42 protein-coding genes are annotated in these 57,671 nt (G+C 53.8%); 12 read left to right on the top strand and 30 right to left on the bottom strand.

What is annotated here, in order from left to right; translation table 11 throughout:
* The first annotated feature begins 64 nt into the window (after positions 1-64).
* From asnS to aspC, 3 genes are all read left to right on the top strand, one after another.
* Positions 65-1,465, top strand: a complete 1,401-nt coding sequence (asnS, locus tag LCD46_07290; GenBank protein ID UOY72112.1) for an asparagine--tRNA ligase — start codon at positions 65-67, stop codon at positions 1,463-1,465.
* 609 nt (positions 1,466-2,074) lie between these two features.
* Positions 2,075-3,232 carry a porin gene (locus LCD46_07285; protein UOY72907.1) on the top strand — a complete coding sequence of 386 codons (1,158 nt, stop codon included), beginning with the start codon at positions 2,075-2,077 and terminating at the stop codon, positions 3,230-3,232.
* Positions 3,233-3,416: 184 nt separating this feature from the next.
* Positions 3,417-4,607 carry an aspartate transaminase gene (gene aspC, locus LCD46_07280; GenBank protein UOY72111.1) on the top strand — a complete coding sequence of 397 codons (1,191 nt, stop codon included), beginning with the start codon at positions 3,417-3,419 and terminating at the stop codon, positions 4,605-4,607.
* A gap of 48 nt (positions 4,608-4,655) precedes the next feature.
* Here the strand turns inward: aspC and LCD46_07275 are convergent, their stop codons facing one another.
* The 7 genes from LCD46_07275 to cmoM all read right to left on the bottom strand — a co-directional run bounded on the left by LCD46_07275 (position 4,656) and on the right by cmoM (position 15,294).
* The gene (locus tag LCD46_07275; GenBank protein ID UOY72110.1) at positions 4,656-5,303 is read right to left on the bottom strand and encodes an MBL fold metallo-hydrolase; all 648 of its coding nucleotides are present in this window, start codon (positions 5,301-5,303) and stop codon (positions 4,656-4,658) included.
* A 20-nt stretch (positions 5,304-5,323) separates the two neighbouring features.
* Positions 5,324-5,875 (bottom strand): YcbK family protein, encoded by a 552-nt coding sequence (locus LCD46_07270; GenBank protein ID UOY72109.1) that lies wholly within the window; start codon positions 5,873-5,875, stop codon positions 5,324-5,326.
* Positions 5,876-6,050: 175 nt separating this feature from the next.
* Positions 6,051-7,874 (bottom strand): L,D-transpeptidase, encoded by a 1,824-nt coding sequence (ldtD, locus tag LCD46_07265; protein UOY72108.1) that lies wholly within the window; start codon positions 7,872-7,874, stop codon positions 6,051-6,053.
* Positions 7,875-8,052: 178 nt separating this feature from the next.
* Positions 8,053-12,504 carry a chromosome partition protein MukB gene (gene mukB / locus LCD46_07260; protein ID UOY72107.1) on the bottom strand — a complete coding sequence of 1,484 codons (4,452 nt, stop codon included), beginning with the start codon at positions 12,502-12,504 and terminating at the stop codon, positions 8,053-8,055.
* Positions 12,504-13,208 (bottom strand): chromosome partition protein MukE, encoded by a 705-nt coding sequence (gene mukE / locus LCD46_07255; GenBank protein ID UOY72106.1) that lies wholly within the window; start codon positions 13,206-13,208, stop codon positions 12,504-12,506. Before mukE ends, mukB begins: the two co-directional genes overlap by 1 nt.
* Positions 13,189-14,511, bottom strand: a complete 1,323-nt coding sequence (gene mukF / locus LCD46_07250) for a chromosome partition protein MukF (GenBank protein UOY72105.1) — start codon at positions 14,509-14,511, stop codon at positions 13,189-13,191. Before mukF ends, mukE begins: the two co-directional genes overlap by 20 nt.
* Positions 14,512-14,514: 3 nt before the next feature.
* Positions 14,515-15,294 (bottom strand): tRNA uridine 5-oxyacetic acid(34) methyltransferase CmoM, encoded by a 780-nt coding sequence (gene cmoM / locus LCD46_07245; GenBank protein UOY72104.1) that lies wholly within the window; start codon positions 15,292-15,294, stop codon positions 14,515-14,517.
* A 124-nt stretch (positions 15,295-15,418) separates the two neighbouring features.
* Between cmoM and elyC the strand changes: the two genes are divergently transcribed.
* On the top strand, positions 15,419-16,198 hold the full coding sequence (gene elyC / locus LCD46_07240; GenBank protein UOY72103.1) for an envelope biogenesis factor ElyC: 780 nt from the start codon (positions 15,419-15,421) through the stop codon (positions 16,196-16,198).
* Here elyC and LCD46_07235 read toward each other — a convergent pair.
* From LCD46_07235 to LCD46_07175, 13 genes are all read right to left on the bottom strand, one after another.
* Positions 16,175-17,068, bottom strand: coding sequence for a YcbJ family phosphotransferase (locus LCD46_07235; GenBank protein ID UOY72102.1), 894 nt, complete (start codon positions 17,066-17,068; stop codon positions 16,175-16,177). The genes elyC and LCD46_07235 overlap by 24 nt on opposite strands.
* A 143-nt stretch (positions 17,069-17,211) precedes the next feature.
* Complete coding sequence (kdsB, locus tag LCD46_07230; GenBank protein ID UOY72101.1) at positions 17,212-17,958, bottom strand: 3-deoxy-manno-octulosonate cytidylyltransferase; 747 nt, start codon at positions 17,956-17,958, stop codon at positions 17,212-17,214.
* Positions 17,955-18,137, bottom strand: a complete 183-nt coding sequence (gene ycaR / locus LCD46_07225; GenBank protein ID UOY72100.1) for a protein YcaR — start codon at positions 18,135-18,137, stop codon at positions 17,955-17,957. The genes kdsB and ycaR overlap by 4 nt, the downstream gene beginning before the upstream one ends.
* 45 nt (positions 18,138-18,182) lie before the next feature.
* On the bottom strand, positions 18,183-19,412 hold the full coding sequence (locus LCD46_07220; protein UOY72099.1) for a winged helix-turn-helix domain-containing protein: 1,230 nt from the start codon (positions 19,410-19,412) through the stop codon (positions 18,183-18,185).
* A 44-nt stretch (positions 19,413-19,456) separates the two neighbouring features.
* Complete coding sequence (gene lpxK, locus LCD46_07215) at positions 19,457-20,434, bottom strand: tetraacyldisaccharide 4'-kinase (GenBank protein UOY72098.1); 978 nt, start codon at positions 20,432-20,434, stop codon at positions 19,457-19,459.
* On the bottom strand, positions 20,431-22,179 hold the full coding sequence (msbA, locus tag LCD46_07210) for a lipid A ABC transporter ATP-binding protein/permease MsbA (GenBank protein UOY72097.1): 1,749 nt from the start codon (positions 22,177-22,179) through the stop codon (positions 20,431-20,433). The genes lpxK and msbA overlap by 4 nt, the downstream gene beginning before the upstream one ends.
* 36 nt (positions 22,180-22,215) lie before the next feature.
* Complete coding sequence (locus tag LCD46_07205; GenBank protein ID UOY72096.1) at positions 22,216-24,480, bottom strand: ComEC family protein; 2,265 nt, start codon at positions 24,478-24,480, stop codon at positions 22,216-22,218.
* 215 nt (positions 24,481-24,695) lie between these two features.
* Positions 24,696-24,983, bottom strand: a complete 288-nt coding sequence (gene ihfB, locus LCD46_07200) for an integration host factor subunit beta (GenBank protein UOY72095.1) — start codon at positions 24,981-24,983, stop codon at positions 24,696-24,698.
* A 170-nt stretch (positions 24,984-25,153) separates the two neighbouring features.
* A complete protein-coding gene (gene rpsA, locus LCD46_07195) occupies positions 25,154-26,827 on the bottom strand; it encodes a 30S ribosomal protein S1 (protein UOY72094.1) in 1,674 nt (557 codons plus the stop codon).
* Between the two features lie 111 nt (positions 26,828-26,938).
* On the bottom strand, positions 26,939-27,622 hold the full coding sequence (gene cmk, locus LCD46_07190) for a (d)CMP kinase (protein ID UOY72093.1): 684 nt from the start codon (positions 27,620-27,622) through the stop codon (positions 26,939-26,941).
* Positions 27,623-27,807: 185 nt separating this feature from the next.
* The gene (gene aroA / locus LCD46_07185) at positions 27,808-29,091 is read right to left on the bottom strand and encodes a 3-phosphoshikimate 1-carboxyvinyltransferase (protein ID UOY72092.1); all 1,284 of its coding nucleotides are present in this window, start codon (positions 29,089-29,091) and stop codon (positions 27,808-27,810) included.
* A 69-nt stretch (positions 29,092-29,160) separates the two neighbouring features.
* Positions 29,161-30,249, bottom strand: a complete 1,089-nt coding sequence (gene serC, locus LCD46_07180; GenBank protein UOY72091.1) for a 3-phosphoserine/phosphohydroxythreonine transaminase — start codon at positions 30,247-30,249, stop codon at positions 29,161-29,163.
* 162 nt (positions 30,250-30,411) lie between these two features.
* Entirely contained in the window at positions 30,412-31,104 is a 693-nt protein-coding gene (locus LCD46_07175) for a DUF421 domain-containing protein (GenBank protein UOY72090.1), read from the bottom strand.
* 126 nt (positions 31,105-31,230) lie between these two features.
* On the opposite strand from LCD46_07175, the gene LCD46_07170 reads away from it, so the two are divergent.
* From LCD46_07170 to pflA, 4 genes are all read left to right on the top strand, one after another.
* A complete protein-coding gene (locus LCD46_07170) occupies positions 31,231-32,991 on the top strand; it encodes a YcaO-like family protein (protein ID UOY72089.1) in 1,761 nt (586 codons plus the stop codon).
* Between the two features lie 406 nt (positions 32,992-33,397).
* Entirely contained in the window at positions 33,398-34,255 is an 858-nt protein-coding gene (gene focA / locus LCD46_07165; GenBank protein UOY72088.1) for a formate transporter FocA, read from the top strand.
* Positions 34,256-34,306: 51 nt separating this feature from the next.
* The gene (gene pflB / locus LCD46_07160) at positions 34,307-36,589 is read left to right on the top strand and encodes a formate C-acetyltransferase (protein ID UOY72087.1); all 2,283 of its coding nucleotides are present in this window, start codon (positions 34,307-34,309) and stop codon (positions 36,587-36,589) included.
* A gap of 203 nt (positions 36,590-36,792) precedes the next feature.
* Entirely contained in the window at positions 36,793-37,533 is a 741-nt protein-coding gene (pflA, locus tag LCD46_07155) for a pyruvate formate lyase 1-activating protein (protein UOY72086.1), read from the top strand.
* A 35-nt stretch (positions 37,534-37,568) separates the two neighbouring features.
* Here the strand turns inward: pflA and LCD46_07150 are convergent, their stop codons facing one another.
* The 10 genes from LCD46_07150 to lrp form a co-directional block, all read right to left on the bottom strand.
* On the bottom strand, positions 37,569-38,090 hold the full coding sequence (locus LCD46_07150) for an RcnB family protein (GenBank protein UOY72085.1): 522 nt from the start codon (positions 38,088-38,090) through the stop codon (positions 37,569-37,571).
* A gap of 123 nt (positions 38,091-38,213) precedes the next feature.
* Positions 38,214-39,362: an MFS transporter gene (locus LCD46_07145; GenBank protein ID UOY72084.1), complete on the bottom strand. Its 1,149-nt coding sequence runs from the start codon at positions 39,360-39,362 to the stop codon at positions 38,214-38,216.
* Between the two features lie 275 nt (positions 39,363-39,637).
* Entirely contained in the window at positions 39,638-40,501 is an 864-nt protein-coding gene (locus tag LCD46_07140) for a dimethyl sulfoxide reductase anchor subunit (protein UOY72083.1), read from the bottom strand.
* A gap of 1 nt (position 40,502) precedes the next feature.
* Positions 40,503-41,120: a dimethylsulfoxide reductase subunit B gene (gene dmsB / locus LCD46_07135; protein ID UOY72082.1), complete on the bottom strand. Its 618-nt coding sequence runs from the start codon at positions 41,118-41,120 to the stop codon at positions 40,503-40,505.
* 10 nt (positions 41,121-41,130) lie between these two features.
* Entirely contained in the window at positions 41,131-43,575 is a 2,445-nt protein-coding gene (dmsA, locus tag LCD46_07130) for a dimethylsulfoxide reductase subunit A (protein ID UOY72081.1), read from the bottom strand.
* Between the two features lie 210 nt (positions 43,576-43,785).
* A complete protein-coding gene (gene serS / locus LCD46_07125; protein UOY72080.1) occupies positions 43,786-45,078 on the bottom strand; it encodes a serine--tRNA ligase in 1,293 nt (430 codons plus the stop codon).
* Positions 45,079-45,170: 92 nt separating this feature from the next.
* A complete protein-coding gene (gene rarA / locus LCD46_07120) occupies positions 45,171-46,514 on the bottom strand; it encodes a replication-associated recombination protein RarA (GenBank protein ID UOY72079.1) in 1,344 nt (447 codons plus the stop codon).
* A gap of 9 nt (positions 46,515-46,523) precedes the next feature.
* The gene (gene lolA, locus LCD46_07115) at positions 46,524-47,138 is read right to left on the bottom strand and encodes an outer membrane lipoprotein chaperone LolA (GenBank protein UOY72078.1); all 615 of its coding nucleotides are present in this window, start codon (positions 47,136-47,138) and stop codon (positions 46,524-46,526) included.
* A gap of 129 nt (positions 47,139-47,267) precedes the next feature.
* Positions 47,268-50,930 carry a DNA translocase FtsK 4TM domain-containing protein gene (locus tag LCD46_07110; GenBank protein ID UOY72077.1) on the bottom strand — a complete coding sequence of 1,221 codons (3,663 nt, stop codon included), beginning with the start codon at positions 50,928-50,930 and terminating at the stop codon, positions 47,268-47,270.
* 135 nt (positions 50,931-51,065) lie between these two features.
* A complete protein-coding gene (lrp, locus tag LCD46_07105) occupies positions 51,066-51,560 on the bottom strand; it encodes a leucine-responsive transcriptional regulator Lrp (GenBank protein ID UOY72076.1) in 495 nt (164 codons plus the stop codon).
* 544 nt (positions 51,561-52,104) lie between these two features.
* Here lrp and trxB point away from each other — a divergent pair.
* The 4 genes from trxB to aat all read left to right on the top strand — a co-directional run bounded on the left by trxB (position 52,105) and on the right by aat (position 57,426).
* Positions 52,105-53,073 carry a thioredoxin-disulfide reductase gene (gene trxB, locus LCD46_07100; GenBank protein UOY72075.1) on the top strand — a complete coding sequence of 323 codons (969 nt, stop codon included), beginning with the start codon at positions 52,105-52,107 and terminating at the stop codon, positions 53,071-53,073.
* 114 nt (positions 53,074-53,187) lie between these two features.
* Positions 53,188-54,954, top strand: a complete 1,767-nt coding sequence (cydD, locus tag LCD46_07095) for a cysteine/glutathione ABC transporter permease/ATP-binding protein CydD (GenBank protein ID UOY72074.1) — start codon at positions 53,188-53,190, stop codon at positions 54,952-54,954.
* Entirely contained in the window at positions 54,954-56,675 is a 1,722-nt protein-coding gene (cydC, locus tag LCD46_07090; GenBank protein UOY72073.1) for a cysteine/glutathione ABC transporter ATP-binding protein/permease CydC, read from the top strand. Before cydD ends, cydC begins: the two co-directional genes overlap by 1 nt.
* Before the next feature lie 46 nt (positions 56,676-56,721).
* Positions 56,722-57,426 (top strand): leucyl/phenylalanyl-tRNA--protein transferase, encoded by a 705-nt coding sequence (aat, locus tag LCD46_07085; GenBank protein UOY72072.1) that lies wholly within the window; start codon positions 56,722-56,724, stop codon positions 57,424-57,426.
* Positions 57,427-57,671: the final 245 nt, after the last annotated feature.

Raw genomic sequence — 57,671 nt, 5'->3', positions numbered from 1 at the left:
TAGATATCCCCCCATAAGGGTGGACAAGTGTCTATTTTTTCCGACTATTAACAGAGAGAATATTATGAGCGTTGTGCCTGTAGCCGACGTACTCCAGGGCCGTGTCGCCGTTGACCAGGAAGTCACCGTGCGCGGATGGGTGCGTACCCGCCGAGATTCTAAAGCTGGCATCTCCTTCCTTGCCGTCTATGACGGTTCCTGCTTTGATCCTGTACAGGCCGTCATTAATAATTCTCTGCCCAATTACAATGATGACGTTCTGCATCTGACGACGGGTTGTTCCGTTATCGTTACCGGCGTGGTTGTGGCATCACCGGGCCAGGGCCAGAGTTTCGAAATTCAGGCTTCTGCCATTGAAGTCACCGGCTGGGTTGAAGATCCGGATACCTATCCGATGGCGGCTAAACGTCACAGCATTGAGTATCTGCGCGAAGTCGCTCACCTGCGCCCACGTACCAACCTGATTGGTGCAGTGGCGCGTGTGCGTCATACGCTGGCGCAGGCGCTGCATCGTTTCTTCGATGAGCAGGGTTATTTCTGGGTGTCTACCCCGCTGATTACTGCTTCTGACACAGAAGGTGCAGGTGAAATGTTCCGTGTTTCGACGCTGGACATGGAAAACCTGCCGCGTACGCCAGAAGGTAAAGTGGACTATGACAAAGACTTCTTCGGCAAAGAGGCTTTCCTGACCGTATCCGGTCAGCTCAACGGCGAAACCTACGCCTGCGCGCTGTCTAAAATCTACACCTTTGGCCCAACCTTCCGCGCCGAAAACTCCAACACCAGCCGTCACCTGGCAGAATTCTGGATGCTGGAGCCTGAAGTGGCGTTCGCCAACCTGGACGATGTTGCCGGCCTGGCGGAAGCGATGCTGAAGTATGTCTTCAAAGCGGTGCTGGAAGAGCGTCCTGACGACATGAAATTCTTCGCCGAGCGCGTAGACAGCGATGCTGTAGCGCGTCTGGAGCGTTTCGTTTCCGCTGACTTTGCACAGGTGGATTACACCGACGCGGTAGCAATCCTTGAGAAATGCGGCGAGAAGTTCGAGAACCCGGTTTACTGGGGCGTTGACCTGGCGTCTGAGCATGAACGCTATCTGGCCGAGAAACATTTCAAAGCACCGGTTGTCGTGAAAAACTACCCGAAAGACATTAAGGCCTTCTATATGCGCCTTAACGAAGACGGTAAAACCGTTGCAGCGATGGACGTACTGGCGCCGGGCATTGGTGAAATCATCGGCGGTTCTCAGCGTGAAGAGCGTCTCGACGTACTTGACGCACGCATGGAAGAGATGGGTCTCAATCCGGCTGACTACAGCTGGTACCGCGATCTGCGTCGTTACGGTACCGTACCGCACGCTGGTTTTGGTCTGGGCTTCGAGCGTCTGATTGCCTACGTGACCGGTGTTCAGAACGTACGTGACGTGATTCCTTTCCCACGTACTCCACGTAACGCCAGCTTCTAATCGATAAAAGACTAAAATGGCCAGCGAATGCTGGCCATTATTTTATTCTGCATTGTCAGTTTACGTCAGCGTAAAGTCAGCATTTTTAAACCATCACCCCGTCACAACCGCTACCTGTTACGTATTGTTTCCGTGAAATATCCAGCCACAAAAAACAAACTCCATTCTTATTGCGATTATTACATCCTCAAGCAATAGCACAAATTTCAACCATTTTTTTAGCCATCCGGATGTCTTTTTTGCATCATAAGAAAAAACAAGTCGTTTAGCCTCTGTTTATATGAATTGCCTTTATCCAAATTAATCATAAGGAATTCATATATATAGGATAAACACTGCCGCTTAATTCGCCAGGGAGTTCTGAAGTTTGAGATGGTTCACAAAGTTCCGAAAAATACATATTTAGTTACACATATTTTCTTTCGGTTACTTAATCTTGAGAATTGTAGCACTTTCAGGCTAGCGAAACGCTTCGGTGAATGGAAAGATGCCTGTCAGATACATAAAGACACCAAACTCTCATCAATAGTTCCGGAAATATTTATTGACAGAATTTATTGACGGCAGTGGCGAGTGTCATAAAAAAACCAATGAGGGTAATAAATAATGATGAAGCGCAATATTCTGGCAGTGGTTATCCCTGCTCTGCTGGTAGCTGGTGCAGCTAACGCTGCAGAAATCTACAACAAAAACGCTAACAAGCTGGACTTCTACGGTAAAGCTGTAGGTGAACACATCTGGACCACCAACGGTGACACCAGCAACGAAGATACCACCTACGCCCGTATCGGCTTCAAAGGTGAAACCCAGATCAACGATCAGATCACTGGTTACGGTCAGTGGGAATACAACATGGACGCGTCCAACGCAGAAGGTTCTCAGGGTACTAAAACCCGTCTGGCATTTGCTGGTCTGAACTTCGGTGACGCGGGCTCTCTGGACTACGGCCGTAACTATGGCGCTATCTATGACGCGGCAGCATATACCGATATGCTGGTTGAATGGGGTGGCGACTCTTGGGTTGCGACTGATAACTTCATGAACGGTCGTGCTTCTGGCCTGCTGACCTACCGTAACAAGAACTTCTTCGGTCTGGTTGATGGCCTGAGCTTCGCCCTTCAGTATCAGGGTAAAAACGAGCGCAGCAACGCTGTCGCTGCAACTTACACCGCCGATGGTCAGTTGATCAACGTGGGTCGTGGTGGTAACGGCGCTAAAGGTAACGGTGATGGCTTCAGCTCCTCTGTTCAGTACGAACTGGGCGAAGGCTTCGCACTGGCAGCGGGTTATGAAACTGCTGACCGCACCAACGAGCAGGTTGCTGCTGGCAACTCCGCTGATTGGGCAAGCGCCGGCGGCGATCGTGCAGAAGCATGGTCTACTGCAGCGAAATACGATGCGAACAACATCTACGCAGCAGTTCAGTATGCTGAAACCACTAACATGACTCGTGAAGCTGATAACAACTTCGCTAACAAAACCCAGAACATCGAAGCTGTTGTTCAGTACCAATTCGACTTCGGTCTGCGTCCATCCCTGGGCTACGTCCAGTCTAAAGGTAAGGACCTGAAAGCACGTGGAACCTTCAACGGTGGCGATGCTGACCTGGTGAAATACATCGAACTCGGTACCTGGTACTACTTCAACAAGAACATGAACGTGTACGCTGCGTACAAATTCAACCTGCTGAACGACAACGATTACTCTGAATCTGCCAAACTGGCAACAGACGATCAGGCAGCAGTTGGTATCGTTTACCAGTTCTAATCAGTACACCACTTTGTTATATGCTTAATGAACAGGGCTTCGGCCCTGTTTTTTTATGCCTGACAGAAAATAATGGCGACTTTTGAAAAGCCGCACGCTTTTCGTCGCAAACGGTTGGCATTTTGTAAATCTACCGTTAACCTGATAGCGGATTTCACTTCTGTAATCACAATGGAACTTCGTCATGTTTGAGAACATTACCGCCGCTCCTGCCGACCCTATTCTGGGCCTGGCCGATCTGTTTCGTGCCGACGACCGCCCTGGCAAAATCAACCTGGGTATTGGTGTATATAAAGATGAAACCGGCAAAACTCCGGTACTGACCAGCGTTAAGAAAGCTGAGCAGTATCTGCTGGAAAACGAAACCACCAAAAACTACCTCGGTATTGATGGTATCCCTGAATTTGGTCGCTGCACCCAGGAGCTGCTGTTCGGTAAAGGTAGCGCAATTGTGAGTGACAAACGTGCCCGTACAGCACAGACCCCTGGCGGTACCGGTGCGCTGCGCGTGGCGGCGGATTTCCTTGCGAAAAACACCTCTGTTAAGCGTGTCTGGGTAAGCAACCCAAGCTGGCCGAACCACAAGAGCGTCTTTAACTCTGCGGGTCTGGAAGTGCGTGAATACGCTTACTACGACGCAGCAAACCACTCTCTCGACTTTGACGGTCTGCTGGCGAGCCTGAGCGAAGCACAGGCAGGTGACGTGGTGCTGTTCCACGGTTGCTGCCATAACCCAACCGGTATCGATCCGACGCTTGAGCAGTGGGAACACCTGGCGAAGCTGTCCGTTGAAAAAGGCTGGCTACCGCTGTTTGACTTTGCCTACCAGGGCTTCGCCCGTGGTCTGGAAGAAGATGCAGAAGGCCTGCGCGCGTTCGCAGCCGTGCATCAGGAGCTGATTGTCGCAAGCTCTTATTCCAAGAACTTCGGTCTGTACAATGAGCGTGTGGGTGCTTGTACGCTGGTCGCGGCAAACGACGAGACCGTCGATCGTGCGTTCAGCCAGATGAAATCGGTTATTCGCGCGAACTACTCTAACCCACCAGCACACGGTGCGTCTGTTGTTGCCACTATCCTGAGCAACGATGCGCTGCGCGCCATCTGGGAACAAGAACTGAATGACATGCGTCAGCGTATTCAGCGCATGCGCCTGCTGTTTGTGAACACCCTGGCTGAGAAAGGCGCGGACCGCGACTTCAGCTTTATCATCAAACAGAACGGCATGTTCTCGTTCAGCGGCCTGACCAAAGAGCAGGTTCTGCGTCTGCGTGAAGAGTTTGGCGTGTACGCCGTGGCGTCTGGCCGCGTGAACGTTGCAGGCATGACGCCTGACAACATGGCGCCACTGTGCGAAGCGATTGTCGCCGTACTGTAATTTGCGCCCATAAAAAAGCCTGCGTTATGCAGGCTTTTTTTATTCTGGTTACCAGACAGGCATTTCATCCTGAAGGAACGGGTTATGGAGTCGTTCATAGCCCAGCGTTGACATCGGACCGTGTCCAGGGATAAACGTAACGTCATCACCCAGCGGCAATAACTTTTGTTTAATCGACTGAATCAGTTGCCCATGGTCACCACGCGGAAAATCGCTGCGTCCTACGCCACCTTTGAAAATCACATCGCCGGAAATCAGCAGACGAGACTGGTCATCAAAGAAGACGATATGGCCTGGCGTATGCCCAGGACAATGCAACACCTGTAAAGTCACATTCCCTACGTTAACGCGCTCTCCCTCGTTCAGCCAGCGATCGGGCGTCAGAGGTTGACACTCATCAAGGCCAAACATGCGACTTTGGGCTGGCAAACCCTGCAGCCAGAACTCATCTTCTTTTTCCGGACCGATCACCGGCACACCATAGTGCTGTGCCAGTTCCGCCGCTGCGCCGACATGGTCAAGGTGACCATGCGTCAGTAATATCTGCATCAGCGTCACACCGCTATCTGCAACTTCCTGTTTGATCTTCTCAGCGTCGCCGCCGGGATCGACAAGCGCGGCCAGTTTGGTTTGTTCACACCAGATTAATGAACAATTCTGGGAGAACGCCGTAACCGGAATAATACGATAGTTCATACTGCTCCTGTGTTTCGTTATTACCAGTGCCGAACCGGACCGGTATCAATATGTACAAAGTTGCTGCTGGGGTAATATCCTACACCACCTGCGCGCATAGATAACGCAGCTTTGCGAATATTGGCTAACGAAACGCCCTCAATATGGAAATCCATTGCCTGTCCCTTCGTGTGATAGCTTTTTTTGGCTACCCCGCGACTGTGGGCACGCAGTTCATTATTGGTATCAATAGAGCGATAACCAGAAATAAGCTGCACCGGCTTGCTGGTACCCAGCAGGCCCTGAAGGCGGAAAAGCTGATCAAACAGTCCTGGATCGATGGCTTTTATTTTATTCGCGCGGTAATCACGGAAAAAGTGGTTAAGTCTTGCTAATTCATCCTGAATATAGCCTCTGCCATCGAAGAATTCCGCTTTTAACGACTCACCGGTATGGAGATTGTTGAGCGTTAAAACTCGCGGACGAGGTGTCGAGAGGGTGGCAAATGCTGGCGTCGGCAAGATGGCCGCTGCGCCGAGCGCAACACCACCTAACGCCAGCAGTTTGCGGCGATTAGCGTCAAATTTGTCCATGATAATCAGGTCTACAGGTCAATGTTTATCGTAATATGCTTAGCGCACGAAGGGCACCTTAACTGGCAAAACAGGGTACGTCAAGGCGCCCAACCCCAGTGAATACGCGGCTTACAGCGATATTGCCCCTTATTCACCATAACTTACGACAATCATTTCTCCCGAACTACTTCATTTACCTGATTAATTGTTCAGCTTTTGGCAAAATTTGTGCGCCGGATCGCGCGGTGAGATCATAATTGTAAATATCTGTACGATACTGAGTACGCCCGTCTTCGCCAACAAACGCGGTCAGATAGTAAAGATTGACCGGAATATTGTGTCGAATATTAACGTACCGCGTATCCCCCTGTTTCAGGGCGTCAGAAATACGCGTATCGTTCCAGCCCGCATCCTGCAACAGCATATTGGCAAGCTCTGAGGCTTTGTTCACGCGCACACAGCCAGAACTCAGGGCGCGAGTATCTTTCTGGAACAGGTTGTGGTTCGGCGTATCGTGCAGATAGATAGCTTCTGAACTCGGCATATTGAATTTGTAGCGTCCCAACGAGTTATGCGCCCCTGGAGCCTGCTGGAAGCGGAACGGCAGATTTGAAGCCGTGATCGTCGACCAGTCGACCATATACGGATCGATGGCCTCTTTGCTGTTCCATCCCCGCATGACCGTATAGCCATGACGTTCCAGATAACCCGGATCGTTCCAGACTTTAGGCAGAATATCTTTGCGTGCCAGGGTCGGCGGTACGTTCCACGGTGGGTTAACCACCACGTTATTCAGCGCACTGCTCATCATCGGTGTTTTACGATCGGGACGTCCGACAATCACGCGCGACGCCAGTACTTCACTACCGTTCTGATAATAGACCAGCGAATACGCAGGAATGTTAACCATGATCCCGGTAGAGAGCGTTCCCGGCAGTAAGCGCAAACGCTGGATATTCAGCGCCAGCACCCCTGCCCGCTGCGCAGGTGATACGTTCAGCCAGTCACGCGTCGTCTGGCCGATGACGCCATCGGCCCCCAGCCCCTGAGCGGCCTGGAATTGTTTAACTGCCGCAACCAGTTCGCGATCGTAAACCGCCGGTTTGTCGCTCACGACCACCGCTTTCTTCTCTTTCACAGAAGCTGATGGACTGACCACGACGTTTTGCGGATCATCGCCGGGCAGTGCAATCTTTGGCCCACCGTCCAGAATACCGGAACGCTTTAAGATCTCACGCAGGGCAGGAACATCGCTGCTCCACTGCCCCGGACGCAGTGTCGCACTGCCACGCATTTGCGGCCACGGACGTGATTCGCCCACCAGTTCAAGAAGCGACTGGTGCAGGGTGGCATATTGCGGATGCGCTGGCGCAAGACTGGCTATAAAGCGGGGTAGATCGCCATTATCGAGGGCTAACTGCCACTGATTAATCACCGACAGCGCCGGCGTCGCCAGCTTATAAGGCTTATCACTGTACAACCAGCGGTTGCCATTGACCGGAATACCTGCCACAAACTGCAGGTAGCCCATCATTGCATCAGAAAGCACCACGTCCCGCGCTTGCCCGGTAACGGCAGGATCGGTTAACAGCTCAACCCACGCAGTAAACTGCGGCTGGAACCCGGCAATGGCCACTTCCGCAAGCTGTTGCTGAAAGGCGCGTACTGCGTCACGGTTGTCCCACATCGGTTTCATATCGCGGGCAGCATAGAGCAGCGTGAGCTGATTGATATAGATAGGTGTGTACCCTGAAGGCAGCCCAGCGTGTAGCTGCTGGCGGAGAGAGTCGACGTCAATGCCTTCGGGCAACGGCTTAATACCGGCCATAATAGCCGTTGCAGGTGACTGTTCCAGCGGTTGAGACAACGACGTTGGCTGTGCGCCTGTCGTTGCGGAGCTGTCAGTCGGCACAATTTCAGGCTCATCGGCCTGAGCGGTTAACAGCGGAGCAAACATCACTGCCAGGCATAAGCTGAGCGCAGACAGCTGACGACCACATTTTTTCTTTAGCAACATCCCTTGCCCCCTGTTTTCACGACATGCCCATCACGGTGGGGCTTTCTTCTATTATAGGTAGACGGCAAATCAGTTGCCTTACCTTATGTAAAGAAGTTTAAAGATAACGCAGCCCTAAGCACAAGTTAAGTTTAAAAAAAAAGCGGCGCCAATGCGCCGCTCCCGATCAGAAGACGCTTCAGGAAGCGTCCGCCGTGGTTTCCGGTAATGACTCTGGCGGCTGAGGGGCGAAGCCTCGCAGCCCAACAACGTGAACGTGTTCGCTGTTCTGGAACACCTTACGCACCAGCTTATAGGTGGTCCCTTTTTCAGGACTGATGTTTTCCGGTGCCGCAATGATGAGCTGCATATCAAGACGCTCGCAAAGCTCAAACAGCGTAGCAATAGAGCGGGCATCAAGGCGCGCCGCTTCATCCAGGAACAGCAGTCGACATGGGGAGATGTCTTTGCCGCGCAGGCGGCGTGCTTCATCTTCCCAGCTCTGTACCACCATCACCAGAATGGACATCCCGGTACCGATCGCTTCACCCGTAGAGAGCGCCCCCGATTCCGCACGCAGCCAGCCGTCGGAACCACGGTTAACCTCAACTTCCATTTCCAGATAGTTACGGTAATCCAGCAGCTCTTCACCGATGGTTTGCGGCGTGCGTTGTCCCATATCAATCTGCGGGTTCAGACGCTGATACAGCTTCGCCAGGGCTTCAGAGAAGGTCAGACGGTTGCTATTGAACAGATCCTGATGCTGTTCGTGCTGCTCTGAGAGCACTTCCAGCAGCGTCGAGTGGGCTTCACGCACATTGACGTTAAGACGCACGCTGTTTACCTGGCCAAACGACACGCTCTGCAGGCCCTGGTTCAACTGACGAATACGGTTCTGCTCACGCTGAATGGTTTTGCGGATGATATTCGCCACGCTGCGAGAGCTGATCGCCAGCTTCTGCTCACGTGAGGTCAGTTCTTCCGTCAGACGACCCAGCTCAATTTCCATCTGTTCGATGGCTTCGACCGGATCGTCGGTACGAATGATATCCTGACGAATACGTTCACGCAGGTGCTGATAAACGGCCACAAAGAACTGAATTTTACGCTCAGGACGTTTCGGATCCTCTGACATGCGCAGTACATCGCGCAGGTGCTCGTTGTCCGCGACCGCCAGACGCAGCGCACCCAACGCCTTATCCGACATAGAGCGCAGTTCATCGGCAGAGAGATACGCCAGCTCGCGACGGTGCAGACGTCGCTCAACGTTGTTGTCTTTCACCATCCGCATTACTGCGCACCAGCCCGCCTTCGCGGTCACGACCTGCTCGCGCATTTCATGGTAGTCACGTTCCAGTTTACGCAGGCGACGCGTCAGGTTATCCATTTCTGCTTCGCAGAAGGTCAGCGCTTTTTCCAGCTGATTGCGGCGTGCGCGGTTATTACTGAGCTGGGAATGCAGTTCGTCACGGCGTATACGCGCCCGCTCTTCTGCCCCGCTGTCGGCACGAACGCCGATGTCCTGAAGCTCTTTCTGCAGGTCGTTTAACAGCTCTTTCTTGGTGTCGAAGGAGCTTTTCAGCGAGGCCAGCACCTGGTTGTACTGGTTCAGCTGTGCCGAGTGGCTGCGCATCGCTTCGCGAGCACGCGTACGTTCCGCTTCAGCCTGCTCAAGACGCTGACGCAGCTTTTCATTCAGGTCGCTGTTGCCGCTCAGCATTTCAGCCGAGTCGGAGTAGCCGAAATGTGCACGACGCTGCACGACTTCCGTCAGGGCAAATGCCTGCTGACGCGCTTCGCGCTGCACCTGTTGCGACCAGGCATAGTCTTCTTTTAACTGCTCAAACTGTTCCGGGTCACTCTGCAGAACAGAGACAACCGACTCCAGCTTCGCCAGTTGATTACCATGCTGCTGAATGAAACGCGCAGCTTCCTGGGCTTCATCCAGACGTTCCTGGATCTCATCCACACGGTCGGCCAGGGTTTCATCCGCCAGCAGATTCAGGCGTGGCAAAATGCGGTTAAGAGCAGCAACGCCCTCTTTCGCTTGTTCGAACTGAACACGGCTCTGCTGGTTGTCATTTTCATGACTGGCAATGGCGCGTTCCAGTTCACCACGACGGGTATTGAGCTTACGGATTTCCGCTTCCGGGTCAGCATCAAACGCCACGCCCAGGTGGCTGCCGATAAAGCGGCTAAATGCCTGGTGCAGGCGCTGGGTTTTCTGCACGTCAAACGACAACGTCGCAAAACGTTCAGACAACGTTTCTCGCTCGGCGTGCAAACTTTCAATGCGGCTTTCACGTGCAGCGCGACCAAACAGAGGCAGCTCAGGGAAGCGGGAATAACGCCACTGACGGTCAGCGATTTTCACCACCACCGCTTTTTCCAGCTCGTCGACACTGAATACGCTGTCATCGAACGACTGCGGATCCCCTTCGATCAGGTAGAGATCTTCCGGGCAATCTTCCAGACCAGCAAGCTGCTCGGAAACCAGCGACAAATCCGGCACCACAATCGCGTTACGCGATGGGCCATAAAGTGCTGAGAAGTACGGGGCATCGTCCAGTCCGACATCGTCATAAATTTCGGACAACAGCACACCGCCGAAACGTTCAGCCAGGGTATTCAGACGCGGATCTTCCGCACCACCCGGCTGGCTTAAACGTTCAATCTCTTCATCAACGTCACGCTTACGCGCGCCCACTTCATCACGCTCAACAATGGCCTCGCGCTCGCGCTCCAGCAGTTGCTGCAGGTATTCGGTCACTTCCTGGCTGGATGTAAACTCTTCGCCGCACTGCTCGCTGAGCTGGTTCAGGCTGCTTTGCGCCGCCAGCCAGACAGGCGCACGCTGCAACAGAGTTTGAGAACGAGACTGAAGCTGCTCCATCTCCTGACGCAGGGTCATACGCTGTTCGCTGGCGCTGGAGACGGTGTCGGAGAGTGCGGCGATACGCGCTTCCAGCTCCTGATGCAGAGCCTCGAGATCGTCGATATCGTAATTTTTACCCTGACGCTTGCAGAACTCCGCCAGCAGACGCTCCGCTTCCTGTTGCTCGCGCAAGCGCTGTTCCAGCTCGTTCAGACGCATACGCAGTGGCTGCATCTGCTCGGCCAGATGTCGCTGGTTCACGCCGTCGCGCAGCAATTCGCGGGCGATGTCCCATGCTTCATTGCGCGCCAGCGGACCGTTAATCGCCACCACCAACTGATAAGCTTGTTCAAACTGGCTGTGTGCCGTTTGCGCGACGCTCATTTTCTGTTCGAGAGAGAGCAGCTTCTCGGTTGCTTCCTGCTCTTTAGCCTGGAAGGTATCCAGCCACTCATCAGCGCTTTCTGGTGTCAGATCAGGCAGGTGGCACAGCTCTTTTGCACGCTGTAACGCCTGCAATGCCTGGGTGTATTGAATTGCACGCGTCTGCTGCACATCCAGCGCCTGCTGATAATCAGCAAGCTGGCTTTTCAGCTCATCGACTTCCAGTTCGGCGGCTTCAGCGCGGGCTTCATTCTCTTCCTGCATGTCGGCAGCTTCAGCCACCACTTCATTCTGTTCTTCGAGACGAATTTGCAGCTCATCGAGGTCCGCTTCGTAGCGTTCGATTTTCTCCTGCTGGCGCAGTGCGGTCTGCACCAGATTCAGGTGATCGCTGGCGGCCTGGTAATCCGCTTCCAGATCGCCCTCAGCACCGGTGTGCTCGCCCAGCTCGCGCGCCATTTCGACGTGCTTGTACTGCTCGGCCACCAGCTGTTTACGGGAGGTAAACAGCTCGCGACGGTACTCTAATGCCTGATCGAGATGCACGCGGCGCTCGTTGGCGTGACGCATGTAGTCCGCAGCCACGTAGTTAGTAGCTTCGCTGATCAGGTGTTTAAACAGGTCGCGGTCAGACTGGGTAACGCGAATCGCTTCCAGCGTCATGCGGTTTTCACGCAGCGCGGCTTCCATATCCTGGAAGGCTTTACGCACGCCGCTGTTTTCCGGCAGCAGGTAGTCACGCAGGGAGCGGGTAATGGCGCTGGAGATACCGCCGTACAGCGACGCTTCGATCAGGCGATAGTATTTGCTACGGTCTGACGCCGTGCGCAGACGACGCGCCACCACGCCCAGATCGAACATCAGCGAGTGGTAGTCGGTAATCGAGTTGAACTGCTTGAACTGCACGCCTTCGATGGCTTCGAGCTTGTCTTTCAGCTCCTGCAGCGTCAGCACGCGCGCCTGGCGCTCGTTCAGGGTTTCCGTTAGCAGCGCCGTCGGCTGCATAGATGTTGGCAGCCCCTGGATCGCAAATGGTTTGATATCCACTTTACGGTCGCGACCCGCGACCTGCTGCAGACGTACGCCCACCACCACACGCTGATGACGGGAGTTAATGACGTCCAGCACCGAATAGCAGACGCCAGCCTTCAGCTTACCGTGCAGACCTTTATCACGGGAGCCGCTTGTTGCCCCCGCTTCGGTGGTGTTACGGAAGTGAAGCAGCGTCAGATCGGGAATCAGCGCCGTAACAAACGCCGCCATGGTGGTGGATTTACCCGCACCGTTACCGCCGGAGAGCGTCGTGACCAACTCATCCAGATCGAACGTTCGGGCGAAGAAGCCGTTCCAGTTAATCAGCGTTAGTGAGCGAAATTTACCGCGTTCAATCATTACTCTTCCTCCCCGCTATCCGGCAGATTCTCTTCATGCTCATCATTGAGCTGCAAATGGTTTTCCACCGGCATCGCTTCACCATCGCGGATCATGCGAAGCTGCGCCTCACGCGCGTCATCGCCCGCACGCACATCGGCGCCGAAGCGGAAGACAGATTCCGTGATGCGGAATTTGCTACTGTCGTGGCCCATAAACCAGACCATACCCAGACGACGCAGACGGTTCAGGGAAGAACGAACCTTTTCCTGTAATTTCTGACGATCGAGATCCGAACCCGTGGAGCGGTTGTTCACCAGCTTAAGCAGCTTGCTCTCATCTGCCAGCGTCAACAGCTCGTCGTAAAGTTCCTGCTGGGTGAAGATCCCTTCATTCGCCAGACGTTCCGGGCTGAGATAGAGATAGCAAAGAATTTTGCCGACCATCATATCCAGCTCGGAGAGCACGGAGCGCGGAATCAGCGTCGTGGAGCGTGGACGCAGGTAGAAAAACCCTTCCGGTGCGCGGATAAGCTCCACGTTATAGCGTGCATAAAACTCTTCCAGGTACTCCTGGAAGTCCATCAAAAAGGCGTGATTATCCAGCTCGTCTAAGCCAATGTGACGACCGGCACGCAGCTGGCTGTCCAGCGCCGGAAATAACGGATTCGCCAGCGCCTGTGCCAGCTTAACTGGCATCACTTGTTCAATATTTGTCAATGACATGCGCCTGTACCTTGGCTCCGTAATCGTTAATTGGCTGCCACTTCGGCGGCAGTCCGGTGAAATCTGCTTGTGCGACACCCAGGCGCACCGCCTGGTCTACCACAATGCGGGCAACATCGAAGTGGCGTGCACGAGGATATTGCGCCAGATAGTCGCGCACCACGAGACCAAGATCCAGCGGCACTTGTCTGGTTTTGTAGACAGCGAGCTGTTCTTCGATCATGGCCGCAAGTTGCTCACGAATTTCGTTGAATTCTTCGTATTCCAGATCCGGTGGCAGTTCACCGGTCACCTCTTCGTCACGCAGCGCCATCTCTTCGTCGCGCATATCCAGCAGACGATCGGCATTGGCGTAGGTCAGCGCCCACGGCGCATCGAAATAGGTTTGCACAGACTGACGCAGACGCTGGGCAAAGACGCGGTTTTTATCCATATCAATCGCGGTACGGATAAATTTATGCACATGGCGGTCGTAGCCGATCCACAGGTCGATCGACTGCTGTCCCCAGCTAATAATGCGATCGAGTTTACTCTGCAAATCAAAGACCAGACGGTCGACAAAATGCAGATCGTCATGTGCCATGGTCGCATCCTGAATGCGTAGCAGGTTGGCCTGGAGCTTATCCCCTGCGGCCTCCAGCGTATCCTGCAGTTCACGCAGCGTGCCGGAGGTTTCCGACAGCAACAGTTCGCAGCTGGAGATAGCCGCGCGCCAGTCTTTGTTCAGCAACTGCGCAATATCGTCTTTCACCTGCTGCTGCTGTTCGTCCATCAGACGCTGAGTCAGATCGATACTGTCGAAAATCTCCGCTACCGAGTATTTCAGCGGTGCGTAAACATTGCGGTGCCAGTGGAATTCGTCACCGTTTTCATCCGCCGCGTCGGCAGCACGCTTAAGTTCACCCGCAACAATCGAGAGCTGCATGGAAAGACGCAGCGTGGAAAATTCACGCTGGCGAATGTAGTAATCGGTGATGCCGATGCCCAGTGGCGTCAGGCGATAGATGGCGTTTCCTTCCGCCTGCTCGCTGGTAAAGCGGTTCAGCAGACGTTGACGCACCATATCGTTGATTGCGTTGTTGGCACGCACGCTAATGGTTTCGCTGGTTTGCTCAAACGCATCACTGACATGGCGGAACGCATCCACCAGTTCACCCTCGCTCACTTCACCATCCAGCCGTTCGCCGTTCAGCGTGGCAACCGCCAGCAGGAAAGAGAGTCTGTCTACCGGCAGCGAGATGGAGAAATCGTTTTTCCTGGCCCAGGCAACCAGTTCGGGGACTGTCTGGGAAAATTCACTCATAGGTTATCCTTGCATCTGCGGCTTGTGCGCGGTGACGTGAATATAGCGGCCAAGGCTGATAAAAGGCTCCTGACGGCAATACCGCGTTTCTAATTCTGTTAAGGTGTCAAAACAGTCACGCTGTTTGTGTTTTTCACGCAGATAATCATGAAACACCCTGACGCCCGTCTTCCCAACGATCTGCCAGCCAATCTCTTCCAGCCAGCCGTACACCTGCTGTGGATCGCGCGGATAGTCCGGGGAAAGCGTGCGCTTTTTCTTTTTCGGCATCCCGACCTGAACATAGTCGAAATTACCTGCAACCATGTTATGCATCAGGAAGCCGTTAGCATTGTAGAACATCAGCGACAGCGTGCCGCCCGGGCGTAACATCGACCACAGGGTTTGTAATACGCTTTGCGGATCGGCAACCCACTCCAGCACCGCATGAAACAATATCAGATCAACCTGGGTTTCCAAATGCTGTGAGATATCCTGAGCGGCGCATTGTATAAAATGCATGTTGTCGCTCACACCTTTCTCTTCTGCTGCACGCGTCGCACGGGCGACCATTTCAGCAGAAAGATCGCAAAGCGTGACGTGATGACCGCGCTCGGCCATTTTTATCGCCGTCTGCCCTTCACCGCCTCCGGCGTCCAGCACACGCAACGTTTGACCGCCAAAGGTGGCAAGAATGTTGTCCAGATCCTGCCAGAGGATCGTCTGACGTAACTGCCCTTTCGTGGTGCCATAAATGTTGCGCGAAAACTTTTCCGCGATGTCATCAAAATTGCGATCCCGCATTGGGAGAGTTCCACTCGCTAACTGCAAAACCGCTATTTTGTCACACCCGCGCGGAGAATGAACCTCTCTGGTGTAATATCACGGGTAATCACCTGCTATATGGTCAAAAAAGGAACCAAAAAGGATGCTTTTTACCCTTAAGAAATACATTGGAGGGATGATGCTTCCCCTTCCTCTGTTGCTCATCATCATCGCGCTGGGGCTGGCGCTGGTGTGGTTCAGTCGCTTTCAGAGAAGCGGCAAAACGCTTATCACGCTTGGCTGGTTTGTCTTGCTGCTGTTGAGCCTGCAGCCGATCGCGGATGGCCTGTTACGCCCAATCGAAAATAAGTACCCGACATGGCAGGGAAATCAGAAAGTAGCGTACATCGTGGTGCTGGGTGGCGGATATACCTGGGACCCTGACTGGGCACCCAGCTCAAACCTGATCAACAATAGCTTGCCACGGTTAAACGAAGGTATTCGCCTGTGGCTTGCGAACCCGGGATCAAAAATGATCTTCACCGGCGCGGCGGCCAAAACAAACCCGGTGAGTACGGCTGAAGCAGGTGCCAGAGTCGCGGAATCACTCGGCGTGCCACGATCCGCTATCATCACTCTGGACAGCCCAAAAGATACCGAAGAAGAGGCGGCAGCAGTGAAGCAGGCGATTGGCGATGTCCCGTTCTTACTGGTGACCTCCGCCTCACACCTGCCACGAGCGATGATTTTCTTTGAAAAACAAGGTCTGCACCCGCTTCCCGCACCGGCAAACCAGATGGCCATTGATGCGCCGCTCAACCCATGGGAACGGGCAATCCCGTCCCCGGCGTGGCTGATGCATAGCGATCGCGTCGGCTATGAGACGCTCGGTCGCCTCTGGCAGTGGCTGAAAGGTTCCTCAGGCAAGCCAGGGCAAGAGTGATTTTGTCGCCAGATCGAAGTTTGCGCGATTAAAACGCCCGGTATTGACCAATTGCGCGACTTCGTCCCAAAGCAGATAAAGCCAGCGTCGCCAGAGAAACGCTTCTGCAACGGGCGCGCGTTGAAGGTAGTGCCAAAGTAAACCTTCCGCCGCCCCGCTGTCGCTGAGCCTGAATAACTCATATTCGCGCGGAGCCCAGAGCATGATCCCCGGCCCGACCATCGCCAGAAGCTGATCGCTGCGGGAATCTTTCAGCATGCTGCGCAGGGTAAAATTACCGTGGATCAGCACGCAGTTATCATTAAAGCCTTCAAACAGCGCCGGTAAGCACTCGCGGGTGCGAAACAGAATACGTTTATCCTGCATCGTTAAACCGGTGTTATTGAACTGGTTAAGCGTCCCCCACAGCACTTCAACCCGCTGGCGATACCACAGCGGCCACAGGTTTTCCTGGGTGCTGTCGACCGGACCGACAAGACCGCGGCTATCCTGACGGTGCCAGGCCAGCAGTCCCTCGACAATCTGGTCCTTCAGCTGTTCCCAGCGCTCCGGCGTACGCGCCGGTGCTTCAACAGGCACGCCCCGCAAACGCTCGATCAGCAATACATCCGGGCCGGGATGTTCCTCATGGGTCATCACGCCGTACACCGTTGGCATACGGACGGTCCCCTCCCGTGCCAGCATCGACATTTTCCACGCAAGCTGCCTGGCAACCCCGGGCGAGGTAAAACTTCTGGCCATCAGTGGCATTGGGTTACCCTGACTGTCATATAACGACCAGAGCGCGGTATCGGCCTTTTCACTCACGCACTCAACCCGGCTTAACTTCTCGCCCAGCAGATGGCTAAGTTCGGCACGCAGCTGTTCCATATGAGATTACCCCCATCAAGACTACTGCTTTTATAATGAGCGCGCAGAATGAAGATGTCACCCGGAAGAGATCAATTATGGAAAAGAAAGGGAAAAAATAGCAGGGAGAGAACATCCCCCCGAAAGGAGGGATGAAGGCAATATTAACGCAGTTCGGCGCGAACGCGCTCAAGATCTTCCGGTGTATCAACGCCCGTTCCAGGCACTTCCATGGCAACAGCAACGTGGATTTTTTCACCGTACCAGAGCACACGAAGCTGCTCCAGCATTTCAATATGTTCCAACGGGCTGGGTGCCCAGGTGACATATCGACGAATAAAGCCGGCGCGATAGCCGTAAATCCCCAGATGGCGCAGGAATGAATCACCGATAGTCTCTTTAGAGAGCGCAAAGCGATCGCGATCCCACGGAATCGTGGCGCGGGAGAAATAGAGCGCATAACCTTCGGTATCCATCACCACCTTCACCGCATTCGGGTTGAATGCTTCTTCAGCGTGGTGAATGGGTACTGCGAGTGTGGCCATACCGACCTGACGTTGTGCCAGGTTTTCCGCCACCTGACGGATAATAACCGCCGGGATCATCGGCTCGTCGCCCTGGACGTTAACGATGACCGTATCGTCACTAAAACCGCATTTTTCAACCACTTCCGCCAGACGTTCAGTGCCGGACTGGTGATCGGCACGGGTCATGCACACCTCTCCGCCGACTGCCTCGACCGCGCGGGCGACGTCCGGATGATCGGTAGCAACGATAACGCGATCGGCACCCGATTCACGTGCACGCTCCAGGACATGCACAATCATCGGCTTGCCGTTGATATCCACCAGTGGTTTACCCGGCAGTCGCGTTGACGCATAACGCGCAGGAATAATGACAACAAAACTCATGGCTTGCTCTCTTCTGCCACCAGGGAGCGGGCTTCGTTTTCCAGCAAAACCGGAATGCCGTCACGCAGCGGGAAAGCCAGGCTGTCCAGCTTGCAAATCAGCTCTTGTTTGTCCTGGCTATAGTAGAGTTTGCCGTTGCACACCGGGCAGGCAATAATTTCAAGTAAACGGTGATCCATAGTTCCTCCGTATGGGTAATCATTAAAGCTTACCACATTCCCTTTTCAGAGAGTGCCTGTTTCCCAGCCACTTCGGCAGGTTGTAAACAGTCCGTCAGGTACCCGCCCCAGCGTCACGTTGCTGGCCCCCTGCCAGCGAGCAAAATCGCTTATAGCGGACGCTAACCCTTTTTCCAGACTCGCTGACACTCTGATCCCCTCTTCCAGATAGAGCGCGATGACCTCAAGCGTATCGGTTTTACGGTGCATTTTGGCGTCCATGCGCCCGACAAGCTGCCCCTTGTGCAGCAGAGGCAGAACAAAGTAACCATACTGGCGCTTCGGGGCTGGAGTGTAGCACTCCAGTCGGTAAGTAAAACCGAACAGTTGCTCGGCTCTTTTTCTGTCCCAAACCACCGGATCGAAAGGAGACAGCACCGCGCTATGTGTTGCCTGAAGTTTTCCTTCCTGAGCCTGAGGCAGAAGCGGAAGTAGCTCCGAATGCAGCCACATTTCTCCCAGTGTTTCCACTGTGACTGGAACGACTCGCTGTTCGCGCTGCCATATTTCCAGCAATGGTTTCAGCGCGGGCTGGCGCAGGCGGTAATAATCTGCCAGCCACTGTGGGCGGAAAATACCCAGACTGCGGGCACTGTTTTCCAGCATGACATCCTCAGCCGCTTCCTGAGTCAATAAGTCACGCTCATCGTCCCAGTGAGGCATCACACGATGGGTCAGGTCGTATACACGCTGAAAATTACGCCGTTCAATCACCATGACCTGGCCTGACGTAAACAGTCCTTCAAGATGGCGTTTGTGCGGCTTCCACTCCCACCAGCCGCTCGTACCTTTTCGCGGATGCTCAAAATCGGCAGAACGTACAGGTCCGTTTTCCTGAATGTGGCGGATGAGTTGCTCAATCTCAGTTGCATGTTCCAGCATCCACTCTTGCCGGTACTTCCAGCCCATCTTCTCCGGAGCAAGCATCCGGTGACGAACCAGGGCAAAATCACTGCGAGGCAGGAAACAGGCTTCGTGCGCCCAGTACTCCATTAACTCCCCTTTGCTGAGAGCCTCATCCAGCCATTGCGAGGGATAATTCCCCAGACGGCTAAACAGCACCAGATAAGGGCTACGGGCCACGATGTTAATGGTGTCGATTTGAAGTAGCGACATGCGCTGGATGGTAGAGAGGATATCGGCAGATTGCGCGCGGCGACGGGGTTTTTTGAGTAACCCCTGCGCAGCAAGGTGCAAATTACGTGCGGCTGAAAGCGAGAGTTGCGGTAAAGACATGCGTTTTCCTGTCAGTCAAAGCGCCACCAGAACCGCGTAAGCCTTCACTTCACCAACGCGATCAGTTCCTTGAGTAATTGTTCCGGCTGCTCGCCGCTGAGTTCAGCGTCAACCGGCAGGTACCACCAGTTTTCTTTTGCAAAGGCACGGCATTTCACCGCATCTTTTTCGGTCATGATCAGCGTCTGTCCCGGCATAGTCAGGGCATCGACCTGCTCTTCCACCAGCGCCTGGTGGTCCGCCAGCGGCACACATTTTTCAAGCTGTGCGCCACACTGTTCCAGCGTCGTGAAGAAACGTGGAGGATGGCCAATACCGGCCATCGCCACCAGGGCGGGAAGTTGTGCAACTTCCCGGCGTTCCCCGGTCTGCAAATTCACCGCCAGACCAGGATGGAGATGCATAGGGATTTCACCCGCTTTTGCCACACCACCATTCACAATGACCGCATCTACGGATTTCAGACGTGAAGCGCGTTCGCGCATCGGCCCGGCCGGCAGCCACCAGCCATTGCCAAAACGACGAACGCCATCAATAACCACAATCTCTTTGTCACGCGCCAGAGCATAATGCTGCATACCATCATCAGTGATGATGATTTGTACCGCATGTTCTGCAAGCAGTGCCTGTACGGCGTCGCTGCGCACAGGAGAAACCGCAACCGGAGTGCCGGTACGCTGGTAAATTAAAACCGGTTCATCACCCGCTTCAGCAGTCGATGTTTCATCCGTCAGCAGCAGTGGGTAATGCGTTGCCTTGCCGCCATACCCGCGCGACACTACGCCGGGGCGTATACCGCGTTTTTGCAACTGTTCCACCAGCCAGATAACGACCGGTGTTTTACCGTTGCCACCCGCGGTGAGGTTACCGACAACCACTACCGGAACCGGCGCGCGCCATGCGCGTTTGAGCCCCAGACGATAAAGAAGACGAATGACACCGCTCACCAGGCCATAAAGCCAGGAGAACGGCAGAAGCAGTAGCCACAGCGGCGATTCACCGGACCAGATGCGTGCAATCATGCGCCAAACTGCATCTTATGAAGCTGGGCGTAAACACCACGGTGCTCCAGCAAATCAGTATGGCTTCCGCGTTCAACAATGACGCCATCTTCAACCACCACGATTTCATCAGCCTGCTCGATAGTCGACAGACGGTGTGCAATCACCAGCGATGTACGGTTCTTTTGCAGTTCATCCAGGGCTGACTGAATCGCGCGTTCCGATTCCGTATCCAGCGCCGAGGTCGCTTCATCAAGGATCAGAATTGGGCTATCGCGCAGCAGCGCACGCGCAATGGCGATACGTTGACGCTGCCCACCGGAGAGTAGCACCCCGTTCTCACCGATTATGGTATCCAGTCCGTTATCCATCTTGTTGATAAAGTCCATTGCGTACGCCATACGCGCGGCGTTTTCAATCTGCTCGCGGCTGTATTCATCAGTGCGTGCATAAGCAATGTTGTTTGCAACAGTATCGTTGAACAGATGCACGTTCTGTGAGACCAGCGCAACCTGGTTACGCAGCGACTGCAGGGTGTACTCTCGCAGGTCATGGCCATCCAACAGAATCTCACCTTCGTTAATATCGTAGAAACGGGTGATCAGGCTGGCAATGGTCGATTTACCTGAACCGGAACGACCAACCAGTGCAACGGTTTTCCCCGCCGGAATGGTCAGGTTGATGTTGCGCAGGGCCGGAGTTTCACGGCCAGGATAGGCGAAAGTGACATTGCGGAATTCGACATCGCCACGGGCGCGCTCAATCACGCGTGTACCTTCATCTTTCTCCTGCTCGGAATCCAGAATGCTGAAGAGAGTCTGACAAGCAGCCATCCCACGCTGGAACTGGGCATTGACGTTTGTCAGCGATTTCAGTGGACGCATCAGAGCAATCATCGAGGAGAAGACCACGGTGATAGTACCCGCCGTCAGCGTCTCCATCACGCTAGGGAAACTTGCCGCATACAGGACGAATGCCAGTGCCAGAGAGGCAATCAGCTGAATAACAGGGTCAGAGATTGAAGAGGCCGAAACCATTTTCATCCCCTGCAGGCGCATTTTGTTGCTGACTTTGTCAAAGCGGTGGGTTTCGACTTCCTGACCGCCGAAAATCAACACCTCTTTATGTCCTTTCAGCATCTGTTCTGCACTGGTCGTCACCTGCCCCATGGTGTTCTGCATATTCTTACTGATATTGCGGAAACGTTTTGAGACGACGCGAATCGCAATAGAAACCACCGGTGCCAGAACGATAAGGATGATCGACAGCTGCCAGCTGTAATAGAACATCATCGCGAACAGGCCGATAATCGACGCGCCCTCACGCACAACGGTAATCAGTGCACTTGATGACGAGGAAGCAACCTGTTCTGAGTCGTAGGTAATGCGGGACAGCAGCGTCCCGGTCGACTGCTTGTCAAAGAACGAGACCGGCATGCCCATCATGTGACTGAACAGGCGGCGACGCATAGTCATAACCACTTTTCCCGATACCCAGGAAATACAGTAGCTGGAGATATAGCTGGTGATGCCGCGTAAGATCATCAGTCCGATAACCACCAGAGGCATCCATAGCAACACTGAGCGATCCGTTTTACCAAAACCGTCGTCCAGTAACGGTTTGAGAAGCGATAGCATAAAAGTATCGCTGGCTGCGTTGAGGATTAACGCTACACCCGCCACGATCAAGCCTGGTTTAAAGGGCGCAATCATCGGCCAGAGTCGGCGGAAGGTTTGCCACGTGGAGAGATCTTTGTCGTTATGCATTCAAAAAACCAGCATTTGTTGAAATAGCCGCATATTCTACCCGTTATCTACGGGCGCGCCAAACCACTGATGATACCAACGTGGTAAAAATTGCTCTCGCAAGCGCAGGATTTGCCAGCGATGTTGCGAAAATGTCACCGATATTTGTCCAGAATGGGGGGTATCGTGCCAGATATATCCCTCTTTTCGATAACGTCGAACCACTTTCGCCGACGGAAATCGCCATGCGTTATAGCGTGCCGCCGAATCCAGGGCAATTTGCCCTTCTACCCGTTGAACCAGTGGCAATGAAGAAGACGTCTTACTGCCATGATGAGGTACCTGTATGAGTGTAGACGTCACATTACGCCAGTAATGGCTGAGCATTGCCTGTTCCGCTTGCGCTTCAATGTCCCCTGTCAGCAGAACACTCTGCTCGCCGTCGTCAATTTTTACCACACAGGAGTGGTTGTTTCCTTGAGCAGGATAATTTTCAGGTGGCCAATGGACGGCGAAGGTCAACCCCTGCCAAATCCATCTCTGCCCACGAAAACAGGGATGATGTCCCGCCCGGCGTAATGGACTTCTTATCCACAAATCAGGCCATGTTTTTTGCAGCGATATCAGCCCTCCCGCATGGTCAAGATGCTCGTGACTGAGAATTACGCCTTCTGGTCGCAGGTGATGCCAGCGGAGCCACGGAATAATTAACCGCTGCGCACTATCGCCACCTGGCCAGGCGAGCCCGGTATCATAGAGAATCGCTTTTCCCTGTCTTTCAATAACCATTGCCAGGCCCTGCCCCACATCCAGCATATGTAACGTCCAGCTATCGCTTTTTGCCGTTCGCCAGAGGGGAAATGTGAGTATGACACTTCCAGCCAGGCAAACGGCAGGAACACTGTTCCAGGCACGAAACCGCCAGCCAACAATGATAAGCCAGGGGAGTAATGTGAGGAACTGCCAGCGTTGATCCACATTTTGCCAGCCATAAGGCAGGCGCATCAGCAGCCAGAACAATACCGCCAGAGACTTTTCGGCTGCAAACCAGATGGTACTTTCCAGGGCCGTCAGTGGAAGCAGATGAAGCAGCATACCGAGCAGGATCAGCGGGACAGAGACCAATGTCACCAGGGGAACGGCAAAGAGATTCGCAACCAGGGAAGAGATGCTGAAGCCATGGAAAATCAGGACCTGCAAAGGCATGAGCAACAGCAGCATTCCTATCTGAAGATAAAGCAGATTCAGTAGTGGCCGCATCCAGTGAGCCCTGTGTCCGTGAGGAAGAGGCAACCACTGAAACCAGAAAATCAGTGCGGTAACCGCAAAGGCTGACAAAAGCAGACTCTGTGAAAGCACAGCTAATGGATCGATTAGCAGGATTGCCGCAACACAGCAAAACCAGATCTCCCAGGGGGACCATTGACGGGCGGCGATCCGCAACGCCGCCAGCATAGTAATGGCGGTAACCGTTCGCAATGCCGGGGGTTGCAGACCAGTAAGCCAGGCATAGAAGGCAGCAAAAACCACCCCAGCCAGCAGAGGCATCTGCCAGCGGATCCAGTGGCAGGGTAATAAAAACTGGAACCCACGTGCGAGTAGCCAGGCGATGGATGCTGCCATCGCGATATGCAGTCCTGAAATTGCCATCAGATGGAGTGTGCCGGTTTCCCGCATCAGGTCTTTTATTTCCTGGGGTACGTCCAGACGTTCTCCCATCCCCAATCCAAGGATAACAGCCCCCCATTGATAAGAAGAAAGCCGGTTTTGCAGTGACATCAGGTATTGAGCACGCAGGCTACAGCGTCCATCGACGAGTTCCGCATGGGTGAAGCGCCCACTCAGTGTTTGATGTTGGGCAAACGAGCTTCGCTGAAGATCGTAGCCCCCGTCATTTAATTCTCCATGTACAGGCCTAAGTCTGAGCGTCATGGCCCAGCGCTGGCCGGCACAAACCTTTTGCGGCAGTGCATTGCCATACAATGTTACGCCAGCCGATGTCCACCCGCGTTGGCCATCGACGCTGATAATCTTTCCCTGATGCATTGTTGAACCATCAGTGGCGGTGATCTCTACCTCAGCATGTACAGCATCTGACGTTAAATGTTGCATTGGCCAGACGCTCTCTTGAGCGGAAAGAATTCCCCATACGCAAAATAATAAACCGATCCCCACATATTTCAGTCGTACGCGCCGCTGCGCGGCCAGCCCTATTCCGCCAACAATCATTATCCACACGAAATAGCGTGGTGGCAGTTCAGGTAACCAGAGTAACGGAGTTATCGCCAGAATGGCACAGACGCTAATAGCGGGAATTCTCATGACTACCTCCCTGTCTCAGGAAAGGCAGTATGCAGGCAGGCAGGGTGAGCCGTCAGTTGAGAAAAATGCGTTTTACAGCAAGCGCTGTATTGATTTTATTGGTTTGCAGAAAGCGAAATGAAAAATGCGCGGTTTCTTCAGAATTGAAACGATAAAGACAAAAAAAGCACCCGCAGGTGCTTTCTTTCGAACCCAGTTTAACCCGATGGCTAAACTCAGTTACCGTAAATATTGGCGCGGTCGCGCAGTTCTTTACCCGGCTTAAAGTGTGGAACGTACTTACCTTCCAGCTCGACTTTATCACCCGTTTTCGGGTTACGCCCGGTGCGTGGAGCACGATAGTGCAGAGAAAAACTACCGAAACCGCGGATTTCAATGCGCTCGCCCTGGGCAAGAGTGGAGGCCATATGCTCCAGCATCTCTTTTACGGCATCTTCCACTGCCTTGGCAGGGATATGCGGTTGCTGACTGGCAAGTCTTTCAATCAATTCTGACTTGGTCATGATTCCTCCGGTTCCTTTCAAACCAATTAGCTGAACAGCTCATTAAACAAGGGCGGCCGTAGCCGCCCTTTGTTATTGATTACAGGACGAATCCTGCAATCTGTCAAGTTTGCTCCTCATCCTTCACGCTGTAAATGCGTTACAGCTCAAATGATGCTGAGAACTTGATATTACTCGCCTTTAGCTGCTTTGAAAGCTTCAGCCATTGCGTTGTTAGAGAAGTTTGCATCTTCCTGTTTGTTAACAGTTGCGATTGCATCTTTCTCATCAGCTTCGTCTTTAGCACGAACAGACAGGCTGATTGCACGGTTCTTACGGTCAACACCGGTGAACTTAGCTTCAACGTCGTCGCCTACGTTCAGAACCAGAGTGGCATCTTCAACGCGGTCACGGGAAGCTTCAGAAGCGCGCAGGTAACCTTCAACGCCGTCAGCCAGTTCTACGGTTGCGCCTTTAGCGTCAACTGCAGTCACTTTACCGTTTACGATTGCGCCTTTCTTGTTCAGTGCAACCCAGTTGTTGAACGGATCTTCTGCGAGCTGTTTAACGCCCAGGGAGATACGCTCACGCTCTGCGTCAACCTGCAGAACAACTGCAGCGATTTCGTCGCCTTTTTTGTATTCACGAACTGCTTCTTCGCCTGCAACGTTCCAGGAGATGTCAGACAGGTGAACCAGGCCATCGATGCCGCCGTCCAGGCCGATGAAGATACCGAAGTCAGTGATAGACTTGATTTTACCTTCAACACGGTCACCCTTGTTGTGGGTTTCCGCGAACTGCTGCCATGGGTTGTTTTTGCACTGTTTCAGGCCCAGGGAGATACGACGACGTTCTTCGTCGATATCCAGAACCATCACTTCCACTACATCACCAACGTTAACAACTTTGGATGGGTGGATGTTTTTGTTGGTCCAGTCCATTTCGGAAACGTGCACCAGACCTTCAACGCCTTCTTCGATTTCAACGAAGCAGCCGTAGTCAGTCAGGTTAGTAACACGACCAGTCAGTTTAGTACCTTCTGGGTAACGCTTAGCGATAGCTACCCATGGATCTTCGCCCAGCTGTTTCAGGCCGAGGGATACACGAGTACGCTCGCGGTCGAACTTCAGCACTTTAACAGTGATTTCGTCGCCCACGTTCACGATTTCGCTTGGGTGCTTAACGCGTTTCCACGCCATGTCGGTGATGTGCAGCAGGCCATCAACGCCGCCCAGGTCAACGAATGCGCCGTAGTCAGTGAGGTTCTTAACGATACCTTTGACTTCCATGCCTTCCTGCAGGTTTTCCAGCAGCTGATCGCGTTCTGCGCTGTTTTCGGACTCGATAACAGCACGACGGGAAACAACAACGTTGTTACGCTTCTGGTCCAGCTTGATTACTTTGAACTCAAGCTCTTTGCCTTCCAGGTGCAGGGTGTCACGGACTGGACGAACGTCTACCAGAGAACCTGGCAGGAACGCACGAATACCATTCAGCTCAACAGTGAAGCCGCCTTTAACTTTGCCGTTGATAACACCGACCACAGTTTCAGCTTCTTCGTAAGCTTTTTCCAGCGTGATCCATGCTTCGTGACGTTTAGCTTTCTCACGAGAGAGCAGGGTTTCACCGAAGCCGTCTTCTACTGCGTCCAGAGCAACGTCAACTTCGTCACCAACCTGGATTTCCAGCTCGCCCTGGGCGTTTTTGAACTGCTCTGCCGGAATGGCGGACTCAGATTTCAGACCGGCGTCAACCAGTACTACGTCTTTGTCGATAGCAACAACAACACCGCGAACGATGGAACCCGGACGGGTTTCGATTTCTTTTAAGGATTCTTCAAACAGTTGAGCAAAAGATTCAGTCATGTTTAATCTTCAGGTTAATATTAACGTCCACCTGGCTCCGTGCCGGATGGGGTTGTTTCACATACCCGCCGTCAATCCATTGCAGCGGGGGTACTGCTAAATCGGTCGCGATTACGCGAGTGCCAGTTTTTGGCGCGCATATTGTAGCGCTTTTTCAATCACTTGCTCAATAGTTAAACTGGTTGAATCCAGAACTAATGCATCTTCTGCAGGAACAAGTGGGGCGACGGCGCGGTTACGATCGCGGTCATCACGCTCTTTTATCTCGGATAAAAGGCGATCAAAGTTAACACTAAACCCCTTCTCCTGCAACTGAAGCATGCGGCGTTGAGCGCGTTCTTCAGAAGAGGCGTCAAGGAAAATTTTCACGGGTGCATCAGGGAATACCACGGTTCCCATATCGCGTCCGTCGGCGATCAGACCCGGGGCTTCACGGAAAGCGCGCTGACGGCGCAACAACGCCTCGCGAACGCGCGGAAATGCTGCAACCTGAGAGGCCGCATTCGCGACTTCCTGAGTACGAATTTCGCCACTTACGTCTTCCCCTTCCAGGATGACTTCCAGGTTGCCATCGGTCGAAATAAAACGTACATCAAGATGCGCAGCCAGCGGTACCAGCGCTTCTTCAGACGCAACATCCACATGGTGATGCAGCGCTGCCAGAGCCAGCACGCGATAGATTGCTCCCGAATCTAAAAGATGCCATTGCAATGCTTCCGCCATCGCTTTGCACAGAGTACCTTTCCCTGCACCACTCGGCCCATCAATGGTGATTACCGGGGCAACTGCCGTCATCTTTTTCTCCTTAAATAAGGCATACCGTTTACATGAACGCCGCGCATTATACGCGCCAACGTGCGCAACTGTTACCTTTGCGTGCAAATTACGGAATGATTGAAGCAGAGTGTAGAAGAAATGAACGGAAGTGTTCGTCAGGAAACGTAAGGAAATGCCGCATCAGATGATGCGGCAAAACGTTATCAGGCCAGCGTGCTAATGCGCGCCAGTTGCTCAAAGTAGTCCGGGAAGGTTTTCGCGGTACATTTCGGGTCAAGAATGGTGACAGGCGTATCTGACAGCGCCACCAGCGAGAAGCACATCGCCATACGGTGATCGTTGTAGGTTCCGATTTCCGCAAACTGCAGTTTTGCCGGAGGGGTCACGCGAATATAGTCTTCGCCCTCTTCCACCTCGGCACCGACTTTTCGCAACTCTGTCGCCATTGCGAACAGGCGGTCCGTCTCTTTTACGCGCCAGTTGTAGATGTTACGCAGCGTGGTGGTTCCTTTGGCAAACAGCGCCGCCGTGGCAATGGTCATCGCCGCATCCGGGATATGGTTCATGTCCATGTCGATGGCGTTCAGCTCGCCGTGGGTACAGGAGATGAAGTCCTCGCCCCAGGTGACAATAGCGCCCATTTTTTCCAGCACGTCCGCAAAACGGATATCGCCCTGCACGCTGTTTCGGCCAATACCGGTCACTTTTACGGTGCCGCCTTTAATTGCTCCAGCGGCCAGGAAATAGGATGCAGAGGAAGCATCACCTTCAACAAGGTAGCTACCCGGGGATTGATATTGCTGTGCTCCACGCACCACGAAGCGCTGATAAGACTGGTTCTCCACCTCAACACCGAAGGTTTTCATCAGGTGCAGAGTGATATCAATATACGGTTTGGAAACCAGATCGCCCTTAATGGTGATAACCGTGTCCTGCGGTGCCAGCGGTGCAGTCATCAGCAGTGCCGTCAGGAACTGGCTGGAGACGCTGCCGTCAACCTCAACGCTTCCGCCGGTAAAACCTCCGCGCAGACGCAGCGGTGGGTAGTTTTCCTGCTCCAGATACTCAATCTGCGCGCCGCCCTGACGCAGCGCATCCACCAGATGACCAATCGGGCGCTCTTTCATGCGCGGCTCGCCGGTCAGCACAATATTGTTGCTGCCCAGACACAGGGCTGCCGCCAGCGGACGCATTGCGGTACCGGCGTTCCCCAGAAACAGCTCCAGCTCTTCACCAGAGCGCAGTGCACCGCCGTTGCCAGTCACTTCACAACGCGTGCGGTCGTCAGACAACGTGTATTGAACTCCCAACGCTTTCAGCGCATTGAGCATGTGGCGTACGTCATCGCTATCCAGCAGATTTGTGAGGACAGTGGTGCCGTTTGCCAGAGCTGCCAGCAGCAGAGCGCGGTTCGAGACACTTTTTGAACCAGGCAGATTAATGGTGCCATCTACCCGCGCGATAGGTTGTAACGTCAGGGATTCCATGAAAACTTAACTCTCAAATCAACATAATAAAAACCCCGCAGCAGGGCTACGGGGGTGAAAACAGCGTAATTAACCGTGGCGACGTTCGAAGTCGATCATGAAATCGGTTAGAGCTTTAACGCCTTCCAGCGGCATCGCGTTATAGATGGAGGCACGCATACCACCAACAACACGGTGTCCCTTCAGCGCATGCAGGCCGGCCGCGAAGGACTCTTCCAGGAAGACTTTATCCAGGTTGCTGTCAGCCAGCTGGAACGGCACGTTCATGCGGGAACGATTGGTTTTCGCGACATCGTTACGGTAGAAATCGCTCTTGTCGATGACGCCATACAGCAGTTCAGCTTTCTGCTGGTTAACCTTGTCCATCTGCGCCACACCGCCGTTTTGCTTCAGCCATTTGAACACCAGACCGGAGAGGTACCACGCAAACGTAGGTGGGGTGTTGAACATAGAATCGTTATCGTTCAGCACGGTGTAATCGAGAATCGACGGGCACGATTTATGCGCTTTCCCCAGTAGGTCTTCACGCACGACGACGATAGTCAAACCGGCCGGACCGATATTTTTCTGCGCGCCCGCATAGATAACACCGTAGCGGCTGACATCAATCGGTGCAGACAAAATGGTGGAGGAGAAATCCGCGGCAACCACGACATCGCTGCCGAAGTTTGGCGTCTCGTCGATGGCAATCCCGTCAATGGTTTCGTTCGGGCAGTAGTGCAGATACGCTGCGTTATCAGAAAGCTGCCACTCGCTCATTGGCTTAACAGCGCGCAGACCGTCAACAGTCACTTTGGCGTCGATAACATTTGGCGTGCAGTATTTATGCGCTTCTTTAACGGCACTTGCCGCCCAGTAACCCGCGTCAACATAGTCAGCCGTCGTTTTGTTACCGAGGATATTCAGCGGTACACCTGCAAACTGACCGCGTCCGCCGCCGTGACAGAACAATACTTTGTAGTTCGAGGGAATATTCAGCAGATCGCGAAAATCCTTTTCTGCCTCTTCCGCCACCTGAATAAACTCTTTACCCCGGTGGCTGATTTCCATCACCGACGTACCGAGACCGTTCCAGTCACAAAGTTCCTGTTGGGCCTGTTTAAGCACGTCTGCCGGTAACATTGCCGGACCTGAACTGAAATTAAAGACTTGAGCCATTTCCCCTCACCACGCTAAAAGCCATAAGTTATAACTGTGGATATCGGTTTTATCATTCAGTGACACGCGCCGCAATGTCTAAAACTTATGGCCGGCGAAATGTGTCCCGCGTCACACAAAACAATCTACCGCCTCGCCAGGACAAAACCGACAAAATGGCTGTCAGGTAAGCCGTTTGGCCCGGCTAACCTTCGACCATTCCGGATTTGCGCAGCGGGGGCATAATTGACGATCGCCCGGCTGCATCGCAACCACGTGGCTGCATCGTATGCAAGCATAGTCGCCAGCTTCAGGAACCGTTCTGAAACGTTCGATCAGCATGTCCGGTAAAATACAGAGACCGGGCTTGACGTCCTCGTCAGAATAGTAATAAACGCTGATCTGCCCGTTGGTTTCCATTATTGCCAGACGTACCTGCCCGAGCTGTTCCACGCTATTCAGGCGTAGCTCCATAAAGAATTCAAACTCGGTCATATTGGCACTTTTTACATTTTCCCAGGCCAGCTGGCCGTCCTCGACGATAACAACCGGCTTCCCTTCAAGCAGGTCTTCCAGCTTTTCGCTTTTCGACATCAGCCACATGACAAGACGGTAAATAAGCGCCAGTGAGACAAAGACAATAAACACCGGCACCATCGGCACATCATCATAGAAGGCAACGTCACCCGCCGCTGATCCCAGCGTCAGGATAATCAATACCTCAAAGAGCGACATCTGCCGGACACCACGACGGCCCGTAATCTTGAGAAACAGAAAGACCAGGACGAAGGTATACAGACTGCGCAGAGCGACTTCGCCTAAAAACTCAGGAGGGACTTTATCAAACGCCATCCGATGGAGATCGAAAGCTTTCATTTTTCTATGCCTTACAGTAGGTTACTGGCTATAAGCATAGCTCAGGCATTTATTTTCGCCGAAGATAGCACCTGTCACGCAAAACCCGTATCATTGCGCGCTTTACGTACGATAAAAGTGAACGCCATGACTCAAACATTTATCCCCGGCAAAGACGCCGCCCTGGAAGATTCCATCGCTCGCTTCCAGCAGAAACTGACCGACCTGGGCTTTAACATCGAAGAAGCCTCCTGGCTCAATCCGGTGCCTCATGTCTGGTCCGTGCATATTCGCGATAAAGACTGTGCCCTGTGCTTTACCAACGGTAAAGGTGCGACAAAAAAAGCGGCACTGGCCTCTGCGCTGGGTGAGTATTTTGAGCGTCTGTCCACCAACTATTTCTTCGCTGACTTCTGGCTGGGCGAAACCATCGCTAACGGCCCGTTTGTTCACTATCCAAACGAAAAATGGTTCCCACTGACCGAAGGTGACGAACTGCCGGAAGGTATTCTCGACGCCCGCCTGCGTGCCTTCTACGATCCGGAAAACGAACTGACTGCCAGCATGCTGATCGATCTGCAGTCCGGTAACGACGAGCGCGGGATCTGTGCCCTGCCGTTTACCCGTCAGTCAGATGAGCAAACCGTCTATATTCCGATGAACATCGTCGGCAACCTGTATGTCTCCAACGGTATGTCCGCCGGTAACACTCGCAATGAAGCGCGCGTGCAGGGTCTTTCCGAAGTCTTCGAACGTCACATCAAAAACCGCATTATTGCCGAATCTATCAGCCTGCCTGAAATTCCGGCAGACGTGCTGGCGCGCTACCCGGGTGTGGTGGAATCCATCGCCAAACTGGAAGCAGAAGGTTTCCCAATCTTTGCGTATGACGGCTCGCTGGGCGGTAAATACCCGGTTATCTGCGTCGTGCTGTTTAACCCGACCAACGGCACCTGTTTCGCCTCCTTCGGCGCGCACCCTGACTTCGGCGTGGCGCTAGAACGTACCGTCACCGAACTGCTGCAGGGCCGTAGTCTGAAAGATCTCGACGTGTTCACCCCGCCAACGTTTGACGATGAAGAAGTGGCCGAGCATACCAACCTCGAAACCCACTTCATCGACTCCAGCGGTTTGATCTCCTGGGATATGTTTAAACAAGACGCGGATTATCCGTTCGTGGACTGGAGCTTTGCCGGTACCACTGAAGAAGAGTTCGCCACGCTGATGGCGATCTTCGACGCGGAAGATCAGGAAGTCTATATTGCCGACTACGAACACCTTGGCGTCTACGCCTGCCGTATTCTGGTGCCAGGTATGTCCGACATCTACCCGGCTGAAGATCTGTGGCTGGCGAATAACAGCATGGGCGCGCATCTGCGCGAGACGCTGCTGGCTCTGCCGGGCAGCGAATGGGAGAAAGAAGATTATCTGAACCTGATCGCCCAACTGGACGAAGAAGGTCACGATGACTTCACCCGCGTACGCGAACTCCTGGGTCTGGCTACCGGTAAAGACAACGGCTGGTATACCCTGCGCATCGGTGAGCTGAAAGCCATGCTGGCCCTGGCGGGTGGCGATTTGGATCAGGCCCTGGCCTGGACCGAGTGGACCATGGAATTCAACCAGTCGGTCTTCTCTGCCGAGCGCACCAACTATTACCGCTGCCTGCAAACGCTGTTGTTGCTTGCACAGGAAGAAGATCGCGAGCCGCTGCAATATCTGAATGCCTTCGTACGGATGTACGGTGCTGAGGCGGTAGAAGCGGCCAGTGCGGCCCTGAGTGGCGAAGCGCCGTTCTATGGCCTGCAGGCTGTTGACAGCGATCTGAAAGCCTTCCCGGCGCACCAGTCGCTGCTGAACGCCTATGAAAAACTGCAGAAAGCAAAAGCCGCTTACTGGTCAAAATAAGCGCACATAACATTAGCAGCAGTAGGCGTATTCAATCGTCTGGGCTATATTACGGGGCAATTTCATTGCCCCGTTTTTTATTTTCTTCGGCAATGATTGTTGATTGTAATAATAAAGTTAAACATGGGTAAATATAATAATATTAACCCGGGCTTTACTGTTACTTTTTATGGTAAATACTCCATATTAATTAACTGTTTTAGAGGTGGCCGAACGAAAAAATTCAACTCTTTTCATAACTTTTAAAATTTATTTTTATACGGATAATCAAATACTTACTCCGCATTTGTTGTAAAACCATACACACTGCGGGCCTATAAGCCAGGCGAGATATGATCTATATCAATTTCTCTTCTATAATGCTTTGTTAGTATCTCGTCGCCGACTTAATAAAGAGAGAGTTAGTGTGAAAGCTGACAACCCTTTTGATCTTTTACTCCCTGCTGCGATGGCCAAAGTTGCCGAAGAAGCGGGTGTCTATAAAGCAACGAAACACCCGATGAAGACGTTCTATCTGGCGATCACGGCTGGTGTGTTCATCTCTATCGCTTTCGTCTTCTACATCACTGCCACCACCGGTACTGCTGGAATGCCTTTCGGCATGGCCAAACTGATTGGCGGTATTTGCTTCTCACTGGGTCTGATTCTTTGCGTTATCTGCGGTGCCGACCTCTTCACCTCAACGGTGCTGATTGTCGTAGCGAAAGCCAGCGGAAGAATTACTTGGGGTCAGCTGGCGCGTAACTGGCTTAACGTCTACGTGGGTAACCTGGTTGGCTGTCTGCTCTTTGTTTTGTTGATGTGGCTTTCTGGCGAGTACATGACCGCCAACGGTGGCTGGGGGCTCAACGTCCTGCAAACTGCCGACCACAAAATGCACCACACATTTATCGAAGCCGTTGCTCTTGGCATCCTCGCTAACCTGATGGTCTGCCTGGCTGTATGGATGAGCTATTCGGGTCGCAGCCTGATGGACAAAGCCTTAATAATGGTTCTGCCAGTTGCGATGTTTGTTGCCAGCGGCTTTGAGCACAGTATCGCGAATATGTTCATGATCCCAATGGGCATTGTCATCCGCGACTTTGCAAGCCCGGAGTTCTGGACCGCAGTTGGTTCATCCCCGGAAAGTTTCTCTCACCTGACTATTATGAATTTCATTACTGATAACCTGATCCCTGTCACTATCGGGAACATTATCGGTGGGGGTCTGTTAGTTGGGTTGACATACTGGGTCATTTACCTGCGTGGCGACGATCATCATTGATGGTTTTCTCAGGCAGTAAATAAAAAATCCACTTAAGAAGGTAGGTGTTACATGTCCGAGCTTAATGAAAAGTTAGCCACAGCCTGGGAAGGTTTTGCGAAAGGTGACTGGCAGAATGAAGTAAACGTACGTGACTTCATTCAGAAAAACTATACCCCGTATGAAGGTGACGAATCCTTCCTGGCTGGCGCAACTGACGCGACCACCAAGCTGTGGGACAGCGTAATGGAAGGCGTTAAACTGGAAAACCGCACTCACGCGCCAGTTGATTTCGACACCTCCGTTGCTTCCACCATCACTTCTCACGATGCTGGCTATATCAACAAAGCCCTTGAGAAAATCGTTGGTCTGCAGACTGAAGCACCACTGAAACGTGCAATCATCCCGTTCGGTGGTATTAAAATGGTTGAAGGTTCCTGCAAAGCGTATAACCGCGAGCTGGACCCAATGCTGAAAAAAATCTTCACCGAATACCGTAAAACCCACAACCAGGGCGTATTCGATGTTTACACCAAAGACATTCTGAACTGCCGTAAATCTGGCGTTCTGACCGGTCTGCCAGATGCGTATGGCCGTGGCCGTATCATCGGTGATTACCGTCGCGTTGCGCTGTACGGTATCGACTTCCTGATGAAAGACAAGTACGCACAGTTCGTTTCCCTGCAGTCTGACCTGGAAAACGGCGTAAACCTGGAAGCGACTATCCGTCTGCGTGAAGAAATTGCTGAACAGCACCGCGCGCTGGGTCAGATCAAAGAAATGGCAGCTAAATATGGCTGCGATATCTCTGGTCCTGCGACCAACGCTCAGGAAGCTATCCAGTGGACTTACTTCGGCTACCTGGCCGCGGTTAAGTCTCAGAACGGTGCAGCGATGTCCTTCGGTCGTGTATCCACCTTCCTGGATGCTTACATCGAACGCGACATCAAAGCAGGCAAAATCACCGAGCAAGACGCTCAGGAAATGATTGACCACCTGGTCATGAAACTGCGTATGGTTCGCTTCCTGCGTACCCCAGAATACGATGAGCTGTTCTCCGGTGACCCAATCTGGGCAACTGAATCTATCGGTGGTATGGGCGTTGATGGCCGTACTCTGGTAACCAAAAACAGCTTCCGCTTCCTGAACACCCTGTACACCATGGGTCCTTCTCCGGAGCCGAACATTACTGTTCTGTGGTCTGAAAAACTGCCTCTGAACTTCAAGAAATTCGCCGCTAAAGTGTCTATCGACACCTCTTCTCTGCAGTACGAGAACGATGACCTGATGCGTCCGGACTTCAACAACGACGATTACGCTATCGCTTGCTGCGTAAGCCCAATGGTTGTTGGTAAACAAATGCAGTTCTTCGGTGCGCGTGCAAACCTGGCGAAAACCATGCTGTACGCAATCAACGGCGGCGTTGATGAAAAACTGAAAATGCAGGTTGGTCCTAAGTCTGAGCCAATCAAAGGCGACGTTCTGAACTTCGACGAAGTGATGGACCGCATGGATCACTTCATGGACTGGCTGGCTAAACAGTACGTCACTGCACTGAACGTTATCCACTACATGCACGACAAGTACAGCTACGAAGCCTCTCTGATGGCGCTGCACGACCGTGACGTTATCCGCACCATGGCGTGTGGTATCGCAGGTCTGTCCGTTGCGGCTGACTCCCTGTCTGCAATCAAATATGCGAAAGTTAAACCAATTCGTGACGAAGACGGCCTGGCTGTAGACTTCGAAATCGAAGGCGAATACCCGCAGTTTGGTAACAACGATTCTCGCGTTGATGACATGGCGGTTGACCTGGTAGAACGTTTCATGAAGAAAATTCAGAAACTGACTACTTACCGTAACGCTATCCCGACTCAGTCTGTTCTGACCATCACCTCTAACGTTGTGTATGGTAAGAAAACCGGTAATACCCCAGACGGACGTCGTGCTGGCGCGCCATTCGGCCCAGGTGCTAACCCAATGCACGGTCGTGACCAGAAAGGTGCTGTTGCCTCTCTGACTTCCGTTGCTAAACTGCCGTTTGCTTACGCTAAAGATGGTATCTCTTACACCTTCTCTATCGTTCCAAATGCGCTGGGTAAAGACGACGAAGTGCGTAAAACTAACCTCGCGGGTCTGATGGATGGTTACTTCCACCACGAAGCGTCCATCGAAGGTGGTCAGCACCTGAACGTGAACGTAATGAACCGTGAAATGCTGCTCGACGCGATGGAACACCCTGAGAAATATCCTCAGCTGACCATCCGCGTATCCGGCTACGCAGTACGTTTTAACTCCCTGACTAAAGAACAGCAGCAGGACGTTATCACCCGTACTTTCACTCAGTCCATGTAAGTGGAATTGACTGAAATCACGCGTTAAAAAGCGTACAATAAAGGCTCCACGCAAGTGGGGCCTTTTTAGCACCCTCTCCACCTCAGTCTCTTTTGTCCGCTATCTATACTTAATGGATAACAGCCAAAACAGACTTAACACAGCCGGTTTTGAGCTGTGCATACACAGGCCCCGGACGGGCCGATGCTGGAGATATCACCGCAATGTCAATTATTGGTCGCATTCACTCCTTTGAATCCTGTGGCACTGTCGATGGCCCAGGTATCCGCTTTATCACCTTTTTCCAGGGCTGCCTGATGCGCTGCCTGTACTGCCATAACCGTGACACCTGGGATACACACGGCGGCAAAGAAGTGACCGTTGAAGATTTAATGAAAGAGGTGGTGACCTACCGTCACTTTATGAACGCGTCTGGCGGTGGTGTAACCGCATCCGGCGGTGAAGCCATTCTTCAGGCTGAGTTTGTACGCGACTGGTTCCGTGCCTGCCGCAAGGAAGGTATTCATACCTGTCTCGATACCAACGGCTTTGTACGCCGCTACGATCCGGTTATCGACGAGCTGCTCGAAGTGACCGATCTGGTGATGCTCGATCTCAAACAGATGAACGATGAGATCCACCAGAACCTCGTTGGTGTCTCAAACCACCGGACGCTGGAATTTGCCAAATACATTGCCGATAAAGGCATCAAAACCTGGATCCGCTACGTGGTTGTGCCTGGCTGGTCAGATGATGACGACTCCGCGCATCGTCTCGGGGAATTTACCCGCGACATGGGCAACGTCGAGAAAATCGAGCTTCTGCCTTATCACGAGCTGGGTAAACACAAATGGGTGGCAATGGGCGAAGAGTACAAACTCGATGGCGTGAAGCCGCCGAAGAAAGAGACGATGGAACGCGTCAAAGGCATTCTTGAGCAGTACGGCCATAAGGTGATGTATTAAAGAAAAGCCCGGTGAAAACCGGGTTTTTTTATATTCTATTTAAAGACGCCGTTAATCACGGACGTCACAATGGCTGTACTCAGCGCAATTAAGACCAGATCGTCACCCACTACCCGCCATTCATAGCCAGGATAGGAAGGAAGCTGGCCCAGCATAGAGGCCGGCACGGTTTTCTTCGCAATGCCCGGAGGCAACGGCTTACCGCGCGCCAGGTTTTTCGCGATACCCGGAGGCAGAGACTTATAGCCCGTTAGGCCATAATTCAGCGCCAGATGGCGGGCATGATCGAAACTCACGCGAGCGTCGACATCGTTACCGACATCTTTACTGCTCTTAACGCTCTTATCCGATTTTCCAGGGTTATCCTGACCGTTATTTTGCTTATTGCCATGGTTACCAGAATTTCCATTACCATGACTGCCGCTGTTACCCTGTCCGCCGCCGTTTCCGTGACCATTGCCATTCCCGTTTCCAGGATTAGCCATGACCGGAGCCGTTGCAAACGTTAAAGACAACACTACGGCAAGTGCGGTAGTGGCAAAACGACGAATAGACATGATTGATGCCTTATAGTGGTAGAACTCACATGAATTATCGTCTGACGCAATAAACAAACAATAAGTAAAACTCTTAGTTGTGACAGGGACAAAAAAGCCTGTCATCGACAGGCTTTTAATTAATCAGGCATGAGCCACAGGCGTTGGGTGTTCGCCCGCTTTGCGCAGCAGCATTAAGAGATAAATAAACGATACGCTGGCGATCATGATAAACAATAAATTATCAGAGTAATTCTGCATCAACATCGCGGTAAACGTCGGCCCTAATAAACTGCCGATGGTATAGCTCAGTAACAGCGCCTGGTTCATTGCCACCAGCTGGTGATGTTCTACTTTCTCACAGGCCCAGGCCATCGCGACCGGATAGAGCGTAAAGCCAGCGGCCCCGAGAATAAACAGCGCAGGCGCCATCGCGGCGTTGCTGAGCATGGCTAGACATCCCAGGATCACCACGAAGACCTGAACGCGCAGTACCAGCAGACGACCGAAACGGTCCGCCAGACGGCCAATCGGCCACTGCCCGACGATCCCTGCACTCACCATAACCGCCATCCAGAAGCCAATTCCGGAATCGCTGACGCCCTGATGATTTAGATAGAGCGGCATCAGGCCATAGAGTGAGCCCAGTACAATCCCCGAGATAATGCAGCCGTTAACGCCCAGCCGCGCCTGACGGAGTCTCAGCATCGGCCAGACGTGGGTTGCTTCCTGGTGTTCGCTGTTCTGGTTCACAATGCGCGTAAAGAGCAGCGGCAGGATCGCGGCAAGCACCATACCCGTTACCCACGGCAGAACGCTCATCAGGTCGGTTGGCAGTTTGCTGACCATCAGTTGACCCAGCACGGTGCCCACGTAGTAAACCATCATATAGGCTGCCAGCAGGCGTCCGCGGTTGCGCGACGTACCGCTGCACATCAGCGCACTTTCAACCACCACCCAAATCATCGCGCAGCCTACGCCAGCGATAAAACGCCATGCCATCCAGCTCCAGAAGCCGACCATAAGGCCTAAACCGGCACATCCGGCGGCGAAAATCAGCGAAGCCAGATAATAGCTGCGATTAAAGCCAAAGCGCTTAATCAGGCTCCCGGTGACCAGCGTCCCCAACAGGTTGCCGGTAAAAAAGGACGAGCTGACCATACCCACCTGCCAGGTCGGTAAGTTTTCATGGGCGAGCCACAGCGGGACGAGCGTATTTAACACTGCGATCGCCAGGGTCAACAGAAGTAGGCCACAGAGCAACAGAAGCACTGGCCGGGTATAGGTGGTCATGGGTTAAAAACCGTGAGGAAGTTCAGATTTCGTGCGCATCATGCCACTGGCAAAAACAAAGTCAATCCGCTGATTTCGCCATCACGCACAATATGTTCCCTGTCGATTTAAAAAACTTATCCTGCTAATGCAACGCCTGCTATAGATATTAATTATGTATCTGTTTTTATTTATTAATGAACGAAATTAAAACAAAACGACAGTCGAAAAATTTCATGATCGAAAAAAGAAAAAGCCGGGCACTCAGGCCCGGCTTGATATAACTAAATGCAACGTTAACTGGCAATAGCCATACCCACGGTCATATGCAATCCGTAGAACACACCACGGCCAATCAGTTCACCCGCCAGTACCAGCACAAAAGCCAGCGACAGCAGCGGCAGCGCGGGCTGATATCCTTTAAGCTGAGGAGCGATCCAGAATACCAACGCCGCGACCAGCAGAACGATGCGCCAGGCCATCAGTGAACCGTAGTCCGGCACCAGGGCAGAGGCCTGCTGAATCGAGCTGTGAATGGTTGCCAGTTCGGTTCCCTGCATCAGGGCAACCATTGCACTCACCACCAGCGCCAGCAGCGAAACAGCGGGGAGCAAACGCATTGCCCACCCATCTACGCCCGCTACGCGCAGCAGCAGGTAGCCCAACAGCGGACCACCGATAAACATCGTCAGGAAGAAACTCATCGGCGTCCAGACGCTGTACCAGGTGGGAACGGTATCAATGGTGTTGTACACGCGCACCATCATCCATACGAATACCACGCCCAGCACCATGGTCACGATCAGCCACAGGCTGCGTAGACCCGCAGGCAATTTTTTCAGCGCTGCCAGCAGCCATCCCAGACCACCGACGGCGAAGAAAATCGCCCCGCTGGCAATCTCATTACTGAGTGATGAGGCCCCCACGCGGTTCAGGGAGTTAAACGCACGCATCGGTGAGCCCAGATGCAGCGTTGAGGCAATAAAGCCAATTCCCATCAGTACCCACAGACCAAACATACTCAACACGAGACGCTGCTGCTGTTCAGCACTGAGGTTGCCTTTTAACAGCGCCAGGGCGAGCACGATAAACCCACCGGCAACACATTGCCCAAAGACCGTGAAGATCATCAGCGGCCATTCATGCCATCCACTTCCCATCTCACACCTCCTTCGGATTTGCCAGGTAGCCGGTGGTGTCACCTGTCGGACGGCTGTTGGCGTTAGGTTTAATCACAATACTCGGCTTCGTGAAGTGCGCTGACGGTAGTGGCGCTACCGCCGCAAGCTGACCGTGTTTTTTACGCAGCTCTTCAATTGGGCCAAAGTCCAGCGCGCGCAGCGGACAGGACTCGACGCAAATCGGTTTTTTGCCATCCGCCACGCGTGAGTGGCAGCCGTCGCACTTGGTCATATGACCTTTAGCGGCATTGTACTGCGGCGCACCATACGGGCAGGCCATGTGGCAGTAGCGACAGCCGATGCAGACATCTTCATCCACGACGACAAAACCGTCATCGCGCTTGTGCATCGCCCCACTCGGACAGACCTTAGTACAGGCCGGATCTTCACAGTGGTTGCAGGCAATCGACAGGTAGTAGGCGAACACGTTTTGATGCCAGACGCCGTTATCTTCCTGCCAGTCACCCCCGGCGTATTCGTAGATTCGGCGGAAGCTGACGTCCGGGGTCAGATCTTTGTAATCTTTACAGGCCAGCTCGCAAGTTTTGCACCCGGTGCAACGGCTGGAATCAATAAAAAATCCATACTGGGTTGTCATCGGTTACTCCTTAAACCTTTTCAACCTGAACAAGGTTTGTGTGAGATGGGTTACCTTTCGCCAGTGGCGATGGGCGCTGTGTAGTCAGTACGTTAATACTGCCTGCCTGGTCGATGCGGTTGGCATCCGGGTTATACCAGGCCCCTTCCCCCAGCGCGACAACGCCAGGCATCATGCGCGGTGTAACCTTGGCTTCGATATGTACCTCACCACGCCCGTTGAAAATGCGTACGCGATCGCCATTGTTGATGCCACGCGCTTTGGCATCCATCGGGTTGATCCACATCTCCTGACGGCAGGCGGCTTTCAGTACGTCGACGTTACCGTACGTGGAGTGAACTCGCGCTTTGTAGTGGAAACCGGTCAACTGCAGCGGGAATTTCGCCGTCAGCGGATCGTTATAGTTTTCAAAGCCCGGTGTGTAGATCGGCAGCGGATCGATAACGTCCCCTTCCGGCAACTCCCAGGTTGAGGCAATTTTTGCCAGCTCTTCGGAGTAGATTTCGATTTTACCCGACGGTGTGGTTAGCGGGTTCGCCTGCGGGTCTTCACGGAACGTTTTGTACGCCACGTGGTGCCCTTCCGGATCGCGCTGTTTGTACATCCCTTGCTTACGGAAGGTGTCGAAATCTGGCAGGTCAGGGATCGTTTTACGGGAAAGTTCATGCAGATGACGCATCCACCCTTCCTGAGTACGCCCCTCAGTAAACTGCTGCTCAACGCCAAGACGTTTCGCCAGATCAGAGGTCATCTCATAGATGGTTTTGCACTCAAAGCGAGGTTTGATGGCCTGATCGGTGAAGATCACATAGGACATGTTGCCGCAGGAGGCGTCCAGCGCAAAATCCATCTGCTCAGATGCAGTACAGTCCGGCAGCAGGATATCGGCATATTTTGCCGAGGAGGTCATGTGGCAGTCGATGACCACAATCATCTCGCACTTCTTGTCATCCTGCAGGATTTCGTGGGTACGGTTAATTTCAGAATGCTGGTTGATCAGACAGTTGCCGGCATAGTTCCAGATCATCTTGATCGGCACATCCAGCTTGTCCTTGCCGCGCACACCGTCGCGCAAAGCGGTCATTTCCGGACCACGTTCGATCGCATCGGTCCACATAAACATCGAGATGCTGGTCTGAACCGGGTTATCCAGTGTCGGCATACGTTCGAACGGCACTTCATACGAGCCTTCACGCGCACCGGTATTGCCGCCATGAATACCGACGTTGCCGGTCAGGATGGAGAGCATAGAAATGGCGCGGGTCGCGATTTCACCGTTTGCATGACGTTGCGGGCCCCAGCCCTGGCTGATATAGGCCGGTTTGGCTGAGCCAATCTCACGCGCCAGCTGGACGATGCGTTCGACCGGAATACCGGTGATCGTGGACGCCCACTCTGGCGTTTTCGCCACGCCATCGCTGCCCTGGCCAAGAATGTACGCTTTGTAATGCCCGTTTGCCGGCGCGCTGGCTGGCAGGGTTTTCTCGTCGTAACCGACGCAGTATTTATCCAGGAAAGGCTGATCGACGAGGTTTTCGGTGATCATCACCCACGCCAGCGCTGAGACCAGCGCCGCATCGGTACCTGGACGGATTGGGATCCACTCATCTTCTCGCCCGGCACCGGTATCGGTATAGCGCGGATCGATGATGATCATGCGGGCATTGGACTTAGCGCGAGCCTGTTCGAGGTAATATGTCACCCCGCCACCGCTCATGCGGGTTTCACCCGGGTTGTTACCGAACAGCACAACCAGCTTGCTGTTTTCGATATCGGACGGACTGTTGCCGTCCGCCCAGCCACCGTAGGTGTAGTTCAGGCCAGCAGCGATCTGAGCAGAGGAGTAGTCACCATAGTGATTAAGATAACCGCCGCAGCAGTTCATCAGGCGCGCCACCAGTGTTTTACCCGGTGGCCAGGAACGGGTCATGGTGCCGCCGAGCGTCCCGGTACCGTAGTTCAGGTAGATGGATTCGTTGCCATACTCGTTGATCAAACGCTGCATGTTGGTGGCGATGATATCGTAGGCTTCATCCCAGCTAATGCGCTCGAACTTCCCTTCCCCACGCTTACCAACGCGCTTCATTGGGTACTTCAGACGGTCCGGATTATACACACGACGACGCATGGAACGGCCACGCAGACAAGCGCGTACCTGATGTAATCCTTCGTAGTTATCGTCCCCGGTATTGTCGGTTTCAACATATTTAATTTCGCCATCCACCACATGCATACGCAGTGGACAACGACTACCACAGTTTACGGTACAGGCGCTCCACACCACTTTTTCCGGAGCTGTCGCCGGGGACAATGCATCTGCCGCCGACGCCAGCCGGGTAAAAGGAAGCGTGAGGGCGCTACTGGCCATAGCCAGGCCGCCTATTGCCGTGGTTTTCATCAACCCACGGCGAGTGACCTCAGCTGCCATTAATGCTTCAGGCGCGTTGATTTTCATAGAGACTCACTTGGTTGCTCACAAAGAAAAGAGAGGCGGCACATACCGCTATATAGTTTTATATATAACGAAACTCTTCGTTATCAGTCATTTATGCTAACTTTCATTCGGAGGAGTATTACTACTTTAGAGGGAGGGGGTATTGCGTAGTATCAATTCAGAGGCATAAAAAAAGCGCCCGAAGGCGCTTTTTTGTTGTGAGGCAAAGAATTAGCCGATGTACTGCTGGCCTTTCATGTATGGGCGCAGTACTTCAGGGATCTCGATACGACCATCTGCCTGCTGATAGTTTTCCAGCACGGCAACCAGCGTACGGCCGACAGCCAGACCAGAGCCGTTCAGGGTATGAACCAGACGGGTTTTCTTGTCAGATTTGCTGCGGCAACGTGCCTGCATGCGACGCGCCTGGAAATCCCAGACGTTAGAGCAGGAGGAGATCTCACGGTAGGTGTTCTGCGCAGGCACCCACACTTCCAGATCGAAGGTTTTGCAGGCGCCAAAGCCCATATCACCGGTGCACAGGGCCATACGACGGTACGGAAGACCCAGCAGCTCCAGCACTTTCTCAGCGTGGCCGGTCATCTCTTCCAGCGCGTCCATGGATTCTTCAGGACGGACGATCTGCACCATCTCAACTTTGTCGAACTGGTGCATACGAATCAGACCGCGCGTGTCGCGACCGTAAGATCCTGCTTCAGAACGGAAGCACGGAGAATGTGCCGTCAGCTTAATTGGCAGGTCGTCTTCGTCGATGATCTCATCGCGCACGAGGTTAGTCAGCGGCACTTCAGCAGTTGGGATCAGCGCGTAGTTGCTGCTATCCGCTTCCTCGTCCAGCGGACGGGTGTGGAACAGATCGCCGGCAAATTTCGGCAACTGGCCCGTACCGTACAGCGTATCGTGGTTAACCAGATACGGGACGTAGGTCTCGCTGTAGCCGTGCTGCTCAGTGTGCAAGTCCAGCATGAACTGCGCCAGCGCGCGGTGCAGATGGGCAATCTGGCCTTTCATCACCACGAAGCGAGAGCCAGTCAGCTTAACCGCCGCCGCAAAGTCCAGGCCCGCGTGCATTTCGCCCAGCGTCACGTGATCGCGCACTTCGAAGTCAAATTCACGAGGTGTACCCCAGCGTTTCACTTCAACGTTGTCGTTTTCATCTTTGCCGACAGGCACGCTATCGTCAGGAATGTTCGGGATAGCCAGGGCAATATCACGAATTTCGGTCTGAAGAACATCCAGCTCAGCTTTCGCCTGATCCAGCTCTTCACCCAGTTTGTTCACTTCCAGGCGTAATGGCTCAATATCTTCCCCGCGCGCTTTCGCCTGGCCAATGGATTTCGATCGAGAGTTACGCTCTGCCTGCAGATTTTCAGTTTGTACCTGCAAAACTTTACGACGCTCTTCAAGAGCGCGCAGCTTATCTACATCCAGCTTAAAGCCTCGGCGTGCCAGTTTTTCAGCGACTGCGTCTGGCTCGTTACGCAGCAGATTGGGATCGAGCATGCTTATCCTGTGCTTATCGAATTAAAATAGGAAAATGTGACCACAGCCTGCGGTCACAGGGATACATTGCCAACATTACCGCAACGATAGCGCTAACGGTAGCGTTTTATAGGGCTATTTTGATCCTGTCCGGCGAGCCAGGTGAGCTTTTCACCAATCTTGCCTTCAAGACCTCTGTTTGTGGGATGATAATAGCGCGTTTGTGCCATCTCTTGCGGGAAATATTCCTCTCCGGCAGCGTAGGCATTGGGTTCATCATGGGCGTAACGGTACTCCTGACCATACCCCATCTCTTTCATCAGTTTGGTCGGTGCATTACGCAGATGAACCGGCACATCGTAGTCCGGACGTTCACGCGCATCAGACATTGCCGCTTTAAAGGCGGTATAGACCGCATTACTCTTCGGCGCACAGGCCAGATAGACAATCGCCTGCGCAATGGCGCGCTCCCCTTCAGCGGGACCGACGCGGGTAAAACAGTCCCATGCTGAGAGCGCCACCTGCATCGCCCGTGGATCAGCATTGCCGACATCTTCCGAGGCAATAGCCAGGCAACGTCGTGCAACATACAGCGGATCGCCACCGGCAGTGATAATGCGTGCATACCAGTAAAGTGCCGCATCCGGCGCGCTGCCTCGCACGGACTTATGTAGCACCGAGATCAGATCGTAAAAACGGTCGCCCTTGTTATCGAAACGCGCGCTGCGTTCACCAGCAATCTCGGTGAGCAGTTCCGGTTTAAGCACTCTCTTGCCGGAGTCATCAATTTCGGCCATATCGGCCATCATCTCCAGCGTATTCAGTGCCCGACGCGCATCACCGTTGACCAACTCAGCAATCGCACGACGCGTCTCGTCAGGTAAAACGATATCCTGCCCACCGTAGCCGCGTGCTTTGTCGTCCATTGCCTGGGTGAGAACCTTTTCGATATCCTCGGTGGTCAGCGATTTGAGCAGGTAAACGCGCGCACGCGAAAGCAGCGCCGAGTTCAGTTCAAACGACGGGTTTTCAGTGGTTGCACCGATGAAGAAAATCGTGCCGTCTTCAATATGCGGCAGGAAAGCATCCTGCTGGCTCTTGTTGAAGCGGTGGACTTCGTCCACAAAGAGGATGGTACGCCGCCCGGCATTGCGGTTCTGCCGCGCACGCTCGATCGCCTCGCGGATCTCTTTCACGCCGGAGGTGACCGCCGAAAGACGTTCAACGTCCGCGTTGGCATAGCGGGCAATAACTTCTGCAAGGGTGGTTTTGCCAGTGCCGGGTGGCCCCCAGAGGATCATGGAATGGAGATGCCCGGCTTCAATAGCACGCGGCAAAGGCTTTCCGGCAGCCAGCAGATGCTGCTGGCCGATGTACTGCGCTAAATTTTCTGGCCGCATACGAGCGGCCAGAGGTTGAAACGCGTTATCTGAAAAATCGAGCGACAGATTGCCCACTCACGCCTCTTACTTATTGCGTTGGTCGTCCACCGTTACGCCCTTCGGCGGGGTAAAGGTGAATTTCGATGCATCAACGGCGCCGTTCTGCTGAGACTTAAGCTGGTAGCTGCTGCGCTGATCGTCCTGCTCAACCGCGCCGAACTGATTAATGGTTCCGTTGGTGCTTACGTTAATGGTGAACTGCTTCAGGTTGCCGTTGCTGCCTTTCGGCGTCAGGATAAACTCGTCACCCGTCTGTTTGATATTGTACTGCTGCCAGTCGCTGGACTGGTTGCGGGCAATCAGCATAAACGGCGTATTGCTGGTGGCATCTTTCAGCCAGGTCGCCGTTGCCTGCTCAACGAACGGGTTGAAGAACCATAAGGTTTTACCGTCAGACACCAGGATGCTCTCATCCGGCTGGGTCATGTGCCAGTTAAACAGATTGGGGCGCTTTACCCACAAATCGCCCTGGCCTTCCTGTACCGCGTTGCCGCTGCCGTCAGTCACTTTTTGCGTGAAGCTGGCGTGGAAGCTGCTCACTTTATCCAGTCGGCTTTTAAGGTCGCTGGCTGCATCAGCCCAGACGCTGCTGGCGACAAAACTGGTCAGTAATGCACAGGCGATGGCGATTTTTTTCATTGTTATTCCTTAAAATACGTCTTCCCGAAATGGGGTTTCCGTCTTCTATTCTGGACCTGCCCGAAGGCAGGCGACAGAAGAAAATGCTTAATTTTTTGCTGATTTACCCTTCTTTGCAATCGCTGAAGGTTAGTCAAACGGCGGCGGAGCAAGCACCTCGCGGTTACCGTTATGCCCCTGCTCGCTCACGATGCCCTGCGCTTCCATCTGCTCTATGATACGCGCTGCGCGGTTATAGCCGATGCGGAACTGACGCTGAACGCCAGAGATGGACGCTTTGCGTTTTTCGGTAACGAAGTTAACCGCCTGATCAAATAATGGATCCAGCTCTTCTCCACCGTCAAAACCGCCACCGCCGCCTTCGCTTTCTACATCGCTGGTAATACCATCAACATACTGCGGACGACCGCGCGCTTTCCAGTCCTGCACCACGGCGTGAACTTCCTCATCGCGGACAAACGCGCCGTGGACACGCACCGGAGAGGTGGAGTTCGGGCCGGAATAGAGCATGTCACCCATACCCAGCAGCGACTCTGCGCCGCCCTGATCAAGAATGGTACGGGAGTCAATTTTACTTGATACCGTAAACGCAATACGCGTCGGAATGTTCGCTTTAATAAGACCAGTGATAACGTCCACGGAAGGACGCTGGGTCGCGAGAACAAGGTGAATACCGGCCGCACGCGCTTTCTGCGCCAGACGGGCAATCAACTCTTCCACTTTCTTACCGACGGTCATCATCAGGTCAGCGAACTCATCCACCAGAACGACGATATAAGGCAGTTTTTCCAGCACCGGATGCTGGGCATCCATGCTGTCACCCGGCTTCCAGTAAGGATCCGGGATCGGACGTCCCATGCGCACAGCCTGGGCAATTTTCTCGTTATAACCGGCCAGGTTTCGCACGCCCAGCGCAGACATCAGCTTGTAGCGGCGTTCCATCTCATTGACGCTCCAGCGCAGGGCATTGGCGGCGTCTTTCATGTCGGTGACCACTTCGGTCAGCAGATGCGGAATGCCTTCGTAGACCGACAGTTCGAGCATTTTCGGGTCGATCATGATGAAACGCACGTCTTCCGGCTGCGCTTTATAAAGCATGCTGAGGATCATGGCGTTCACGCCGACGGACTTACCGGAACCGGTGGTCCCCGCTACAAGCAGGTGAGGCATTTTGGCGAGATCAGCCACCACCGGATCGCCCGCGATATCTTTACCCAGCACCACGGTCAGCGGGGATGGGTTATCGCGGAATTTGGTGTTATCCAGCACTTCGCGCAGGTAAACGGTTTGACGTTTTTTGTTCGGCAGCTCAAGGCCAACGTAAGGTTTGCCGGGAATCACTTCCACCACACGTACCGCAACGGTCGACAGCGAACGTGCCAGGTCGCGGGACAGGTTCGAAATACGCGCGGCTTTAACACCCGGCGCCAGATTCAGTTCAAAACGGGTAATAACCGGGCCAGGAGAGTAGTTCACCACGTCCGCCTTGATACGGAAGTCGGCCAGACGAGCTTCCACCAGACGGGCCATCTGCTCCAGCGCAAACGTATCGACCGGCTCAACTTCAGACGGCGGCGGCGTTAACAGGTCCAGCGACGGCAGCGGCGTACTTGGACGTTGCAATGGACGGCTGTCACCATTACGCATCAGCAGCGGGTGAATCAGGCTTTCCTGCGCCTGAGGCGCAGGTTGCTGGAATTGCGGAGGCTGTTGCGCCTGTTGCGGCTGTTGCGGCTGCATATAAACCTGCGGAGCTGGCTGCTGACGCACTGGCTCGGCTTCCGGCATCACGCTCGGGGTGAATAAAGGCTCGCTCGGACCATCATCCACCAGATCCTTCATTGGCGAGAATTCAAAATCAGACAGCGAGAACGGGTTCGCACCAGCAGGTTGTTCACCGGAATAGCGTTGCTGCTGCGTTGCGGCAAACTGGCGCGCTAATTCGGCTTCCGCCGCGTCATCTTCATCTTCCAGAATCGGTTCATCGTGCTGGTATTCCTCACCGTAACGTTGATTCTGTTGCGCTGCGAACTGGCGGGCCAGCTCGTCCTGCTGCATCTCATCGGCGTCATCTTCGTACTCTGGTTCACGCGCTTTTTCTTCGGCCATACGCTGGGAAGGCAGCTTGATACCGTAAGAAGCAAGCTCACGACGAGTAGGCACACGGACACGATTTGGACGAGGCAATTGTGGGCCAATACCCTCTTTCACCTGAGGACGTGGTGTCCCACCGGTTGCCAGACTGAAGACAGGTGCAGCCACGGCCGCCGCCGCAGTTGCCTGCTTAACGCTTTCCGTAACAGGAGCAACAGCAGGTGTTGGGTCAACCGGCGGAACAGAGAAAGAAGGTGCTTTGGTAACCGGCTCCTGCACCGGTTCAGGCACAGGCTGATACCAGGCTGCCAGCTGCTCGCGTTCACGAGCACGACGCTCTTCAACCTCTTCAAAATAATACATTGGTGGACGAGAGGGTTTCACCTCTTCCACCACTTCAGGTTCAGGCTGTGGCGCTACATAAGGCTGCACAGATTCAACCGGCACAGGCACATACTCCTGATACGGCTGGGCCACAGGCTGTTCATATTGCTGCGGTTCATATTCAGGTTGCGGCGGCTGATAAGGCTCCTGCCACTGCTCCTGATGCACAGGGATATAGCTTTCCGGTTCAGGGGCGATAACGGGCTCCGGTGTGTGAACACCGGGTGCTGTCTGCCAGTCAACCTGAGGCTGCTGAATAACGGATTCCGGCGGCGAAACCGGCGCAGATGGCATCACGGCTTCGACAGGTGCAGCATACGCCTGCGCAGCGGTCGTTGCTGCTGCGGCAGCCGCAACCGGCGCGGTAACGGTTTGGCCATTTAGCAGCGGATCGTATTCGTCAAAGTCACCCGGCGTGGCACGGCTCCCGGAGAAAAGCACATCATCAGGATCGACGGCGTTACCTGCTGCGCGATACTCAACCTGCTCGTCTTCATCCATGCGTTTGCCGGAGAAGAGTGCCGCATCGGTTTTACGTCCAAGCGGGTTGGCAAATTTTTCAGCTACGCGCTGGCGACGCGCCAATGCCCCACGCAGGATACGGGCGCGACGGGATTCGCGACGTTGCACAGGCGCTTCATCCTCATCTTCGTCTTCATCTTCATACTCGTCTTCATCCACCCACGTATCGTCACGACGGGTACGGTTGCTGGCGAAGGTCAGAATGGTGAGGATAAAACTGCCGATTTTCTCGGCAATGCTCACCCAGGACCAGCCGGTAAACAACGTCAGCCCGGCAGCCCAGATGCACAGCAGCGCCAGCGTGCCGCCGCTGCTGTGGAGCATCGGTTGCAGTGCAGAACTCAACAAACTGCCGATCACTCCGCCAGAGGCAAAGTACCAGATATCATCGGCATTAATGGCCGCCAGACCGCATGAGGTCAGGATCAGTGCCAGCGCGCCGATCAGGCGCAGCGAAACCGCGAAATAGTCGATGTAATCATCGTTCTGACGATGACGCCACGCAAACCAGCATCCGCCAATGATAATGACGGGAAGGGTGTAGGCCATCACACCGAAAATGAAAAACAGCGTGTCCGCAAGCCAGGCTCCGGGGACACCGCCTAAATTATGGATAGGCTCATGCCATGCAGTTTGTGACCAGCTGGGATCTGAGGGGTTGAAACTGAGTAAGGCTGCCATCAGCCAGACGGCAAAAAGGGCAATAACAATCAGCAAAGCCTCGAGGAGACGACGTCCGCTGCTTAGCTTCGATAGTGTGACTTCTTTGTCTTCAGTGTATTCCTGGCTCAAGAAAGGCTCTCCAGGTATCAGGCATATCCTGCCTGTTTGCTAAAACGGACAACAGCGCCGGGACTCCCCAGCACTGTTGCTGTATGGATTAACAGGAGTGTAATCAAACTACGCTGATTTTGCACCTGTTCCGTGTTAGCGCGTCTTAATAACCAGACGATTGCTCTGTTTGACCTCTTCCATCACCACATAAGTACGGGTGTCGTTCACGCCCGGCAGACGCAGCAGGGTCTCACCCAGCAGCTTACGGTAGGCGGACATATCCGGCACACGGGTTTTCAACAGGTAGTCGAAATCACCGGACACCAGGTGACACTCTTGAATTTCTTCAAGTTTTTGTACAGCAGCGTTAAATTGCTCAAACACATCCGGCGCACCACGATTCAGAGTAATCTCAACAAATACCAGAAGTGAGGCATCCAGATAATGCGGGTTCAGCAGAGCAGTATAGCCCTGAATGAAACCCTGTCTTTCCAGTCGGCGCACACGCTCAAGGCATGGCGTCGGGGAAAGTCCCACACGTTTTGAAAGCTCGACGTTGGAAATACGCCCATCCTTTTGCAATTCATTAAGAATGTTACGATCGATACGGTCGAGATCTTTGCCAGGGCGCTTCTTGCTATCTACCATTATTATTGTCTCTCTGTATTCCTTCCCTACTCCTGCCTGGACCCTGTGCACATCACTGTTCAGAGCCTGTACCCGTTAGTCATCACATCGCCTGGTTTTGTATTAGACGCGATGCGGATTCGGGTTCTGTTGGTAAGAAGACCGTTGCCCGAAGGCAGTCACCGACATCACGTATGGCGTCTGTCCACGCCATGCGTAGATTTCACTGACCCGGTAAAAATGGCATTTACATGCATGCCTATGCGGCACACGGTTAACGCGGTTTTTTTTCTTCCTTGAATGTTTTCGCAAAAGCGCAGGGGATTGTCAAAGCAAAACATCGTTTTTTAGTACAACATGCCGGATATTCATTACGGCAGGGTATGAATCCTCATTTTATTGCCTTACAAACGACCGTTTTTCAAGGGAAAGCGCGATGTTATCGCGCGCCATTCATCGTCAGCGGCTATTACACAGATTGATATCAAAATTGCTGCGCTCTTTTTTTACGGCAACAAATTCCCTACAATCCTGCCAAATGTCTGCCAACAACAATGGGGATCTCATGGGCACGGCTAAACACAGTAAGCTGCTAATCCTTGGTTCTGGACCTGCGGGATATACCGCGGCGGTCTATGCTGCACGCGCTAACCTGCAACCGGTGTTAATTACCGGCATGGAAAAAGGCGGTCAGCTGACCACCACCACCGAAGTGGAAAACTGGCCAGGCGACCCGCACGACCTGACCGGGCCGCTGCTGATGGAGCGTATGCACGAGCATGCCGCTAAATTCGAAACCGAAATTCTGTTCGACCACATCAATAAGGTCGATCTGCAGAACCGTCCGTTCCGCCTGACGGGCGACAGCGGCGAATACACCTGTGACGCGCTGATCATCGCCACCGGTGCCTCTGCCCGTTACCTCGGTCTGCCATCCGAAGAAACGTTCAAAGGCCGCGGCGTTTCTGCATGCGCTACCTGCGACGGTTTCTTCTACCGCAATCAGAAAGTCGCGGTCATTGGCGGCGGTAACACCGCAGTGGAAGAAGCGCTCTACCTGGCGAACATTGCCTCTGAGGTGCATCTGATCCACCGTCGCGACACCTTCCGCGCAGAAAAAATCCTGATCAAACGTCTGATGGATAAAGTGGCAAGCGGCAACATCGTGCTGCATACCAACCGCACCCTGGAAGAGGTGACGGGCGATCAGATGGGCGTTGCGGGTCTGCGTATCCGTGATACCCAGAACACCGATAATGTTGAAACGCTGGAAGTGGCGGGTCTGTTTGTGGCTATCGGCCACAGCCCGAACACCGCGATCTTTGACGGTCAACTAGAGCTGGAAAACGGCTACATCAAAGTGCAGTCTGGTATTCACGGCAACGCAACCCAGACCAGCATCCCGGGCGTGTTCGCCGCTGGTGACGTGATGGACCATATTTATCGTCAGGCGATTACCTCAGCGGGCACCGGCTGTATGGCCGCGCTGGACGCTGAACGCTACCTCGATGGACTGGCTGAACAAGGTAAATAATCTTTACAAGTCAGTAACAAACGTAAATAAAGGCGGCGATAAGTCGCCTTTATTGTCTCACCGTTGTAACATTGCGCTGCCCAATTTCTAATAACGTCACCTGCAAAGTACGCAATGGAAAAAACCCGTCAACAAGAGTTAACACGCTGGCTGAAACAGCAAAGCGTTCTTTCCCGCCGCTGGCTTACGATCTCCCGTATTCTTGGGTTCGTCAGTGGTCTGTTGATTGTTGCCCAGGCATGGCTGCTGGCCCGCATTCTTAATCATATGATCATGGAGAACATTCCACGCGAAGCGCTCCTGCTGCCCTTTATTGTTCTGATCCTGATTTTTATCCTGCGAGCCTGGGTGGTATGGCTACGTGAGCGTGTCGGGTTTCACGCCGGACAGCATATCCGCTACGAGATCCGCCGTCAGGTGCTCGATCGCCTTCAGGAAGCCGGACCCGCGTGGATCCAGGGTAAACCGGCCGGTAGCTGGGCGACGCTGATTCTTGAGCAGATTGACGATATGCACGACTACTATGCGCGCTACCTGCCGCAAATGGCTCTTGCCGTCTTTGTTCCGCTGCTTATTGTGCTCGCCATCTTCCCGGTGAACTGGATGGCCGCGCTGATTCTGATGGGCACCGCCCCGCTGATCCCGCTGTTTATGGCGCTGGTCGGCATGGGGGCTGCGGACGCTAACCGTCGTAACTTCCTGGCATTGGGTCGCTTAAGCGGCCATTTCCTCGACCGTCTGCGCGGCATGGAAACATTGCGCATTTTTGGCCGCGGTGAAGCGGAAACCGAAAACATTCGCCAGGCATCGCAGGACTTCCGTCAGCGCACCATGGAAGTGTTACGTCTGGCGTTCCTGTCCTCAGGCGTACTGGAATTCTTCACCTCGCTGTCGATTGCCCTCGTGGCGGTCTATTTCGGCTTCTCCTACCTCGGCGCGTTGGATTTTGGCCATTACGGCACGGTGGTGACCCTTTCTGCCGGTTTCCTGGCACTGATCCTGGCCCCGGAGTTTTTCCAGCCGCTTCGCGACCTGGGGACCTTCTATCACGCTAAAGCACAGGCGGTTGGCGCGGCCGACAGCCTGAAAACATTCCTGGAAACGCCGCTGGCGCACCCGGAACGGGGTGACATTACGCTGAATGCTAAAGATCCCGTGACCATTGAAGCGCAGGACTTTTCCATTTTGTCACCCGAAGGCAAAGTGCTCGCGGGTCCGCTGAACTTTACCTTACCTGCCGGACAACGCGTAGTGCTCGTCGGCACCAGCGGTTCCGGGAAAAGTTCGTTGCTGAATGCGCTATCCGGTTTTATGGCCTACACAGGTTCACTGCGGATCAACAAAACGGAACTGCGCAACCTCGATCCTGACGCCTGGCGTAAACAGCTGAGTTGGGTAGGCCAAAATCCGCAGCTTCCAGCCTCTACGCTGCGTGAAAACGTGCTGCTGGCGCGCCCGGATGCCCGAGAAGACGAGCTGCAATCGGTTCTCGACCGCGCCTGGGTCAGCGAATTTCTGCCGCAACTTCCGCAGGGAGTTGATACCGTGGTCGGCGACCAGTCTGCCGGGCTGTCCGTCGGACAGGCGCAGCGTGTGGCGGTTGCCCGTGCGCTGCTTAACCCGTGCCAGCTGATGCTGCTTGATGAGCCCGCAGCCAGTCTGGATACACACAGCGAGCAGCGCGTAATGGATGCTCTGAATGACGCCTCTCTGCAGCAAACCACCCTGATGGTCACCCATCAGCTGGAAGGCATTGCCGACTGGGACCAGATCTGGGTTATGGAGAACGGCCGTATTGTTGAGCAAGGCGATTACGCCTCTCTCGTTACCGCGCAGGGACCGTTTGCCGCCCTGCTGGCGAATCGTCAGGAGGACATCTGATGCGTGCTCTGCTGCCTTATCTTGCGCTCTATAAACGCCACAAATGGATGCTGACACTGGGGATTGTGCTGGCGATTGTGACGCTGCTCGCCAGTATCGGCCTGCTCACCCTTTCCGGCTGGTTCCTGTCGGCCTCTGCCGTTGCGGGCGTTGCCGGGTTGTACAGCTTCAACTATATGCTTCCGGCGGCCGGTGTTCGCGGTACCGCCATCACCCGTACTGCCGGACGCTATTTCGAGCGGCTGGTCAGCCACGACGCCACTTTCCGCGTGCTGCAGCACCTGCGTATCTACACCTTCAGAAAACTACTGCCCCTCTCCCCTGCCGGGCTGGCGCGTTTTCGTCAGGGTGAGTTACTTAACCGTGTCGTAGCGGATGTCGACACGCTGGATCACCTGTACCTGCGCGTGATATCCCCGATCGTGGGCGCGTTTGTGGTGATTGTAGTGGTCACGCTGGGACTGTCCGTTCTGGATGTTCCCGTTGCGCTGACACTGGGTGGGATCATGTTGCTCACGCTCATTATATTGCCACCGCTGTTTTACCGCGCCGGGAAATCCACCGGGGAAAACCTGACGCGCCTGCGCGGGGACTACCGTCAGCAACTGACCTCCTGGCTTCAGGGGCAGGCCGAGTTGACCATTTTTGGTGCCAGCAAGCGCTACCGCGCCCGAATGGAAAGTACGGAACTGAACTGGCATGAAGCCCAGCGCCGCCAGTCGGAACTGACGGCCTTCTCTCAGGCGCTGATGATGTTAATCGGCGGCGTGGCAGTAATCGCTATGCTATGGCTGGCATCCGGTGGTATCGGCGGTAATACGCAGCCAGGTCCTCTGATCGCCCTCTTCGTGTTCTGTGCTCTGGCCGCATTTGAAGCGCTGGCACCGGTGACAGGCGCTTTCCAGCATTTGGGACAGGTAATCGCCTCCGCCCTGCGCATCACCCAGATCGCCGAGCAAGAACCTGAAGTCACATTCAGTGCCGCACAGACCGCGGTGCCAGAGAACGTTGCGCTCACGCTTGATAATGTCACTTTCGCTTACGACAAGCAGGCGCAGAACGCACTGGAAGGTGTGAATCTCGCGGTAAACGCTGGCCAGCGCATTGCCATACTCGGCCGTACCGGCTGTGGCAAATCGACGCTGTTACAGTTGCTGACCCGCGCCTGGGACCCGCAGCACGGTCAGATTCGTTTCAATGATACGTTGCTGACAGATTTCAGCGAACAGTCTCTGCGCAAAACTGTCAGTGTGGTTCCGCAGCGCGTGCATCTGTTTAGCGCCACACTGCGCGATAACCTGCTGCTGGCAGCACCAGAGGCCTCTGATGATGAACTGAGCGCCATGCTGGAACAGGTTGGACTGCATAAGTTGCTTGAAGATGCAGGGCTAAACAGCTGGCTGGGTGAAGGTGGCCGTCAGCTCTCCGGCGGTGAGCTGCGCCGTCTGGCGATTGCCCGCGCGCTGCTGCACGATGCGCCGCTGATGTTGCTGGACGAACCGACGGAAGGTCTGGACGCCACAACCGAGAGCCAAATCCTTGATTTGCTGGCCAATGTCATGACCGGTAAAACCGTGCTGATGGTCACGCACCGCCTGCGCGGACTGGCGAGTTTTGATCAGATAATTGTGATGGACAACGGACACATTATTGAGCAAGGTAGTCACACAGAACTGTTGGCGAAACAGGGTCGCTACTACCAGTTTAAACAGCGTCTGTAGACTATATTTGTACCGATCCTCACTCGCGTATTGGAGTTCTGCTGTCATGCGCCTGGTCCAGCTTTCTCGTCATAATATTGCGTTCCCTTCTCCGGAGGGGGCGCTACGTGAACCCAATGGGTTGCTGGCTCTTGGTGGCGATCTCAGTCCTGCACGACTATTGATGGCCTACCAGCGAGGTATTTTTCCCTGGTTTTCCCCCGGTGATCCGATTTTATGGTGGTCTCCCGATCCGCGTGCCGTACTGTGGCCTGCGCAGTTTCACCTGAGCCGCAGCATGAAGCGTTTCCACGCTAAATCACCGTATCGGGTGACCCTGAATCACGCCTTTGGTCAGGTGATTGAAGGCTGTGCTGAAGACCGCTACGAAGGGACATGGATAACGCGCGATATCATTACCGCTTACCACCAGCTCCATGAGCTGGGTTACGCCCACTCCATCGAGGTATGGGAAGGTAGTGAGCTCGTCGGCGGCATGTATGGCGTCGCGCAAGGGACGCTTTTTTGCGGCGAATCCATGTTCTCCCGCGCGGTGAATGCCTCGAAAACGGCGCTGCTGGTCTTCTGCCAGGCGTTTGCCCAACGCGGCGGACGCCTGATCGATTGTCAGGTACTCAACGAGCATACGGCCTCGCTGGGTGCTGTTGAAATTCCGCGACGCCAGTACATCGAACAACTGGATGCCAGCCGTCAGGAGAAGCTCCCGCGCGACTTCTGGATACCGAGAACGCTCTTTCTGCCCAATGCCTAAATGTTTTCCGCATATTTTTTGTGAGGGTGTTATAATTATGCCGCAGAGTAGCTTCTGCCTGTTGCCCCGCCGCCGTTTGGGACCCTCGCTTCAGATAACGTCCTGACGTTTATCCTGTCGTCTCCCCTTTACGAATGCGCTTCCTGTTCGGTTGTACCGTGACGCTTGGGCAATGCGCCGAAACTGTTTTGCTGCGTTTTAATCGCGCAATTCTTTACTTAATTGATGAATTTCGGCATTATCTT

The sequence above is a fragment of the Enterobacter ludwigii genome, from assembly GCA_023023105.1.
Classification (GTDB): domain Bacteria; phylum Pseudomonadota; class Gammaproteobacteria; order Enterobacterales; family Enterobacteriaceae; genus Enterobacter; species Enterobacter adelaidei.
The sequence above is the reverse complement of the archived record's forward strand: the minus strand, read 5'-3'. Positions and strand labels throughout refer to the sequence as shown.

Coding starts and splice junctions, on each gene's coding strand:
- asnS (UOY72112.1), top strand. CDS start 65: ATGAGCGTTGTGCCTGTAGCCGACGTACTCCAGGGCCGTGTCGCCGTT.
- LCD46_07285 (UOY72907.1), top strand. CDS start 2,075: ATGAAGCGCAATATTCTGGCAGTGGTTATCCCTGCTCTGCTGGTAGCT.
- aspC (UOY72111.1), top strand. CDS start 3,417: ATGTTTGAGAACATTACCGCCGCTCCTGCCGACCCTATTCTGGGCCTG.
- LCD46_07275 (UOY72110.1), bottom strand. CDS start 5,303: ATGAACTATCGTATTATTCCGGTTACGGCGTTCTCCCAGAATTGTTCA.
- LCD46_07270 (UOY72109.1), bottom strand. CDS start 5,875: ATGGACAAATTTGACGCTAATCGCCGCAAACTGCTGGCGTTAGGTGGT.
- ldtD (UOY72108.1), bottom strand. CDS start 7,874: ATGTTGCTAAAGAAAAAATGTGGTCGTCAGCTGTCTGCGCTCAGCTTA.
- mukB (UOY72107.1), bottom strand. CDS start 12,504: ATGATTGAACGCGGTAAATTTCGCTCACTAACGCTGATTAACTGGAAC.
- mukE (UOY72106.1), bottom strand. CDS start 13,208: ATGTCATTGACAAATATTGAACAAGTGATGCCAGTTAAGCTGGCACAG.
- mukF (UOY72105.1), bottom strand. CDS start 14,511: ATGAGTGAATTTTCCCAGACAGTCCCCGAACTGGTTGCCTGGGCCAGG.
- cmoM (UOY72104.1), bottom strand. CDS start 15,294: ATGCGGGATCGCAATTTTGATGACATCGCGGAAAAGTTTTCGCGCAAC.
- elyC (UOY72103.1), top strand. CDS start 15,419: ATGCTTTTTACCCTTAAGAAATACATTGGAGGGATGATGCTTCCCCTT.
- LCD46_07235 (UOY72102.1), bottom strand. CDS start 17,068: ATGGAACAGCTGCGTGCCGAACTTAGCCATCTGCTGGGCGAGAAGTTA.
- kdsB (UOY72101.1), bottom strand. CDS start 17,958: ATGAGTTTTGTTGTCATTATTCCTGCGCGTTATGCGTCAACGCGACTG.
- ycaR (UOY72100.1), bottom strand. CDS start 18,137: ATGGATCACCGTTTACTTGAAATTATTGCCTGCCCGGTGTGCAACGGC.
- LCD46_07220 (UOY72099.1), bottom strand. CDS start 19,412: ATGTCTTTACCGCAACTCTCGCTTTCAGCCGCACGTAATTTGCACCTT.
- lpxK (UOY72098.1), bottom strand. CDS start 20,434: ATGATTGCACGCATCTGGTCCGGTGAATCGCCGCTGTGGCTACTGCTT.
- msbA (UOY72097.1), bottom strand. CDS start 22,179: ATGCATAACGACAAAGATCTCTCCACGTGGCAAACCTTCCGCCGACTC.
- LCD46_07205 (UOY72096.1), bottom strand. CDS start 24,480: ATGAGAATTCCCGCTATTAGCGTCTGTGCCATTCTGGCGATAACTCCG.
- ihfB (UOY72095.1), bottom strand. CDS start 24,983: ATGACCAAGTCAGAATTGATTGAAAGACTTGCCAGTCAGCAACCGCAT.
- rpsA (UOY72094.1), bottom strand. CDS start 26,827: ATGACTGAATCTTTTGCTCAACTGTTTGAAGAATCCTTAAAAGAAATC.
- cmk (UOY72093.1), bottom strand. CDS start 27,622: ATGACGGCAGTTGCCCCGGTAATCACCATTGATGGGCCGAGTGGTGCA.
- aroA (UOY72092.1), bottom strand. CDS start 29,091: ATGGAATCCCTGACGTTACAACCTATCGCGCGGGTAGATGGCACCATT.
- serC (UOY72091.1), bottom strand. CDS start 30,249: ATGGCTCAAGTCTTTAATTTCAGTTCAGGTCCGGCAATGTTACCGGCA.
- LCD46_07175 (UOY72090.1), bottom strand. CDS start 31,104: ATGAAAGCTTTCGATCTCCATCGGATGGCGTTTGATAAAGTCCCTCCT.
- LCD46_07170 (UOY72089.1), top strand. CDS start 31,231: ATGACTCAAACATTTATCCCCGGCAAAGACGCCGCCCTGGAAGATTCC.
- pflB (UOY72087.1), top strand. CDS start 34,307: ATGTCCGAGCTTAATGAAAAGTTAGCCACAGCCTGGGAAGGTTTTGCG.
- pflA (UOY72086.1), top strand. CDS start 36,793: ATGTCAATTATTGGTCGCATTCACTCCTTTGAATCCTGTGGCACTGTC.
- LCD46_07150 (UOY72085.1), bottom strand. CDS start 38,090: ATGTCTATTCGTCGTTTTGCCACTACCGCACTTGCCGTAGTGTTGTCT.
- LCD46_07145 (UOY72084.1), bottom strand. CDS start 39,362: ATGACCACCTATACCCGGCCAGTGCTTCTGTTGCTCTGTGGCCTACTT.
- LCD46_07140 (UOY72083.1), bottom strand. CDS start 40,501: ATGGGAAGTGGATGGCATGAATGGCCGCTGATGATCTTCACGGTCTTT.
- dmsB (UOY72082.1), bottom strand. CDS start 41,120: ATGACAACCCAGTATGGATTTTTTATTGATTCCAGCCGTTGCACCGGG.
- dmsA (UOY72081.1), bottom strand. CDS start 43,575: ATGAAAATCAACGCGCCTGAAGCATTAATGGCAGCTGAGGTCACTCGC.
- serS (UOY72080.1), bottom strand. CDS start 45,078: ATGCTCGATCCCAATCTGCTGCGTAACGAGCCAGACGCAGTCGCTGAA.
- lolA (UOY72078.1), bottom strand. CDS start 47,138: ATGAAAAAAATCGCCATCGCCTGTGCATTACTGACCAGTTTTGTCGCC.
- lrp (UOY72076.1), bottom strand. CDS start 51,560: ATGGTAGATAGCAAGAAGCGCCCTGGCAAAGATCTCGACCGTATCGAT.
- trxB (UOY72075.1), top strand. CDS start 52,105: ATGGGCACGGCTAAACACAGTAAGCTGCTAATCCTTGGTTCTGGACCT.
- cydD (UOY72074.1), top strand. CDS start 53,188: ATGGAAAAAACCCGTCAACAAGAGTTAACACGCTGGCTGAAACAGCAA.
- cydC (UOY72073.1), top strand. CDS start 54,954: ATGCGTGCTCTGCTGCCTTATCTTGCGCTCTATAAACGCCACAAATGG.
- aat (UOY72072.1), top strand. CDS start 56,722: ATGCGCCTGGTCCAGCTTTCTCGTCATAATATTGCGTTCCCTTCTCCG.